Origin of the sequence: Vibrio glycogenivorans (genome assembly GCF_051660965.1) — a bacterium.
Classification (GTDB): domain Bacteria; phylum Pseudomonadota; class Gammaproteobacteria; order Enterobacterales; family Vibrionaceae; genus Vibrio.
Genome location: NZ_JBPVIS010000002.1, coordinates 398,636 through 456,306 on the forward strand (window position 1 = coordinate 398,636; position 57,671 = coordinate 456,306).

Here is a 57,671-nt window from a genome sequence, read left to right on the forward strand (position 1 = left end):
TAGATGTTTCATTTTTACCCCTCACTTGGGTACAGATTAAAAAGCTCGACTTCCGAGCAAATACGCGCCCCAGCTGAGCCTTGCATGCTCACCGAACAGACCTTGAATAGTTGTCCCCCGTGCCGGTCTTCCAATATCACTGGGACGTCAACCGAAACCGTTTCATCCTCGAGCATAAACACATTGGTCACAGGCTGGTTATTGACCTCAAGATAATATCGGGTTGCCTCTCCCATGTGATTTATCGTGATGGGCACAACGGCTTCAGCAGGTTGCCAACGTTCCAAGCTATCTTTTGACCACAAATCGGCTGGACTACTGTGATTATGTTGATAAGCGAAACAGGGAGCTGCTACGAGAGCAGCTAGGACTAAAAACTTTTTCATAGCAGCTCCTTTGTGGATTACAGACAGGTGATATTCGCAATTACATAAGTAGCTTGGTCTGAACCTGCTTTCCAGAGAACTCCCTCGATTGCACTCATCTCAACACGGATCTTGTTGGTCCACTCAACTGTTTTGTTGTTCTCCGTCAGTGCAGGAGTAAGGGTTACGTCTCCTTCCTTTTTGGGAAATTCACGGAGATTCTTATCGAAGAATTTTTCACCATCAGCAAACGCTTTAACTTTGATGTTGCGTGCGGCTTGAGCTGAGCTACCACCAATAAGGGTTAAATCAGTATCTGAGCCAGCAAAACTAACGTTCGTGCTATCGCTAATATTGTTCATCACTGCAAACTCAACCACGGCCTCACCGCGTGGTGTCGTAACATCTAGCTTTACATCCGAGTAGTTAGTGCGGACACCACACACCGGAGGAACTTCTGATTTCACAGTTGCAATCGACTGATTATGTGACCAATTTGCCGCGAAAGCTGTGGAAGAAGCAGAAGCAATAAGTGTGGCAAGTAGAACTTTTTTCATAATTTAACCTATACGTACTAATACTAATTAAAAGTAAAAAACTAGGCACTTCAACTACCCTAAGGGTTGCTCTCATGCCGTGCTGTTGGTGCGCATATTATTTAGTACCAGTACGCATTGCAAGCGTTTATTTTGTACCAGTACCAATAATTGCGATAAATCGACATTTAACGTATGATTTTAAACACGAAAAAAATTTGCAGAAAATCATCATGGCCCGTATCACCGCACAAGAAAAACAGGAAAAGAAACAGAGAATGGATCAACGCATCGTTGATATCTTCCTTAATGAGGGCTGGTCAGCCGTGACCTATGACCGCTTAGCGAAAGAGTTCAACGTCCGAAAGAGCAGCATCCAAGCCTACTACCCAAGCAGTATTATGTTCGCTACGGCTCTTCAAGGCATTGTTTTTCCAATTGTTGTTAAGACGCTGAACTTTGAGAGCAAACAGGCATTTATTGACTCATGGGTATCGGCTTATGAAGATAAGAGCAACCATGTCTTTCGCGAGGCGGTTGAAATGCTGCTGCAGAATATTCTAAAAGATGGCACTAGCCCGCACTCACGCGGTGGTGTGCTTAAACTGCAAAATCACCTGGCGCAATCGATAGGCGAAGAAGAGGCCATTGATGCGATTAAATCGGCATTGGGTGAACTCATTTATCGGAAGATGTACGACTAAGCTGAGCACACAAAGACACGCCGCACTCATTAAACGATAGCCAAAGTGACCACAACAGAATAGGTTAGATGATCCTAAGCTAGCTCTTTCACGTGGTTTAATTGAGTAAAAAAACACCGCTGCTCAGTGAGCTTTTCAAGCGATTGTCATTTTTTGTTCAGCGAAGCACATCAATCACTACTAACCTAACACTTTTAGCTAACGTTGGTTGCTCGATGATCCAATCGAGCATAATTTGAGAAGGTAAACAGCGAAAGGATAGAACTATGAAATACACACCTGAACTTCTGGCTGAGCTCAACCTACTTCTTCAATTTGATTTAAGCAGTGCCGCGACCGGCATTAAGGTGCATTCAGAAGCCTCACCAGAAATGCAGCAAGCCGTAGCGCGCCTATACGACAAGAAACTCTGTACGCTTCCCGATGGCGGCTATCTCACTGACGAGGGCATTGAAGTTGCTGAGCATGCTGACCGCGTTCTGCGCGTGCTGAGTGCATAACATTGGCGCTCTTAGCGCTAGATACAGATGAAGAGATGATCAAACTATAACCTGATATCAACCAGTTAAACCCATTTCGGGTTTACTGACTCATTCCTGAAAAGAAATAAAAATCCGATATTAGGCTGCTAATATCGGATTTTTCTTTTATTTCAGCACTCACCAAATTAGCTTGAATCAAACGACTTGCTGCTCAGGCCGTGCCAACCTTGCTTTTCGTCAGTTCAGTGTTATTGCTAGCCTCGGCTAAACGCTTGCGATCCACCTTGCCACTGGCTGTTTTGGGTAAGCGTGTTAACCGGAAAAAGCGGCTAGGGATCATATACGCTGGCAATGCGTTAGCGAGTAACTTACGCAGCTGTAACCTTGATGGCAAAGAATCGGCTTCAAGGTAAGCAACGAGCATGGCACCACCACCATCTTCATTTAGCCGAACAGCGGCATCTCTCACTTGTGGAATCGTCCGCAGCTGAGATTCTATTTCTCCAAGCTCTATTCTATACCCTCGCAGCTTAACCTGATCATCGAAACGACCAAGGTAATGAAAATGATCCCCTCCCAATTTGCGCACACGATCTCCAGTACGATAGTAGCGTGTGTCGCTTTCAGGGTGTTTTACAAACTGGCGAGCAGTCAGGTCGTCCCTATTCCAGTAGCCCTCGCTAAGCGCAGCGCCCGTAATACACAGCTCACCTTCTTGTCCTATCGCTACTTCCTTCCCGCTGTCATCAAGCACCCAGTGCGCATAACCCGTTAGACTAGAGCCAATTTGAATGGCAGGCTCAGTTTGTTCGAGAGTGTTTACCTTACTCATCAAGGACCATACCGTCGCTTCAGTTGGACCGTAGCAGTTCCATAGCTCGTGGCTTCGGCTAACCAGTTGTTGGGCTAGTTTGCTATCCAATGCCTCGCCACCGCTCAGCACCGTTAAGTCCTCTTTTCCCTGCCAGCCACAATTAACCATCATCCGCCAAAACGAGGGAGTAGCCTGCAAGACGTTAATCCCACTCAAGCGAGTCAGGTACTCTACGATCGCAAGAGGGTCTTTATGTTCCTGACTCGAGGTCAACACCATTCTGCCCCCGACCAATAGAGGGGCGAATATTTCTAGCATCGAGATATCAAACGCCATCGTGGTAATCAGCAGCCAATAGCAATATTTTTCCAAACCTAGTCTTTCGATACTCGCGTTTAGAAAAGTTTGCAGTGCCTGATGGCTGATCACTACCCCTTTGGGCGCCCCAGTTGAGCCCGAAGTAAACATCATGTAGGCAGGCGTTCGCTGCGGTAGGTTTGAACTCCAAGGCAATAGATGGGGGGCGCTCCCACCAGAACTTTTACCTGCAGGTGATAAGACCGTCAAGAGTGGGATCAAACCGCAAGAGAAATTTGGTCCATCAATTGATGCCCTATCTGTTATCACTGCGGTTAATTGTGCCTCTTGTTCAATGGCCTCTAATCGTGCGCTAGGGAAAAGTGGATCGAGGGGCACAAAAACCACCCCTGATAACAAGCAAGCCACCATCGCTGATATCATCGCTGGTGAGCGATCAAGGTATAATCCGACCCGATCCCTGGTGGTTATCTCATGCTTAACCAATGCCTGCTGAATTATTGCGACCTGAGCTTGTATCTCGCGATAGGTGTAAGTCTGCTTCTGGAAATCCAGCGCTATACGCTCCATATCAGCCGCTTTGTTGAGCGCTGCTAGCAACGAGGCAGCTAATGTCTTCGGGTGAAGAGCAGTATTATACTCAGTCATTACAGTCCTCCAAACAAACTTGTTTCGCTACCGTTTGCGCTTGGTTACCCTGCTGTCGATGATACGCCTCGCAGTAGGTAATAACGTCTTCAAGCTTAACTTTGAGGGCACTCATCAACTTATTACTGAGTGCTTGATCTAGCACACCGATTTGACGCAGGGTCAAGATATTGTCGTTGATGCCACCATGCAAGCTAATCAACTCTGCTGCAGGATTCAGTGGTGATGAAAACTGCCCCGGGACAACCGGTAGAGGACGCCACATACCCGGGTCCTGAGTTTGACGGCCAAGGTAATTCAACACCACCGGTGAGAGTGCTAACTGATCACCTTGAGGGTGATAACAACGAAGCGCGTTAAAGCCGATACCGTTATCTGGCATCGCTCGCAGTTGCGCTTTAGTTTGTCTTATCGTTTCAGACAAGGGGCCATGGCAATCAACCTTTGAAGGGAAGATACTCGTAAACCAGCCCACGGTTTCGCTGACATCAAGATCGTCGTATATCGCTTCTCGACCATGACCTTCAAGCATGATCGTCTGCCGTGCTCCCCAGCCCATTTGATCAAGAGTGGCAGCAAGAGCAACCACAAGCAGCTCCCTTACCTCAGTATCGAAGGCCTTATTAGCGGTCTCAACCAGCTGAGTTGTGAGCTCAGGTGTCAACTGCAGCATGGCATAACTAGACTGTAACACTCCGCTTTCACCACCATTTACTGGCAGAGTAAGCAATTGATTATCGTCTTCATTTTTCACCGATTGCCAATATGTCAACTGCGCTTGGTTATCCTTGGCATAGCGTTTGAGCGCCTCGCCCCACTGACGGTAACTCGTGGCTTTGTTTGTCAATCGTCGACCACTAGCCAATCGTGCTAAGTCCTGCGCTAAAATACGCCATGAGACCGCATCAACTACCCAGTGATGGATCGCTAAAAACAGACCGGTATGTGACTTACCCTCTATCTCAAGATTACTGATTTTGGCCCAGGCCATGACCGGACCATGGCGTAAGTTAAACCCGCTATGCAACTGAGTTAAAGTATGCTGGAGTTCCTGCTCATCAAGCACCGAGGCATCAAACTGATACAATGGTGGCAGATCGATCGTATCGAGATACTGCTGACGAGCGGTATTTTCCTCACTCAGTCGTAATCTTAGTGCGTCATGGTAGGACAGTAGCTGAGACATTATGGCTTCGAGCTCGGCAGTATCGAGATCAGGGATTTTCAATACCACTGCCTGATTCCAATGCTCAGGACAGCGGAATGGTTGTTGCTCGAACCAATGCTGAATAGGGTGCTTGTCAAACTCTCCACTCAACACGCCCTGCTCGGCATGAAGCTGACGAGTCTGGTCTTGGGTCGCGCTAAGATGGCGGCACAAGCGACGAACCGTTTTCGCTTCGAATACGTCTTTGACTGAGCAGTTAAAACCCGCATCCCGCAAGCGCGTATTAAGCTGAATACTGAGAATAGAATCACCGCCCAAGCGGAAGAAATCATCCTCAACGCCTAAGTCGATGTTAAGCACATCGCACCATACTGCCAGCATCCTAGCTTCCATCTTGTTTTGTGGTCGCGCACCAACACTACTCTGCTCAAAAACAGGTAGCTGCTCAATATCAAGCTTGCCATTAACTGTAAGGGGAAGCTCATCGACCAGGATCAATGTCGTTGGCAGCATATACTCCGGAAGCACTTGGCTGGCCATACTGAGAATAGTTGCACAATCGATCTTTAAACCGGATTTACTCGTCGCATAAGCCACAAGCTGACGACTGGCACCTTGTCCAGCAACAATGACTCTCACTTGAGTTAAGCCTTCAGCGATTGCCGCCAGTTGGTTTTCGATTTCTTTAAGCTCAATCCGGTAGCCTCTGAGCTTGACCTGCTGATCAAGACGTCCAAGATACTCCACTTCACCATTGTTGAGCCAGCGTGCCCTATCACCAGTCCGGTAACATCGGCGCTTTTGACCGACGAGATCACACTCGATAAATGCTTTGGCTGTGGTTTTCGGTTGATTGAGATAACCACGAGCAAGGCCAACGCCAGTAAGGTAAAGCTCCCCTGGTACCCCAACAGGACAAAGCTGACCAGAGGCGTCAAGGATGATTGCCTCAATATTATCGACAGGTTTACCGATACTCACGGGTTGTCCTGGCTCAAGCGCCTTGACTAATGCCGTCACAGAACACTCGGTTGGACCATACATATTAAATAATTGTAATTTCCCATCCCAATTGCTCGCCAGGTTTTCAGGGCAGGCTTCCCCACCGAGAGCCACGGTTTTCAAAAACCGCAATCGACGGGGAGGCAGCGCAGAAAACAGGGCTGTTGAGCAGATCATATGGCTTGCCTCTAAAACTTCTGCGTGCTCGAGTAATCGATCATCAGGCTCGGCAAAGCAAAGAGTTGAGCCACTAAATAGAGGCAGTATCGCGGTCATGTTGCCCGCATCGAAGGCCAGCGACATTGGATTGAGCATTCGACTATCAGGATTGAGTGATAGGCGTCTTTGGTGGTCATCTAACACATTGGCAAATGCCCCATGCTCGATTTCAACTCCTTTCGGTACCCCGGTCGAACCGGAAGTATAGATAACATAGGCTAGGTTAGCCGCGCTACATTGCCCCTTTACCGGACAGGTGACGGGCTCACTCGTGACCTCAGACTGAAAGTGGTGATCGTTGTAATTCACAACTCCGACTAACGTGGGGTGCAATGCGGCGAACTCATCGTCCGGGGCTAGGATACATCCCAGCTTTGCATCATCACACATGGTAGCCAAGCGTGAACTAGGGTAAGCCGGATCGAGCGGGACGTAGGCTTTTCCCGCTTTCCAGGCAGCAAGTGCTGCAATCACAAACAGCGGTTTTCGGCAGGCTGCGATCCCGACAAAGGAACAATGATCCCTATTTGCTAGCAGCCAGTGCGCCAATTGGTTTGCTGACCGTTCTAACTCACCATAAGTCAAAACAACTGGCTGGCCCTCTTGTTCGAGTCGAACAGCGATTCGCTCTGGATAACAATCCGCGTATTTGCTGATGCGTTGATGGATTAGGGCTTTATCTGGGTACTCCTCAGGGATAAGTGCTAAAGACTCACCTAAGGATTCAAACTGCTCTGGCTTGCACAGTGGCAACGTCATGACATTACTGTCTGGTGACGCTAATATTGCGTCGAACAAATTTAAGAAAATATCAGCGAAACGCGCAACTGTTTGATGTTCAAAGACACCTTTACTGTATAGCCATTCCAACCTCACACCATCCACAAGCTCAGTCACTTTCAATGACAGGTCAGTTTTAGCCGGTAAAATCGGCGTTGGCTCTTCGACAGCACCACAGCCAGGGATCAAATCGTTGAAGTCCACCCTGGCCTGATACACTAACATAATCTGAAAGATTGGATTGACCGCGGTGGTGCGATCTGCACCAATTGCTTCACTTAAGGCCTCAAAGCGAAATAGCTGATGATCAAATGCCGTCAGATCTTGTTCGCGGCAATAGCGCAGGTATTGTGCAAATGTCAGCGAGGTATCCAACTGAGTACGCAGCACTATCGTATTGACGAAAAAACCGACCACATCCTCAATATCAGAACGCTCACGGTAAGCCAGCGGGGTACCAATAATCACATCAGGGTCATCGCCCAAGCGAGCCATTAATAACGAGAAAATTGCGTGTAGGCCGATGAAATTCGATGTACTTTGTCCGTGACATAAACGCTTAAATGCCTGCCAAGTCTGCAAGTCTATGTGTGAGAAAACCAGTGCGCCATCATTATTATGACTAGCCGGACGGGGCTTATCCAAAGGCAGCGCATGCACCTCTGGGATACCCTTGAGGCGCTCTATCCAAAAAGGTTTATACTCTTCGTGATAATCCCTAAATGCTGGGGAATTTAACCAATGAGCATAATCTATGTAATTGACGCGAGGAGGTTCGATTTCAGGCGTTTGGTTATTCTGATAATCGAGAAACGCCTGTTTAAAGTCAGCAAACATATTCTTGACCGACCAGCCGTCGGAAATGATGTGATGCTGGGTCAGCATCAGCAAATGCTCTTTATCATCGAGACGCACAAGTTCAACTCGAGTCAAACAACCTTGTTCTAATTCAAAGGGTTGATAGATGTCGCGTTCAAGCATTCCCAGCAGAACTTGCTCGCGCTGCTCCGGGACTAAATGGGAGAGATCATGGTGTTTTATATCAAGCCAGCCACCATCACTCTCATGCTCGCTCACAATGTGCTGCTCACCCTTCCCTGCCGAATTACGAATAAATCGGGTGCGTAGGCTAGCATGTTTTTTCACTAACACCGAAAACGCATACTCCAATGCCGCAACGTCTAAGTGACCAGATAGGCGGAAATGTACAGGCATATTGTAGAGGTGTGAGTTGTCCTCGTACTGCTCGATAAACCACAGCCCACTCTGAGAGAAAGACAGCGGCCCTTGACTGACATTCAATGCTGGAATTGGAGCTTCATAGGCTTGCTTAGCCCTTAGACACCGAACTATTTCATCTTTATGGGTACGAATTTGCTGCCCAATTGCTGGTGTCATTGCCTGCTTACTGCATTGCGATACCAACTGGCCCTTGTCATTGAGAGCGAGCTTCACCCCTTGCTGCTCGAGGGTTGCTAATAAACTAATGATATCTTTCATTAAACTATCCTTGTTACGGCGTCACGCAGTCAACACTGCACCGCCGTCTACCACAATATCTTGCATCGTGACATGGCTGGCCTGCTCCGAAGCGAGGAACATCACAACTTGTGCAATCTCCTCCGGACGGGCTATTTTTCCAAGTGGAATCCCGAGTTTGAACTGTTGCTGAAAACCCGCAATCGTTTGCTGTTCGGCATCATCACTGCGCCAAAGCTCGCGCTGCATCCTAGTATCAGTGGAACCCGGGGATACCACATTGCAGCGCACATTGAAGGGAGCTAGCTCTAGTGCGACACAATGAGACAAGCTAGTCAATGCGGCCTTAGAGGCACAATATGCTGCCATCTGTAACCTTGGCACGTGAGCTGCATTAGAGCTAACGGTCACTACCGAACCATGCCGCTGCTGCTTAAATTGCGGAATCACCTGGCGCAATAGATAAAATGCCCCCGAGGCATTGACATTGAGGCAAGTATACCAATCATCCAGTGTCAGTTGTTCGGTGTCCCCCAGACGTAATACGCCGGCTACATTGACCAGTACATCGATCTGCGATTCTTGAGCTAAGAGCTCTCTACTCGCCCTCGCCACTGAATCGGCACAGGCCAGATCCACATGTTGGACGGTAAATGGATACTCTCTTCCTTCGCCATGTCCCTCGGAAAAATCAATATCTAAGCCGAAAACCCGTGCCCCCTGACGGTGGAAGCTCATTGCGACTTGATAGCCGATACCCTGAGCCGCCCCGGTTACCCAAACATTTTTTCCGGCGAATTCCATTGCCACTGGGGAGTGAGTGTTTGCTTCTTTCATCACCACACCATCTCCATTTCATTCTCATCTTGTTGCAGCATCTCATCGAGATAAGCACAAAATTCGCTCAGTCGCGGCCTGTCAAACAGATCGGATACTTTGACACTGACACCAAACTCAGCGGCGAGACGGTTGACGATTTGGATGGTTTGCAGTGACTGACCGCCCAAGGCGAAGAAATTATCCTCTGAAGCTATGCCAGTAACCCCTAATACCTGTTGCCAAATTGCACTTACCCGGTTTTCAGTCTCCGTCGCTAACTCTTGGCTATCAGCCTCTTGGTGGTAGCGGGCCAGCAATGCCTTTCGATCAACTTTGTTGCTGCTTGTTTTAGGCAACACAGTCAGTAACCTGTAGTCTGACGGCACCATGGCATGGGGCAGGCTCTCAAGTAGAGATTGTTTTAATGTCTGAGATTGCAGAAGAGGTAGCGATGACGATGGTGTATCACCGGCAACAAAAGCCACCAGACGCCGCAATCCACTAGGATAGGTGATCCCTTGTACACAGGCTTCAACCACACCTGGAATCGCCAACAGATGGGACTCTACCTCTCCTGGCTGAATACGGTAACCGCTGATCTTGAATTCATTATCGATCCTACCTTGATAGACAAGTTGTGCTCGCTGGTGGTTGATATCCTGACTAAACTCAACCCGATCCCCGGTACGATAAATACGACGTAATTTATCCCCCACCTGCAGCATAGAAAATGCTGGGTGAGATTGGCCAATGTAGCCTTCTGCCAATGTCTGTCCTAAGATCACCAGTTCACCGCAGGAACAAGGACACTGTCGCTCGTCAAGTACCAAAGCTTCGACACCGGGTAGAGGCAGGCCAATAGGCAATAAGGTGTCGTCTTGTCGGAAATCCTGCAGCTCTGCACAGGTCGCTACTACCGTTGCTTCCGTTGGGCCATAGGTATTAAACAGGCGGATATTGCCGTTGTGGTTGCATAAATTGCGGTGCTTAACAGCCTTTTGCCAGTGAGCTAAGGGCTCTGGATAGACCGCTTCACCACCAATAATCACCTTCTTGACCGTGTCAGGTACGGTAGTAGTGCCTGCATCAAGGCTAACCACCCACTCGTTCCAGAAAGCCGTCGGCAAGTCTAGGACTGTCACCTTGCTCTGCTGCACGCTTTCCGAGAACGTTGACATAGACTCCAGCATCGCATCAGTACGCAGCACCAAGCTCGCTCCTTGGCTAAGGGTGACAAAAATCTCCTCAATGCTGGCATCAAAGTTATACGGGGCAAATTGTAATACCCGATCTTGTTCAGTAATGTCATAGCGCAGTGCAGCCGCTGCTACAAAATGATTAAGTGCACGGTAGCTAAGCTCGACTCCTTTAGGCTGACCGGTTGACCCTGAGGTGAACATAATATAAGCCAGTGAGCTATCTTTAATCATCGGCAGCTCACTAGGCTCTGCTGTCAGTCGGCCACTAAGATGAACAGGGAGGCCAAGCGCCGCGAGTTTGTGTTGGTATTGCGCCTCCGTTATCACCAAATTTAGCTCGGCTAACCGGGCTATAGCTTGCTGGCGTTCGAGAGGTTGCTCGGGGTCGAGCGGTACGTATACCGCACCGCTCAGCATCACCCCAAGTATGGTAGTAATACAGGGTATCGAGCGACTTAATGCAACACCGATCTTATCACCGGATTTGACACCCTGCTGCTTTAGCGCGGTTGCAGTTGAGCCTGCTGCGCACAGTAAAGCTTGGTAACTCAGAGAGCTTTCTCCCTGTAAAACCGCAACCTTATCTGGATTGACGACTGCCTGAGACCGAATCGCCTCTAAAACTCCCCTACCAACGACAATGTCATCACCGATGATCAACGCTTGTTGTCTCAGTGTTGCATGGTATTGACTCAGCAGTTGAGTGGTTTTACGCTCAGGCTCGGCAATCCATTCTGTCAATAAGGCTAACAGCTCTCCCTGTAGCTCCTTCAATCTAGACGGGTCGTAGATAGCTGGATTAGCATCAAAATCAATTGTCGGGATCCCGCCAGGCTTGCAGTGTAACTCTATCGTCAAATCTTCAACCGGTCCGGCACTGAGGTTCAGGGGCTGCGCAGTAAGGTTGCCATATTGTAATGGATGGTCAAACGGCATGATATTAACTAAGGTACCGAACAGGTGCTCATCACCACCAACTCGATTGAGCTCACGGCGTAGGTCCTCGTAACGAAAATGTTGGAAACGACGCATTTTCTTTTTGTGGGCCGCTACCTTGCGAGTAACAGAGATCAAATCGTCCTGCTCACAGACATCAACGACTAAGGGCACAATATTCATCTGCATACATGGCACGGTCAAAGACTTTGACCCCAGTCGGTTCATCACCATCATGCCAATCACCACTTTTTCATCGCGATTGAATTGCCATAGGTGAGTCGCCAGTGCAGCAAGGAATACATCAGCCCAAGTCAGGTTCAATGCCTCAGCCTGCTGTTGACACTGTTGCCACAATGGCTTCGATAGTTCAGCCGTTTCACGATGGAACTTGGCTGCAATGGGTGCACTATCCGGCGCATAAGAAGCAGGTTGTGTGCAGCCCGCCATGGTTTCCAACCAGTAATCCTGCGCTTTCTGATAAGCACCGGAATCATGGCGCTGACGGTCCTCTTCAAGGACAGACTGGAATTCTCCAAATGGACAATCTGCAACGACTTGCTTTTCAACCAAACTCGAATACACGTCAGCAATTCGCTGAAACAGCAGTGTTGTGCCAAATCCATCCAGCGCTATATGGTGGGCACAGAGGTAGAGATAATCCGTCGTTTGTCCTCTTAGCAGGGTAAAACGACAAGGGAGTTCACTCTCAATCGTAAATGGAACGTCCAAATCCTGACTTGCCCAATGACGAACCTGTGCGAGCTCGTCACCAGTGGTCGTGAGCGAGACGATCGAACAGGGCACCCGATCACTCACCGAAACCCGATATGGCTGCTGGTCATCGCTCCGGTAGTGGCAAGACACGCACTCACTCTCACTAACGGCCTGACGCAAAGCCGCTAGCAACTTTTGCTCATCAACCTGACCATCAAAAACAATACATTCCGCCGTATTGAACAGCGCCTTATTATCATTAAGCGTATGACCAAGCCACAAACCATGCTGCGCGGTATTCAGCTTATGGCGTTTTAATGAAGTTACCTGGTAAGCGCTCATACTTCCCCCTCCAGCTGCGCCTCAATCATCGACCACCATTGGTTGAACGTGGGTACTTCTGCGATCTGGACAAAGTTCAGCATAATGCCTGCCGTGCGCCACTCGGTTAGCAGTGACATTATTTGGACAGAATCTAAACCGTAGTCAATCAAATTCTCATCGGGATCAAACTCCTCAACAGGTTCGTCAACCAGTTTGGCGATCTTAGCCAGCAAGTTATCACGACTAATCGCGGGTTGGCCGTGATGGCTAATGAGTTGCTCAGTGCTCAGTACAACTCCTGCGCGAGTCGCGACATACTGCAAAGCCATTTTATGCTCTGGCAATGAGAAATCGGCAATCGCATCGCCGAGCATAAATGGTTTGATATCACGCATAAACGCATCGATAGCGGTCATCAAGCAACCAATATGTCCATAAATTCCGCCAATCAGCAATTGATCGCGACCCATTTCACTCATCATATGCTCCAGTGGTGAGCGTTGAAATGCCGAGTACCGCCACTTATCTAGCACGGTATCCCCCTCTTGCGGGGCTAATTCAGCAATAATTGACTGTAACTCCGGAGCCTTATTCAAGCCAGGTCCCCACATGTCATTGAGCAGGGCACGGTCTGCGATATTTTGCTCTCGTGGCTGGGCGGTATACACTACCGGGATCCCGGCATTGACACAGTAGCGCTTGGCGGTAACAAGGTTGCTCAATAACACTTGAATTAATGGCGATTGTTTATCATAAAAACTGATAAAGTACTCCTGCATATCATGGATCAGGAATACCGTTTTTGTGGCGTCAAACTGCCAATCTACTTTGTTAGCAGGAAAGCTAGAAGGCTCAGGCATCGTGTAGCTGGGTATTGATGCAATTGTCATGATATAAAGTCCTTTTTCTTTTTCAGCTCAGTTTTATTCTGGCTGTGGATTTGCTCGGCGATCCGCTGGCGTAGCGCCTTTTTATCTATCTTGCCCACTGGGGTCATCGGTAGCTCAGCGACCTGCTCAATCTGATCGGGTAATTTGTACTCGGCAATACCGCATGCTCTTAAATGCTTGCGAATAGTGATTGGCTTTAAGGGCATAGTGCTGACGATATATGCGCAGCTTTTCTCTCCCATCACCGAATCAGGCATCGCCACTAACGCTGCTTGAGTTATCTCGGGTAAAGCCAACAGCTGATTTTCTATCTCTTGGGCGGCCACTTTCTCGCCGCCACGATTAATCTGATCTTTATCCCGCCCGACGACCGTCAGATAACCATCTGGGGTCATAGAGACAATGTCACCTGAGCGGTAAAAACCCTCGTCATCAAAAGCTTGCTGGTTATGCTCTGGGCTCTTGAAATATCCCCTGATGGTATAAGGTCCTCGTGTAATCAAAGCGCCAGGCTCCCCTGCAGGGACACACTGACCATCTTCATCAACGATGCGAATTTCATCATCGTCACTGATTGGCCGGCCTTGTGTGTGAAATCGATGCCAGTCACCGTCATCTAAGCGGGTGTAATTGACTAAGCCTTCAGCCATTCCAAACACCTGTTGCAGCTGACAACCTAACTCAGGACTAATCCGTCTGGCGAGACTCTCGCCAAGCCTTGCTCCTCCGACTTGAAGCAATTGCAAGCTATCCAGCATTCCAACGCTCTCAGACATAGCTTGTAGCCACAAAGTGACCGCCGGTGGCACCAAGGCGGTCATGGTGACATGATAATCCTGAATTAAAGGGAAACACGTCGTCGGACTAGGGTCGCTGGCGAGCAATACAGTACCACCGGCATAGAACACACCAAGTGCTCCGGGTGAGCTCAAAGAAAAGTTATGCGCCGCTGGCAAAGCACATAAATAGACGGTATCCATGTTGAGTTGACAAATCTCAGCGCTAGCACGGACACTGTAATAGTAGTCATTATGAGTTCGCGGGATCAGCTTCGGCGTGCCTGTGCTTCCTCCTGATAATTGGAAAAAAGCAACCGCAGAGGCATCAATGTTTAGGTCTAAGCTGGTCTGAGTCGCTGCAATGCCGTCTTCATCGCCTGTCTTAGTGTTTGCCAGCATGCAAGATAGAGAAGTGCCAAAGCTCGTCTCCCCTTCAACAACCCAATGCTCCAGCTGCGGATTCTGCTCGGTTAAAATACGAGCGAAATCGCCACTGGCGAACAATTTGTGTCGGCTAGAGACGATGGCCAAGCGAGGGGACACCTGCTCTGTATAGGCACAAAGCTCAAGTCGGTTATGGCTGAACAAAGCATTGACCGGGACGACCCCTAGTTTCAACAAGGCAAAATAGACGATATAGAACTCGGCAACATTGGGTAATTGGACCAAAGCTGTGTCACCTTTTTCCAGCCCCATCAACTCAAGTTGGAGGGCCAATTGGGTAGATAGCTTATCCAACATCTGGTAGCTGTACCTTCTATCGCCACATATTAAGGCAATTTTGGTCGGTTCTCCGGCTAGGTGTCGCTGGACGATATCAGTAAGGGGCTGGTTGGTCCAATACCCCTTTTGGCGGTAGCGCTGAGCGAGTTCTGCTGGCCATGGTGTAAACTCAATGGTCATGAAGCCTCCAGCTCTTTCAGACCAAAAGCATCAAGCATGGTGCCTAGTTTGGCTTCTGTCTCTGCCCACTCTGCGTTGGGGCAAGATGCGTTAACAATCCCCGCCCCGGCAAACAAACGCACGGAATTATCGAGCACCTTACCGCAGCGAATCGTCACTGCCCATTCACCATTGCCCTGTGCATCACACCACCCGACCATACCAGTAAACATACCGCGATCATGAGGCTCCAGTTCTTTGATTGCCTCATGGGAGAGATTAAATGGATAGCCACATACCGCTGGGGTTGGGTGTAATAAACACGCAAGCTGTAACGCATTAGTTCGGCTGTCTCTAAGCTCCCCCTCAATGGAGGTCGCGAGATGCCACATGGTGGGTGTATCAAATAAAGAGGGGTGTTTGGGTATATTGAGAGTCTGACAGTATGGTGATAGCTGTGTGGCAATTTGATCAATAACTAACTGGTGCTCATAATTGTCTTTAGCAGAGCCCTGCAATGCTTGACTCATTATTGTGTCTTGCAGTTTATTTCTCTGCCTTTTCGCAGATCCGGCTAGAGGGTGAGAATATATAGATCGACCCTCCTTTCTTACTAATAACTCTGGACTGGCACCAACTAAAACCGAACCATCAGACTGAGGAATGGAAAAATGGAAGCCTTTAGGGTTTTGTTTTATCAACCTTGTTAAGACTTTATCAACATCAACATCATAGTTAAGTTCTATTTCCAACACTCTTGATAATACTGTTTTTTCCAGATCACTACACTTAAATTTGCTGACAGCTTTATCGACTGCATGTTTAAAGGATATTTCGTTCGGTAGACTATGCTTTGAAATCACATCAAAACTTCTGATGTCCTCTAATAGGCTTGGTTCACTGATTAGTCCTGTTCTTTTCGAAAGAAAGGTTACATTCTCAGGAATATATAAGCATGATGGTGCTGTAACATCGAAAGGAATACAACCAATGACAACTGGGTTATCTACCCCTCGCTCTATCTCTTCTTTAAAGCAACGATGAACTTCTTGCTGCAGTTCACTATGTAATTCTTTACTACCTTGAGCTGGAATCGATATAGACTTCCGTATTCCGTCCCCTATAATTGTTCTCTTTTGTGACGAGAAATATAAACCTCGATTTTGAACTTTATTAAAGTTTATGGTTCTCATATCAGCATTAAGATATTGCACGTCATAACTCCTAAATAAATTAGACTATGAATTAATTCCCTTATAATTAACGTGACATCACTCTGCTTACAACAGGAGTAAAGAGCTAATAATTTAGCTCTTTACTCTTCATTATTATTGATATTAGGTATTATTTAGAATTCGTAAGAAACGCCAGCATAAATACTGCGACTCTTTAGGATATAGTCATAACCCGTCGCCACATCGTCTCTTTCTTCATCGGTAAGGTTAGTTACGCCCAACTTCACATTGAGGCTTTCCATCGCTGTATAGCGTGCACCTAGGTCCAAGATACCATAAGCGTCTGATTTTTCGTCCGTACGAACAAACTGATCGCCGATGTACTGGTAAGAAGTATACGCATAGAGATTATCTGTCACCTGCCAATCTAGTTGTACATTAGCGGTATGCTCAGGAGTCAGTGTCAGTGCTTTATCTGTTGTTTCATCTGTAGCGTCGGTATACATATAATTGGCAGAGAGGCTCACGCTATCGGTAATATCAAGCCAACCAAGCAATTCAACTCCTTTCAACTTTGCTTTATCGACATTGAAGTAAGTCAATTCAGTCTTAACTCTGTCCCAGACCTCTGCTTGAATCATGTCCTCAATATCATTTTGGAACAGGGTAAACCCTGCGCCCCAGCGATTAGCTTGATAGTTGGTTCCCAACTCATAACTCACCGCTGTTTCAGCTTTAAGATCTGAGTTACCGACCACCTGACATGCACCGCGACAGGCCAATACTGAATATTCTTCACTATACTGGTTTAAGCTAGGTGCCTTGAACGCCTTACCAGCACCGCCTTTTACCACCCATTGGTCGTTCAAGCTGTAGACTGCATAAGCTCTTGGACTAAACTCACCACCATACACCTCATGATTATCGAAACGCCCACCCAAGGTAATGGCTAAATCACCAAAAACAACTTCATCCTGAAGATAAACCGCAGACTGGTGGTAATCAACAGGGCCAGTCGCCAAGGTCAGATTATTTTTCAGTTTGGTGATACGGTATTCAGCACCACCAGTCAGCAAGTGATTACCCACGTAACCAGAAGCTTGAGCATCAATACTATTGTTGGTTTGCTTGATATCCCCTACCGCACCATTGAGCTCTGAGTCATCTTCCAAATCAGACTGTTCGAAGCTATAGCGCAGACGTGAATCAAACTGTGACCAGTAGCCACTATGGGTCAAAGCAAGGTTGGTGCGTTGCAATTTTTGAACATTGTTCACCGCCATGCCCCAGTTGTTCCAATCAGCATCGCGGTCATCTTTACTATATAGCAGCTCCAAATCAACATCTTGCTGCTGATTAACACGCCATTTCACATTCGAGAAGATATTGAGCTCTTCACGCTCTTCAAGCGCATCGGTATCTGGGTTGATGGTTTTATCTGTGCGCCAGGCGTCACGCTTGCCCTGCTCAATAATAATATTGGCCAATAGAGTATCCGGGATCAAGCTACCACTGGCGTAAACATTCCACTTATGCATATCACCACCTGAGCCTTCTGTCGGCCCATCATATTGATAACCGACCTCGCCTCGTACTTCGTCAGTAGGCTGTCGCAGAATCACATTGACCACCCCGCCCAATGCGTCAGCACCATAGAGTGACGACATGGGCCCGCGAATCACCTCAATTCGCTCAACAGCGCTCATCGGAATACTCGATAGGTCGAAGTCATTGCCATACGCGCTTGTCAATGCATCACGCGAGTTGATCCGGCGACCATTAATAAGCAATAGCGTGTAATCCGAGTCCAGACCACGAATTTTAATTTCATTCCGACCATAAGTCGTTGCTGGGTTGATATTAATACCAGGTAATTTACGTACTGCCTCCGCTACATCATTGACAACGAGCTTATCAAGCTCTTCACGAGTGATAGATGAGACTGAAGCCGGGGCAGTCAGCTCTGGGTGTTTGGTTTGACTCGCTGTGACGATCATGACTTCATCCGGCACTGTCTTTGCACCAGCAGACAACGATGTTACAAGACCAACTGCGATCAACGTGATGTTCAGACGGTTAAATTTGAACTCACTATCCTTGTGAAACAAATACATTTACATACTCCCTTACATTTTATTAATGAGAATGATAATTATTTGCATTAATAACGTCAATAGAAATGCTCACATTTGTTATAAAATTAATTTCTACTCGGGCCTTGCCGACAAAACGGTACCAATGGCAAATGTCCACTGGCCATTACCTCACAATCGCCAAGGTTATATACTAGCCCGATGATGCTGTAGCGATGTCGCCAACCAAATTGAAATGACTGGAATGGTAAGGCTACAAACGATAGTGAGCCCCGCCAATTCAGTTAAGCCCAAAAGTTGACCCTCGGTGTTTGTCACCAGGAAAAGAGAAGAGACCACGCTTGCGAGCCCCGCTGAAACATTAGAGGCCGTGGACAGGTAGGACATAAAAGCTGCCCGGTACGAAGGTGGAGGACACCTTGATGCTAACGCAGATACCATTGCAGTTCGTGCTGAGCTTGATGCCATGAATAAGATAAAAATAGGATAAAGTAGTATTGGTTCTGGCCGGTATACAAAGCCTGTATATATTACCAATACAATGACTAAGGTGAGGGTCAACAGGGTGGTATTTAAGTATCCTCGATCCACCAGTTTGCCTGACCAACGCATAGCCAAAATACTGGCGATTCCCCCTAAAAAATACAGATAAGAGATTTCCTCTCGTGGAAAGGCCAAGTTAAACTGAAAATAAGTCGAAATGTTAGGCACTAACAAGAAATGGCCAAACATCGCTATTGAGGTCATCGCAATAGATAAAACAAATAGCAGTGACAGCAGCATCGATCTTAGACCCGGCGCATTTTGCTCTGTCGGCTTAAGTATTCGACCACGATTATTTTGTGGTTGAGAAGAGATAGGAAAGGATAGATGGAGAGCGATAGCTAACATGAATCCCAGTCCACCAGACAAAATAAATGATACCTGCCAATTAGTGTACTGAGTGATCAGCAGTGAAATCGGCACAACCAAGATAGCTGCAAGAGAGAAACCGCTGGCGACAAAGGCCATCGCCCTTCCTCGCTCTTTGACACTCGTGACATCGATAACCGATGCCATCACGAGTCCACTCAATGGTCCAGAGAAGCATCCCGCCGCAATAAATACCATGATCAGTTCGAACGGAGTCTCGCATAGACTACAAAGCAAAATGAACACTGAACGTGCAACCAGAAAGAAAATAATGGCCTTTTTTCGCTCGAAGCGATCAAGGTAAGGAGCGAGTAAGAAACCAAACACGGCGGATCCCAAAGTCGCCCCACCACTGATCAGCCCAACTTGATCACCTTTAAGCGCAATTTCGCGCGCTAAATCTGGCCCAAGTGGCATCACCATCATTAATGTGCCCACTGAAAGCATATTTATTAGTAGTGCAAGCCGCAATACTGCTGCTTGCTGATTTGTCTTACTTTCCATCATTCCCTGTCCAGAAACAAAAAAAGCAATTCTAACTTAGCCCTTCACACCAATCAATAATGATACTCATTATCATTTAGTTTCTACGAATGTGTATAAGTGATTACTCGGTGCTGCTCCCTTAGCCAATAAACAGTAATCCGTTTACCTTTGAACCAATTTTCACCCAGATCAACATTGAGCCTGAAACTAATACTATCGCCATTAATACAAACCAAAGACACATCAAGAAAATCAAAGTATCTTCTAACTTGTGGGAAAAGGGCCTTAAAAATCGACTCTTTAGCGGAAAAAACTAGAGTATAAAGCACGTTTTTTTCAATGCATGAAGCTGACATTTCCCGCTCTTCATCCTGCGTTATCACAACACCTAAGAAGTGTTGATAGACCTCTGGCTCAATCAAAGCTTCAATATCCAAACCGATACTCAAACCGGGGGCGGCAGCTAGCGCGACCACGCAAACGGCATACCCACGACTATGAGTAATACTACCTGCTATACCCTCTGGCCAAAGCGGCTCCCCCTGCTCTGTCCTACCGACGTGAACTTCATTGCACCCCAATCGTTGCAGTGCTGATTTTGCTAGATACCTTCCCGCCAAATACTCTGCCTGACGCTTACTCACAGAATCTGCAATCTCGACTGGACACTCCACACCATAGCGCTTGAAATCCGCAACCTGATACCACTCTGTTTTGAACTGACAAATCTCACAGTATGCAGCTAAATAAGGTAACTCTAAGGTGCATTTATTGATTATAAAAGTCATGGCTCTGCTATTTTGACTACAGGCCGTTTGCAGCACTGTTAAGCTGGTGGCGTCGGGGCACGATCAACGGTGCACCATCGAACGGGGCGGCAACGATATCAACATTGGTGCCATAAAGTTTGTCAATAAGCGGTTTCGTGATCACCTGCTCCACCGCACCTGTTGCAACGACTCGCTGCTGCCCCAACGCTATCAGTTCATCACAATACCTTGCGGCCGCGGCTAAATCATGGATCACCAAGACTACCGTTTTCCCTAAAGAGGTCATTTTGCTGATACTCTCCATCACTTCCGTTTGATGGCCAATATCCAGTGCGCTGGTCGGCTCATCTAACAATATAATATCGGTATCCTGAGCAAGGATCATTGCCAACCATGCTCTTTGACGCTGACCACCGGATAAACTGTCAACGGGCTGTTGCAACAAGTCTTCAATTTTCATCCAAGTAATCGCTCTTGTGACCTGCTTGGCATCATCCTCACTCCATTGGGTGAACCAACCTTGGTGAGGATGCCGGCCATACTGAACCAATTGCTCAACGGTTATCCCAGCCGGACTCAAAGGCTGCTGGGGTAAAAAAGCTAACTGTCGGGCGAGCTCTTTCATCGAATAACTTGCGAGTGATTTTCCTTTTAGCCGAAGCTGGCCGCTGCTTGGCTCCAACTGGCGAGCTATCAGCTTGAGTAAGGTTGATTTTCCACCACCGTTTGGGCCGACAATCCCCACCAGCTTGCCGTGTCCCAAACTTAACGAGAGATTCTCCAAAACCGGGTTACCGTTATAGCTAAACCCTACACCTTCTATATCCAACATCGTCATCAGTCAATCTTCCCTTTGTCACGCAACAAAAATATAAACAATAGGACTCCCCCTAGAATACGGGTCATGATCCCTGTAGCGACTTCATGAGGATTGGCGAGAACCCGAACCAAGGTATCACTCATTAGCAGCAACATGGCCCCTAGCATAGCGGCCGTCCAAAGTGGCACTACCCTCCCCTTGAGCAAATAACTCGCTCCTATTGGTGCCGCCATGGCGATAAACACTACAGGCCCACCAATCGCGGTCCCCAACGCTGCAACAAGAATCGCCAGTGAAAGTACCGCAAGTTGAACTCGATTAATATTCACGCCTAAGCCCTGCGCCACACCCCCACCAAATCGCAATAGATCCAGCTGGCGAGAGAAATACACGACAAAAGGTACAAACATCAGTAAAATAGAGGCGACGGGCAGCGTGGTGTTATACCCCTGACCAACAAAATTTCCCATACTCCAAAGGTAAACACTGCTAACATGAACAATCGACACCGTCGACATCAAAAACTCACCGATTGCGCGCATTAACTCCGATACACCAATACCTATCACCACGAATAAATAGCCTTGCTCGCCTGGGTTACGACACAATAAAAACAGCGTAATCGCAGCGACGACAGCGCCGATCGGTGCAGCCCACCATGGCCAAGCGCCCAGCGTAACAAAAAGCACAAAAAAGGTAATTGCCAAGGTCGCCCCCTCATTAACACCAATCATATCTGGGGTTGCGAGACGATTACGAACCAAGGTTTGGATAAGACACCCTGACAAGCCCAACGCAGCACCAGCAACTAGCACTGCAAATACCCGTGGCATGCGGATTTTAAACACCATAATTTCCACCATCCGACTTGATTCACCGAATAGCGCTTTAAGTGCCACCCAAGGCGTTAACTTGGCCGAACCAACACTAATTGCCAACAGTGCTAGTGTTGCAAGCGATAACAGAAGCAACATAGCCACCCACACCGCACGCTTTTCGAGTAAAATGGACAAGTGCTGATGTCGCCACAACCATTTACCAGTCGGGGCTGGCGCTCTAGATTGGCTTTGCACGGTGTTGTTAACTTGCCTAGTGACCTTTAACCTATTGGTAATGAAACTACTTATTTGCTGCATACAACTTCCTTTTATCTCACCGCTAGCAAAGTACGGAACCCACCCCGGTGCACAACGGTAATCAATACCGGAGCACCAACAACCGCAAGGATCACTCCGTTGGGCATCTCAAAAGGTTGAATCAGATAGCGGGCGAGAATATCAGCGACCAATAAAAAAATGGTGCCAAACAGAGAGGAAAAGACAACTTGTGACGAAAGGCGCACGGGTTCGACCATTCGCGCACAGTAGGCGGCAAGGAAGCCGACAAACCCGATTGGTCCAGCTACAGATATAGCACAGGCGGTAAACACAGTTGCAGCCAATAACACTCCGATACGAACCCAATGAGTGTTAATACCCAGAGCTCGGGCTTGCTCTTCCCCTAACTGCATCATCGTCAATTGCCGAGCCAATAATAGCGTGACGACAATAGCAATCAGCATGAAAGGTAATATGATTCCCATCGCTGACATATCCGCTGCCGCTAATGATCCTAGATTCCAAAATCGGAACTGATCGAGCACCACTTGATTAGACAACAAAACATAGTTGGATAGACCACCGAAGGTTGCCGTCAACGCGACACCTACCAAAATAAGCTTAAGTGGACTTGAACGCCCCATAAACTGGCCAACGATCAAAACAACCAGGTTACCAACAAATGCACCCATCCCCGACCAAACCAAGTAGCCATACGCCGATTCAACATCAAAATAGGTCAAACCAATGACCAAACCGAGAACAGCTCCGGCATTGACCCCAAGTAAGCCCGGCTCAGCGAGTGGATTTCGAGTCGCACTTTGCAACAGGGACGCTGCTAGTGATAAGCAAACCCCTACAATCATCGCGCACAAGGTTCGCGGCAGGCGCAAGGTATCCATCACCATGATCATATGTGGTTCGGGAGAAAAGGTGTGAAGATAATAGCCAATGACTTGGGGTAAACCGTAATCACCGGCACCAACAGACAATGACAACAAGACCAGACATGCCATCCCAGACAAGCCAGCCCAGAGCCCGAACAGGTGAGGCTTGGACATCAATTACAACTCCATGTATATCGAATAGGCTTATCATACTATCAATCCATTATGCATATGGATAGATCTAAATAATAATTGTTATCATTACGCGTGTCGTGTAAGGTCGTCTTTTATTCATCCTAAATCACTACATTCAATATAATAAGGAGCATTATGTTGTTTAAGCGTTTCCTCTCGGTGTTAGCAATAATCAGCTTTATATCTACCGCCAATGCAACTGCACTGCGTTCCATCGAAGATGGCTATGGTAATACAGTGATGATTCCAAAGCAGCCTGAGCGTATCATCACGCTGAGCGAGATCGATCTCGATATTGCCTTAGCTCTCGGCGTGACTCCTATCGCAACAGTTAACGGGCGCGGCCAGCAGACTTTGCCTCGTTACCTTGAATCTGCAACCAATGGCCCTATTGAAATCGTCGGTGATCTCTACCGCCCAAATCTAGAAAAGATCCTTGAACTTGAGCCAGACCTTATTCTGAGCACCCCAAACCGCCCAGAAGTCATTGAACTACTTGGTGAAATAGCGCCTACTGTCGTAACTTTTAAACTTGGCGAACCATGGAAAGACACCTTTCACCGCACCGCTGACATCCTCAACCGCCAACAAGCAGCCGAGGATTTCATGGCGGATTATCAAGCTGCCGTGCAGCAAGCCCAGCAGACCATCGGGCCTAAACTCGGACAAACTATCAGTGTAGTGCGCTGGAATCCCAAGGGTCCGGCTTACATGTTCCGCGATTCTTTCGCCAGTCAAGTCATTGCAGATGTTGGCTTAAAGCGTCCAGACTACCAGCAAGACCCCGGTCACACCCATTCGCTATCCCTCAGCCTTGAGGCTCTAGAGCTCCTTGATGGTGACTGGATGGTTGTCGGTACGTTAAGTACCTCCGGCGAAGCGGTCGATGCAATGAAGCAAGCCGAGGCAACGCCCGCTTTCCAGCAACTGAGTGCTATTCAGTCTGGGCGCTATGCCGGGGTGGATGGATCGCTGTGGACCTCAGTAGGCGGTCCACTCGCGGCATTGAAGGTCATGGAAGATATCGTCCAGCTAGTCGGTCAGCCCGACACAAAGCTATAGGGGAAAATGTGATTAACTTTTTAAAGCGGTAAAAGGGATAGACCCATGCAACCTCAACAAACAGAGGATCACATCTGCATTCTGAGACTACCTGGGTATATCCAGATTAAGTGATACACTAGCTGATGACTGGCTGACAGTCATTGGCTAGTCATGGGCCGTTCACCTTGAGAAGCCTAGCGCTCAAAAGACTTAAATTGATTGGTCAGCGGATCGTATTGATAGCCCAAGCCATCAAGCTTACCAACCAAGTTATCAACGTCCACCTCGTAGGTCGAGGCAAATTCTTCGAAGCTATCACACTCCAAGCGCAGTTTCTCATTGACGATACCGAGTAAAATTGCGCTATCTAGATTAGTTACGTTTGACAAATCCATACACCACTCCTGCATTCCAGCACCTGCACTACCTTAACTAAGCATAGAAGCAAAAGGGCTGAAAAACCGTGATGGATATTGGCGACGTGCAATTAGTGTGCGCTTAATCCCACCAAACTGTTCAACATCAAAAAGCTACTGCTTGAGCCGAGCAGCACAACCAAGCCAAAGCCAATCACAAACGGATTCGGCGCAGCTTGGCGGATCAAATGCCAACACCAAGCAAGAATGCCCACTATCAACATCGCCACAAGAGCGACGATAGGCAGCAGCAATTGAGGGTGGACATCAATATCAAGGCTAAAGCTTAACCATAACAGGCTCAACGCATACACCATCGCAGCCAGCACACCAGCAAATGGCAGTAGGCGGTGGAAGGCTTGCAAGCGCGTGCGAGCAACGACTAACAGGAGATGCGCGAGCGCCCCACCCAACATCACTAACCAGCTCAACATGCCAAGCGATATTGCCGCTGATGGTGCTTGCAGAGCCAGCATTAAGGTGAAGGTGCCTGCCAGACCAGCCGCCAAATACAACAGCCACAATGGCCCCTTATCGCGGGTTTTGTTGGTTTGAACTTGGGTATAAAAGTAAAAAATAGCAAACAGCACCATAAAGGCTTCGACACGCAACGCGCACACGGCAAGCCATAAAATTGCCAAAACGGGCAGCGTTCGATGAATTCGTCCTCGTTGACCCGGACAGATGTCTCCTTTGACTAGAATTAGAGTCAGGATCAGTTGTGCCCCAAACAGCATTGGGGGAAAGGTCATCAATAGAGTTGCAATCATAGTCTTATCGACTTCATTCTTGTCGGTAGAAAAGGTGACTCGAGTTTAGCGAAAAGCGCCATACGGGGCAATTTGCATCAAGAATGAGAGAGCGAAACGGCCAAGGTTAATCCTAGGGTGCATCTTGCGTGGCAGAGGTATATAATTCGCGCTCCTGAAAATGAGAGTTAGCTATGTTAAGTAACATCACACCAATTTACGACCACAAAAAATACTGGGCAGAATGCTTCGGCACCGCGCCATTTTTGCCGACCAGCAAAAAAGAGATGGACGCACTCGGCTGGGACAGCTGTGACATTGTAATCGTAACGGGTGATGCTTACGTCGATCATCCCAGCTTTGGTATGGCGATCATCGGCCGACTTTTAGAGGCGCAAGGCTTTCGTGTCGGCATCATTGCTCAGCCTAAGTGGGGCGATAAAACCGACTTTATGAAGCTGGGTCAGCCGAACCTGTTCTTCGGCATCACCGCCGGTAACATGGACTCGATGATCAACCGCTATACTGCGGATCGTAAATTGCGTCACGACGACGCCTACACACCAAACAACGAAGGCGGCAAGCGTCCTGATCGAGCGACGCTGGTATACTCTCAGCGCTGTCGTGAGGCTTATAAAGACACGCCAATCGTGCTGGGTGGCATCGAAGCCAGCTTGCGCCGTCTTGCTCACTACGATTACTGGTCAGACAAAGTGCGTCGCTCGGTGCTGTTTGATGCCAAGGCCGATATCCTGCTGTTTGGTAACGCAGAGCGTGCGCTGATTGAAGTTGCTCATCGCCTTGCCGATGGCGAGAATATTGCGGACTTAACCAACATCCGTGGTACGGCCGTTAACCTAGCGCAAGAGCCTGAGAGCTTTAGCATCATCGATTCATCACGAATTGAAAAACCACGTAAAGAGGCGTTTATTCCGCCAAACCCTTACGAGGTCGAGACTCAATGTGATACCAAGCCTGAGCTTGAAAAAGAGGCGGTAGCAAAACCGATCACAATCCGACCGTCACGTCACGATGCCGAAACCACCGCCGTGCGCCTGCCGCCATTTGAGAAGCTCAATAACGATCGTATCTTGTACGCCCACGCCGCGCGTATTATGCACCTTGAGACCAACCCATATTCTGGTCGTGCCTTGATTCAGCGCCATGGCAACCGTGAGCTGTGGATCAACCAGCCGCCTATCCCACTCTCTACTGAAGAGATGGATTATGTGTTTGGCCTGCCGTTTGCGCGTGTGCCTCACCCTATGTATGGCAAGGCTAAGATCCCGGCCTACGATATGATCAAGACCTCGGTTAACATTATGCGTGGCTGTTTTGGTGGCTGTTCATTCTGCTCAATCACTGAGCACGAAGGGCGCATCATTCAAAACCGCTCGCAAGAGTCTATCTTGAACGAGCTAGAAGAGATCCGCGATAAGGTACCGGGCTTTACCGGCACTATTTCTGATCTGGGTGGTCCAACGGCGAATATGTATCGCTTAGGCTGTAGCGACCCGAAAGCCGAGGCCAATTGCCGCCGTCCATCGTGCGTGTTCCCGGGGATCTGTAATAAACTCAACACCGACCATAAGCACACGATCGACCTTTACCGCGCAGCGCGTAAAGTGCCAGGCGTCAAGAAGGTGATGATTGCATCGGGCGTACGTTACGACCTAGCGATTGAGTCGCCTGAATACGTTCGTGAACTGGTTACCCACCACGTTGGCGGCTACCTAAAGATTGCTCCAGAGCATACCGAAAAGAATCCGCTCGATCTGATGATGAAACCGGGCATGGGCACTTACGATCGCTTCAAAGAGATGTTCGAGAAGTACAGTAAAGAAGCGGGCAAGAAGCAATATTTGATCCCCTACTTTATCTCGGCTCACCCAGGCACTGAAGATGAGGATATGCTTAATCTTGCGCTGTGGCTCAAGCACAACAACTTTGAGTGTGACCAGGTACAGAACTTCTACCCATCGCCTATGTGTAACGCCACCGCGATGTACTACTCAGAGACCAACCCGCTCAAGCGTGTGAAATACAAGAAACGCGAAGAGGTACCAGTCGCCAAAGGTGAGCGTCAGCGCCGCTTACACAAAGCGCTGCTGCGCTATCACGACCCAGACAACTGGCCACTGATTCGTGAGGCTTTGGTCAATATGGGTAAGAAGCACCTGATTGGTGATAAACCAAGCTGTTTGGTACCAGCGGAAGATCTTGATACCCAAACCCCAGCGCAGCGCCGCCGCTCAGGCCGCCATGGCGCGAACCGTTTTGCGACCAAGCACACCAAGAACCAACCAGGCTTTGGTGGTGATGGCCGCCAAGGCGGTAAGCAAGGTGAGCGCTCTAACTCCAGTCGCGGAGGAGCTCGCAACAGTTCGAAAGGGCAAAAAAGCAACTCTAATCAAAACAAGAGTGGACAGGGCAAGTCTAAGTCGCCGCGTAGTGGCGACAGTCAGCCACGTCGTAGACGATAAAATCTGATTCTAAGCAAATAAAAAGGGGCTAACGCCATCACAGTGTTAGCCCAACTACTTTGCTGTTTTAATGGTATTATAATTATTCGACAATGCTCGCTTGGCACACCATCTGCCAATCGCGCGGTAATACTCTCGTCTGTCCTGTCACTGTGAATTGTGTCGTCAACTGAATATCACTGCTTGATTTGCCGAGCATTAATTCAAATTCACCCGGCTCTACTATCCTTTGCTGACTATCATTCGTGAAATTGAGCATGTCTACGGGCAATTTGAATATGACTTGCTTAGACTGCTCTGGCTCGAGTTCCACACGGCAAAAACCTTTTAGCTCTTTGACCGGCCTGACCTGGGTGGCAAGCTTGTCGTGAATATACAACTGCACCGTTTCGCAGCCCGCCCTCTGCCCAATGTTGGTTATTATGGCTGAAAGCTCCACGAGACCATTGCAATCAATGCGATTACTCTTCAGGTCCAAATCACTATACGCGAACTCAGTGTACGTGAGTCCATAACCAAAGTTGTATTTAGAACCAAAGTGATAGGCGATTGGTGTACCACTACTCTTTAGTTTGTGGTTGTAGTAATAAGGCACTGCACCCGCATTTTTGGGGATAGAAAGTGTTAGCCTACCTGAAGGACTCTGCCTTCCGATGATGATATCCGCCAATGCATCAGCACCCTCTTGGCCAGGAGCCCAGCCATACAAAACGGCCGCCGCTTTGTGTTCTAGCCCCTGCAAGTTGTACGGACGTCCGCCGGTAACCAACACAATTGTCGGCGTTCGAGTCGCAACAATCGCTTCTAATAACTGTTGTTGAACCCCTGGCAGGCTGAGCTCATCAGCATCTGAGCCCTCACCAACAGTACCGGTTTGGAACAAGCCCGCTAGATCGCCGACGCACACAATCGCTACAGACGCGTTGCGAGCTTGCTCTACGGCTGCAGGGATCATCGTTTGCTCATCAGAAACGGGAGACGACGCTTTCTGAGCCATTGCCAGATCAACGTCCCCTGGGAAAACGGGTGTATTAGCATGACGCTCAGTCAAAATATCGCAGCCTCGACTGTAAATGACATCATCAAAACGCTCACAGAATGCTTCCAGTAGGGTTTTTACCACCTTACTGTCATCTGCCATATCGCCCAAAATCAAATGAATCGGAAAGCTATAGCCACCAAGCAACGCCAGTTGGTCATCGGCTGTTGGCCCTATCACTGCGACTTTTTTCTCTTTTTTGAGCGGGAGTATACCCTTGTTCTCCAGCATCACGATGGACTGCAGTGCAACTTGATAGGCAATTCCTTTAGTATGCTGCTGCTGAAACTCTATATTGTCCACATTGACATAAGGCTGTTCAAACAATCCGAGCCTAAATTTCACTTCAAGCACACGCGCGACAATTTGATCGATCTTGTTATGTTCAATCAAGCCTTTTACAAGTGCACCTTTAAGGTAACGACTACACTGATCATCGGGCAACTCACAGTCTAATCCGGCATTAAATGACAACGCTGCAGCCTCAGCTTTGTCTGAAGCAACCCCATGATGGGCGCAGAGAAGATCAACCCCCCCATAATCAGCGACGACCAGGCCATCAAAGCCCCACTCTTCTCTAAGTACTTGAGTGAGTAAATGGTGTGAGCTATGGCACGGTGAATTGTCGATATCATGGTACGCAGGCATTACAGAGCCTGCCTTCCCTAGCTTCACTGCCATTTCAAACGGCAACATAAAGGTATCGTTGAGGGTCTTATAACCAACGTTAACCGGCGCATGATTGCGTGCACCCTCGCTAAATGAGTGACCTACATAGTGCTTTAAAGTCGCCAACACATCGCGGTTTTTGCCTTGCAAACCTTTAACATAATGGGTCGACAACAAGCCCACGTGATAAGGGTCTTCACCCAAAGTCTCTTCGGTTCTGCCCCAGCGCACGTCGCGTGACACATCCAAAACAGGAGCAAGGCCAATATGGCCACCGACTTGGCGTAGTTCACTGCCAATCGCTGCACCTGCCTGTTCAATCAGCTCTGGATCCCAAGTGTGGCCATAATTGAGCGCCGAAGGAAACAGCGTTGCCCCTTTCACCATCAAACCGACCAAACACTCTTCATGAGACAGTGCTGGGATACCAAGACGAGTTTCTTCAACCAAAAAGCGCTGTAACGCATTCAGGGCGGCGACCCCTTGTTTTGCCTCAACAGGGTGAGTGCCAAGAGGACGTGTGATCTGACCAAGTCCCTGCTCTAAACGGGTCTTGATGTCAGCCCGTTCGGGCTGACCTCCCGATAGTTCTAACTCGCGCTCGGTGTGATTCCCCTGCTCATCAAGAATAAGCCATTGTGCATGGAGCTGTGCGACTTTCTCCTCTAAGGTCATCCTACTCAATAGGTCGGCGACACGATCTGCAACGGTTGCTGTGGCATCTTTATACAACATAACGAGTCTCCTTACCCTAGTTCCGCATTATGTGTTTTTGGTGTAACGTCCTCCTGCGCTTTGTTATCCAAAGAGAGGAGCGCTTTGATCTGACGCAATTTTGCACTGTCCAATTCATAGAAGCTCATGACAATCGCGAGTGACGCAAAAATCACACCTGGGATGACGGTATATAGCAGGTTTATCCACGTCACGGCCTGGGTCGTCTGCGTCTCAGCACCGCCAACATACCCTACCGCAGCAAGTATCCAGCCAACCATGGCACCACCGATAGCGATGCCTAATTTAATCGCAAAGAGATTGGTTGAGAATACCATCCCCCCAAGTGAACGGTTGCTACGCGTTTTCTCGTAATCGACAACATCACTCATCATGCTCCACAGCAATGGCGTTGTACTCATTTGGATAACGCCCAGCAAAATGACGAGAGTGAACACCATATAAACATTCGTCGGGTCAACCAAAAACAATAGGGCAGAAAGCAGGCCAGAGAATACAATCAACGCTCGATAGGTTCTGACCTTGTCAAAGCGACCTAAAACAGGAGCAGAGCCGATGGCACCAACGATGTTCGCCAACATACCTACTACCATAAAGGTCGTTGCGATATCAGGACGCCCCATCACCGTATTCACATAGTACATGGTTGATGCCCCCTTCAGTACGATGCCAGTCAGGAGTAACACATTGAGGACAAACAGGACTCGCCACTGGGTGTTTTGACCAAGAATTTTCATGTCAGCCCACACCGACTGTTTCTTTTCATCAACCTCAGGCAAGCAACGCTCTTTGGTATTAGCAAAGCTGTAAAAGAACAAAGCAATAGCACCCAAGCCCATCACCGCCATAGCGCCCAAGTAGCCGACTTGCTTGTCACCACCACCAATCACATCAACCAATGGCAGCGCGACCATCGCCACGACAAGGCCACCAGCGGTGCTCAGTGCAAAACGATAAGACTGCAATGAGGTGCGTTCGTCGGAATCATTGGTCAACGCGTTGGCCATTGCACAATAAGGTACATTGATCGCCGTATACATTAACGTCAGAAATATATAAGACACATAGGCATAAATCACTTTACCTGTTGGCCCAAAGTCTGGTGTGTAGAAAGCGAGTGTACAAGCAATCCCAAATGGGATAGCTATCCAGGCTAAATAGGGACGGTAGCGACCATATTTGGTTCGAGTACGGTCAACAAGTGAGCCCATAATGGGGTCAGTAACTGCATCTATAAATCGCACTAGAAGGAACATGGTTCCCATGTGCGCTGGTGAAAGGCCATAGATATCAGTGTAGAAATAGGCAAGAAATAACATTACGGTCTGCCAGACAAAATTACAGCCTGTATCCCCAAGGCCATATGCAATCTTTTCCTTAACCGATAGTTTTATCGTAGTCATTGTTTACTCCAGGGTGCTAATTTTCGGTTCCCCTTTATATTTTATGCTGGAGAGATATTAATCAACTTACACAAAATAGCAACGCTATTATGGAATTTACTTAATGTGACGCAAACCATGTTAATCACAAGTAAAACCAACACAAATCACTATAAATCAACAAGTTAAAGAACTATTTGAATTTTTAAAATACATAAAACGAGAGCTGAAGCACATTAAAGAAATCAATGAATTTAAGAGTGAAATTTCGTAATTGTGACTAATGCAAAAAAGTTAAATTATATATCTCGAAAGCAATCACAAATTATCTTTGGAAAAATGGCTATGACTGAATTTTTTAAAAATGTAAAGAAAGTTGAATTTGAAGGCTCTGAATCAACTAACCCATTAGCATTTAATCACTACGACCCTGAGCGTGTGATTCTTGGTAAAACAATGAGAGATCATCTTCGTTTTGCCGCATGTTACTGGCATAACTTCCGCTGGCCTGGTTCAGATGTTTTTGGTGAGGGCACTTTTGATCACGCTTGGCTGCGAGCGGGTGACGAAATGGAAATGGCGAAAGTCAAAGCGGATGCGGCATTTGAATTTTTCACTAAATTGAACGTGCCATTCTACTGTTTCCATGACACGGACGTGGCGCCTGAGGGTCGTAACCTAAAAGAGTATGTCAATAACTTTGCTCAAATGGTTGATGTACTTGAGCGTAAGCAAGATGAGACTGGACTTAAACTACTTTGGGGTACGGCAAACGCCTTCTCCAATGCTCGTTACATGAATGGCGCAGCGACTAACCCAAATCCACAAGTCTTCGCTTATGCAGCAACGCAAGTGTTCAACGCCATGAACGCAACTCATCGTCTAGGTGGGGAGAACTATGTGCTTTGGGGCGGCCGTGAAGGTTATGAGACTCTGCTAAATACTGATCTACGCCAAGAGCGTGAGCAGCTTGGTCGTATGATGCAAATGGTTGTTGAACATAAACACAAAATTGGGTTTAAGGGTGCGATTCTGATTGAACCTAAGCCTCAAGAGCCGACTAAGCATCAGTACGATTACGATACGGCTACCGTGTATGGCTTCCTCAAGCAATTTGGTCTAGAGAACGAGATCAAAGTGAACATCGAAGCGAACCACGCAACACTAGCAGGTCATAGCTTCCATCATGAGGTCGCAACTGCAACATCTCTAGGTCTATTTGGCTCAATTGATGCCAACCGTGGCGATGCGCAACTTGGCTGGGATACTGACCAGTTCCCAAATAGCGTAGAAGAAAACACGCTAGTCATGTACGAAATCCTTAAAGCGGGTGGCTTTACCACTGGTGGCTTCAACTTTGATGCTCGTGTCCGTCGTCCGTCAGTTGACCTAGAGGATTTCTTCCATGGCCATATTGGTGGTATGGACGTCATGGCACTATCACTAGAGCGTGCTGCTAAGATGATCGAAAACGACGTTTTAGGTCAACATGTTGCTAAGCGATACGCTGGATGGAACTCAGACCTTGGTAAAAACATCATCAGCGGCGACTTCTCTCTCGCTTCTTTGGCAGACCATGCTCTGACTAATGACATCCAACCAGTACCAGCTTCTGGTCAGCAAGAACGACTAGAAAACGTAGTGACCAACTTCTTATACAAATAAGACTTACGGTCTCTATTTAAGGCCGGAGAATCCTCCGGCCTTGCATTGCCTGAAGACAATCGCTCCCTTTCTGTATTACTCTTGCCGTATCAACGAGAGATAGACCTATGACTCAAACCATTAAAAACCCAGTACTTAAAGGTTTTAACCCCGACCCCTCCATCATTCGCGTCGGGGATGATTACTATATTGCTACCTCCACCTTCGAATGGTTTCCCGGAATCCAAATCCATCACTCGAAAGACCTTATCAATTGGCGCTTAATGAGCCGGGCGTTAACCCGCACATCCCAGCTCGATATGAAGGGAATGGATAATTCCGAAGGCGTCTACGCTCCAGCGCTCACCTATGCTGATGGCAAGTTCTGGCTGTGTTTTTCTAATGTTCACTCATGCCGAGGTGGCAACTGGATGGCCACACCGAGCTATGTAGTTACGGCAGAGGATATAGAAGGACCGTGGAGTGACCCAATACCATTGGGCAGTTACGGCTTCGACCCATCACTGTTTCACGATGATAATGGCAGAAAATATATGCTGAATATGGTCTGGGATGGTCGCCAAGAGAGTAACTTTTTTAACGGTATCGTGCTTCAAGAGTTCGATGCGGATAAAGGTCAATTGATCGGTGAGGCAAAAACGATATTTACCGGTACAGAGCTCGGCTGCACTGAAGGCCCACAAATACTCAAAAAAGACGGTTATTACTACCTTATCACTGCAGAAGGCGGTACGGAAACCAATCATGCCGTAACGGTCTGCCGCTCGCGTAACATTTGGGGCCCCTATGAAGTTCACCCTGAAAACCCGATCCTTACGTCAAGATTCCAAGAAGGTGCCGAGCTTCAACGCGCCGGTCATGGTTTTCTCGTCGAAACACAGACGGGTGAATGGTATCTAAGCCACTTGTGTGGTCGACACGTGAAGAACCCAGAGGGCTACCAGTTCGCTCCAAAGTATGGCAATGGTTTCTCTATTCTCGGTCGTGAGTCAGCACTACAAAAAGCAGATTGGCGTGATGGTTGGCCCTATGTGATCACCGGAAAGACCCCGATGGTTGAGGTACAAGCACCAGAGATTCCTGCGCATCCATGGCCAGCGGAGGATCACCTTGATAATTTTGACACTGGCCATTTTAATCTCCACTATCAATCTCTGCGTGAGCCCTTTGACGAGTCCTGGGTTTCATTAACAGAGCGTCCGGGATACCTGCGCCTTAAAGGACGTCATTACCTCTACTCACGCTACGAACAGAGCCTAGTTGCTCGTCGTTTTCAATCCCACCACGCAAGCGTTGAAACCGTGGTTGAATTCGATCCTAAGACACCACTACAAATGGCGGGGTTGTGCGCTTACTATGCCCGTAATGGCCACTATTTTCTGAAGCTATCAGCCGACAACAACGGTGATAAGGTGCTGAAAATCGCCTCCAACATCAATGACACGTACGGTGAAGTCGGCCCGCAGGTCAATCTTGGAGACACAACGCGCGTATTTATGCGCCTCACGTTGGACTTACAGTGGTACCAATTCAGTTACTCTCAAGATGGTCAACAATGGCACGACATTGGACCCAAGCTCAACAGTACCTACCTCTCAGATGAGGGTGGGCCTGATATTTTCCGCTTTACTGGCTCGTTTGCGGCCCTATTTGCGGCCGATGTGTCCGGTCAAAAATGTGCGGCTGATTTCGGTCACTTCCATTACCGAGAGCAGCAAACCAAATAACGCCCGAGTATCAAAGCCCAGCGCTACTGGGCTTTACTTTATTTATCATTTCAACTGCGCCTATCACTTAGAACAAACACCCCACCTAACTCATAGCTATCAATGTATTAGCCAATTCTCATATATAAGACACCTTGCTTAATCCCATTCAAACGCTAATGACTATTATGTTATTTAGTAGTCCAACTAGTGAGGTTTCTACATGAAAGCATGGCCAATTTTATCCCTAAGTGTTGCGGCAACTCTGGGATTAGCAAGCGTTAACGCAGCAGCTCAGCCCAATAGCGCTGGCAGTCCTATCGGCTCGACACCAAATCAACAAGGACTCTACGAGACCAGCGCGAACAGCGTTCGTTACAATCAACACCACTATGTTAGCAACAGCCCAATAGGAAGCATTCCATCGGTACAAGGAGACTTTGTTTACGCGCCAGGTAACGGATGTGTAAAAGAATGCAACCACTCCTATATCGCTAACAGTCCGATTGGCTCTGTCCCTAATAAAGACGGTAAGCATAGAGTCCATCCATAAAAAAACCGGCTCAAAGAGCCGGTCTAATTCGACAAGAAAGGGTCAACTTATAACTGTTTGACCTCAACCCGATAAATGGTGATTTGGCTATACTGTTTATCGGGGCCATAGATAACCTCATCGGCATTGTCCATGTTGACTTGATTTGGGATAGCCTGAGCCTCCAGGCACAAGCCTGAGTACGGGCCATAATGTCCATCTCTTCCCTCTGCCTCATCAAGACCTGCACCCGCATAAAACTGCAGCCCTTTTTGGTCAGTACTGACCTCCAGTCCTATCCCAGTGTTGTTTTCATACAGCCAGGCTACCGACCTCAGGCCTTGACCATTTAAATTCCAGCAATGGTCAAAATCTTTATTCTTGCCTCTTTTGGTTGCGCCTTGCGACTTGGCTTCCCCAATCCGTATCGGCTGGCGAAAATCCATCCTCGTCTGTGCAACAGGTAAGCATTGGGTTGGGATCGAGCTTTTGTTTACATCCCAATAGCTATCAGCGTCTATGGTTAAAAGATGATTAGATATATCATGATTTCTCCCGCTGAGATTAAAATAAGCATGGTTAGTCAAGTTGATAGCAGTGACACTATCCGCATTAGCGAAATACTGAATGCTCAGTTCATTGTTGTCTGTCAATCGATAAGTGACATAGATATCTATGTTTGCCGGATAGCCGGCCTGACCTCTTTTGACCCTAGTTCTTAGCGTCAACCCTTGCTCAGCGTGTAGGACCAAATCCCAACACTTTTTGTGTAAACCCGCAGATCCCCCATGGAGGTGGTTGTTCGCTTCATTTTTTTCTAATCGAACCTCGTTGTTGTCATGCGTATAACAGCCGTTATCGATTCGATTTGCCCACGGCCCGACGATCCCTCCTATATATGCCTGGCCATCTAAATAGCCCTGCGGGCTGTCATAACCAAGGGTTATATTAATTTTTCGGTGCATTCGATCGTGAACATAAAAATTGACAATCGTTGCTCCTAAATCAGATATATCAACTTGAATATCATTACTATTTCTTAATGTAAACAGTCGATAGTCACCCCAAGCTAAATGACTTTCAGCATCTAGATTGGCGTTAGTTTCATTACTCTCCAGCTCAAGAGTTAAGTTATTTAATGGACTATGATTTGACATGATTAAAATTAGCCATTTATATTCATTGAAGTTCATTATTAAAAACAACCACACAACATATTGTCTGATTATTTTTTCTGAAAAAATAAACGAGGCGCCTTAATTCGCTAGCTGATGGATCTCGCTAACCTGTGATGGGGTCAAAGGTCCCTTCTCCATCGCCATTGCATTTAAGGTGATCTGTTCAACGGTTCTAAAGCCAGGGATAGGAATATTGTTAGGGCTGATAGCCCACAGCCAAGCCAGCGCCCCTTGACTCAATGTGCGGTTGTCACTGGTAAGGATCTCACGAACAGCATCTAATCGAGTGGTTAACTCTGGTGAAGGGCGACCATCTTTAAAATACTTCAGCCAGTCAGGTGAAACCTTACGTATATCACTGTCACTAACCACAGTACCATGACGGTATTTTCCACTTAATAACCCCATGGCAAGTGGACCGCGATTAATCGCCGCGACTTGGTGGTGCTCACATAGCGACACCATTTCAGCATTTGGGTTGAATACATTAAGTTCAAACTGGATTGCCGCGCACCCCGGATTCTGAACAAAGCACTCGGCTCGGTCTATAAGATCGGTACTCCAACCAAAGCTGTTTATTTTACCCTCTTTAATCAGTGCTTCTAACACGTCACGGACCTTCATAGCTTCATCCACAGCAAGATCACCAATGTGAAGAAACAAAATATCTAAATAGTCCGTACCAAGGCGCTGTAGCGATGCATCAAGCATATTGCGGATCTTTTCTGGCGTCGAGAAAGCACCTAGCACTTGTTTCGTCTGGGTATCACAGTCAAACCCCACTTTGCTGGATAACACGACCTGATCACGTCGACCCGCTATTGCCTTACCAATCACAACCTCACTGTGACCTGCACCATATATATTGGCAGTATCGATAAAGTTAATTCCAGCGTCGATACCAGCATGGATAGCACGGAGCGACTGTTTGTCATCAACCGCTCCCCAACCCAAGGGTTTGTCACCCTCCCAGAATGGCCCACCAATTGCCCAACAGCCCATCCCGAGTGGGCTCACTAGTGCCTGGCCTAAATTCCTTTTTTGCATTCTCACTCCTTTTAAGTCAGCCACCCAGACAGACTGCTGAGCGGCTTAATAACAATTAGAAAAGCCCTTTTAGACGCTTATACAACTCCTGGTATTGTTTGCGTTTTACACATAACTCGGCATGGGCTTTCATGTCAGGTTCATGTACCTGAACCACGCCGGGTACTGGACAGATATCCGACAATACGCCCTTCTCTGCAACGCCTAAATGAGCCAGACGGGCAGCCCCCAATGCTGGGCCTACATCACCTCCAGCCCTATAAGTCAATGATTTACCAAAGACATTAGCGAGTAATTGACGCCAGTAGGCACTGCGAGCCCCTCCGCCTATTAGTGAAATTTCTTCGGGAACCAACTCTGTCGCGTGTAGCGCATCCAAGCCATCTGCAAAGGCAAAGCCAACGCCTTCTAATACCGCTCGGCCTAAATCTGCGCGTTTCGTATTATGAGTCATGCCAAAAAACACCCCCTTTGCAGTCGGGTCATTGTGTGGGGTACGTTCACCCGACAAGTAGGGAAGGAAGATGACCTCTGAGTCGTCAGAGCTTTTTTCGGCCACTTCTTCAATAAGGGCTGGAACACTCTCTGCCCCCGTCAATTCGGCGACCCATGCCAAGCACGATGCTGCGCTTAGAACCACTGACATGGAATGCCATGTTCCAGGTAAGGCATGGCAAAAACTGTGTAGCGCTGATTCGGGGTTCGCTAGAAAACCATCGCTCACAGCAAAATAAACACCTGATGTGCCCAGCGACAACATGGCTTGTCCCGGCTCAGTGATCCCAACGCCAATTGCACCAGCGGCATTGTCACCCGCGCCAGCAACCACTGGCACACAGGGCATGCCCCAACGCTGTGATAGATGTCTTGATAAGGTGCCTGTTACCTCACTGCCTTCAAACAACTCTGGCATCTGCTGACGCGTTAAGCCTGTCGCTTTAAGCAATTCATCACTCCAATCACGCTTTACAACGTCAAGCCATAGAGTCCCTGCAGAATCCGACATATCTGAAGCGAAATCACCAGTGAGGCAGTAGCGCAAATAATCTTTGGGTAATAACACCTTATCTATCTGAGCAAAGCACTCTGGCTCATGACGTTGTAACCATTTTAGCTTGGGCGCGGTAAAGCCAGGCATCATGAGGTTACCCGTAATGTCACGGCTGTTTGGCACCAAGTTTTCCAGCTCTTCACACTCAGCAAAGCTGCGTCCATCGTTCCATAGAATAGCCGGACGAAGTACACGACCTAAGGAGTCCAATAATGTTGCACCGTGCATTTGACCGGATAACCCGATTGCTTGCACATTTGAAAGCTCGACGTTTTCACGCAGGGCGATGATCGCTTGGTCTGTAGCCTGCCACCATTGCTCTGGGTCTTGTTCAGACCATAGCGGTGCAGGTCGAGACACGGTCAACGGCACCGTTTCGGAGCCAACAATCAACCCACTTTCATCCAGTAACACGACCTTGACACCAGAGGTACCTAAATCAATACCAATAAACATATTTGTAATCCTTCTACAGCGAATTTCGTTTCAATACCTCCATGCTGAAGAAAAGCCCACTGGTGAACAATTATGTTTTTTATTAGTTGCTTTCTCTGATTTCGCGAGTGAGGTCGCCGTCACATCGCACATTTTTTACGCCTGTTACTATCCATTTTATGATTTTTAGCAGGAGTTAATCTCATTCTCATGAACAAAAGATATCGCATTACTTTGCTGTTTAATGCGAATAAGGTCTATGACCGCCAAATCATTGAAGGCGTGGGCGAATACTTACAAGCGACGCAATGTGACTGGGACATATTCCTTGAGGAAGACTTTCTTACTCGTTTGGATCATATCAAAGACTGGGTTGGAGACGGGATCATAGCCGATTACGATAGCCCTGAAATTGAACGATTCCTTTCAGAGTCAGGTTTGGGGATTCCAATCATTGGCGTAGGTGGCTCGTATCAAAATCAACAAGATTACCCACAGGTTCCTTACGTGGCTACAGATAATCACAGCCTAGTCCAGACAGCCTTCCATCACCTCAGAGATAAAGGGCTGGAGAATTTTGCGTTCTATGGTCTACCGACAAACCCCAGCAAGCGCTGGGCACAAGAGCGTGAGAAGGCCTTTAGTCAGATTACTAAAAACGAAGGATACTACAGCGCTATCTATCGTGGTAACGAAACCTCTCCGCAAACTTGGCAATATGATATGAATCGATTAGCGGATTGGATTCAGCGCCTACCTACACCAACTGGAATCATTGCGGTGACTGACTCCCGTGCTCGCCACCTCCTACAAGTCTGCGACCACCTGAACCTAATGGTTCCCGACAAGGTCGCAGTCATCGGTATCGATAATGAGGAGCTTGCGCACTATTTGACTCGTGTGTCTCTCAGCTCTGTGGGGCAAGGGTGTAAATCTATGGGTTACCGAGCAGCAAAGCTGTTACACCAGCAACTCAATAATCCACAAGCTGATAGTTTAGACTCGCTCCCTCGCGTAATTGTTCCACCGACCCAAGTATACCAACGTCAGAGTACCGACTTTCATGCTCTCAAAGACCCGTACGTGATTCAAACCATGCACTATATTCGCCATAATGCATGTAAAGGAATCAAGGTAGAGCAAGTGTTAAGTTTTGTCGGCGTTTCGCGCTCAAACCTCGAAGCTAGGTTTAAAGAAGAGCGTGGCCATTCGATTCATCAAGAGATCCATAACGCTAAGCTAAACCGAGCATGCAGCTTACTCTCATCCACTGAATTGCCTATTGTGGAGATTGCTACCTTGTGTGGCTACCCATCACTGCAGTACATGTATACCGTATTCAAAAAAAATCTTGGCCTTACCCCTAAAGACTATCGTATTCACAATCAGTAAATAGCTACCAGTCCTATTTTCTCAATAAAGACAGAGCCGCAAGTTTTTCTTGTGGCTCTGTCACTCGACCGTTAAATCATCACTTCAGGCTGCTCGCTGGCTTGTTTCTCCAGTGGCTCCTCTATTACCTCGCTGTTGGAGGCATAGATTGATAGGCCGCTTTCATTCTCAAAAACATGCAGTTGAGAGCCATCGATGAATAGTTTTTGCTCCATCCCTTCAGTGATTTTTTCAGTAGAGGCGGCCTCCACAACAAGCTGATGATCACCGACTTGGCACGTCAACTGTATCGTGGAGCCCAACAACTCTGACTGAGTCACTCGTCCGATTACCACAATAGGTTGTGATAGATTTGCCGGAGATAAGTGGATATCACTTGGCCGTATACCCATCACTACTTGCTGCGTCTTTGAAGAATAATCCGTTTCGTCATCAATTTTACCTGAGAGTGAAATGTACTGGCCATGCAGGTCAAGCTGCCACTGATTATTGAACTCAAGGCCGACCGTTAAGAGGTTCATGGTTGGGCTACCGATGAATCCTGCAACAAACTTATTCGCAGGGTTATGGTAAATATCATATGGCGTGCCCACTTGCTCGACCTTTCCATCACGCAGAATGACGATTCTATCAGCCAGAGTCATCGCTTCGACTTGATCGTGAGTCACATAGATTGTGGTTTTATTAAGCTTCTTGTGCATTGCCTTAATCTCGCTGCGCATCGAGTTGCGTAATTTTGCGTCTAGGTTCGACAAGGGTTCATCAAATAAGAACACCTCAGGCGTTCGAACCATCGCACGCCCCATCGCAACACGCTGACGCTGGCCACCGGAGAGGGCTTTCGGCTTTCTCTCCAACAACGGGGTTAACTGAAGCATATCCGCCACCGGGCGTACTTTTTGTTCAATTTGCCTTTTATCTAGGCCACTTAGCTTTAAAGCAAAAGCAATATTTTCATACACTGTCATGTGCGGATAGAGCGCATAACTTTGAAACACCATCGCTATATCACGATCCTTTGGCTCTAACTCATTAACCACTTTATCGCCAATTTCAATTTCACCACCAGATATATCTTCTAGACCCGCAAGCATGCGCAGCGTAGTCGATTTTCCGCAGCCCGATGGGCCCAAAAAGACAATAAATTCCCCATCATCAATTTTTAGATTAAAGTCCTTCACAATGTGCACATTGCCCGGATAAATTTTATCGATATGTTTAAATTCAACAGATGCCATGATAACTTCCTTAATTCTTAAATGTGCACTTAGCCTTTAACTGCACCACCAGTTAAACCGGCAACAATATATTTTTGAGCTAATAAAAAGAATGCAATCGCTGGGGTAATGGTCACTGAGACATAAGCTAGGATTTTGTTCCAAGCGATACCATATTCACCACGATACTGCATGATACCCAGTGTCCATGGGTACATTTCATCACTATTTAATACCAACAATGGCAATAGATAATTATTCCAGCTGCCAACCAAAACAAACACGCCCACCGTCGCCAGTATTGGTGTTGACAATGGTAGGATCACATGCCAGTAAAATCGCATGTAACTGCAGCCATCCACTCGCGCCGCGTCGAATAACTCCTTAGGTAATTGTTCAAAGAAGGTCCTAAATAGTAAGATACTGAACCCTAACCCGAAGGCGACTTGAGGGATCACGATCCCCGGCAGGGTGTCTAGCAACTCTAGGTCACGGATCTTGAGGAACAAAGGTAAGATGGCGGCAGCAGCTGGGAACATCATCCCCATTAAAAAGTAGCTGTAGACATAGCGATAACCTGCAAATTTGATATGGGAAAACGTAAATGCGGTCATGGTCCCGACCAATAAGGTCAGCAATACGGATAACCCAGCGATAATCAAGGAATTTTTCATTAACCTCCAGATAGAACCATCAGCAAATATCGCTTGATAATGCTCAAACTCCCACTGGTGAGGAATACCAAAAGGGTTTGTTCTCAGCTCACCAAGACTTTTAAACCCGCCAAATAGAGTAGCGATCATAGGGAATAGTACAAACCCTGCGACAAGCATCAAGAATATAATCCTTAACCACTCTACTTTATTAATTTTCGTCATCGACATTGAGTTAACCTCGTTCTTTCTGGATCGTGTTTTGATAAGTGAAAGCAAAAATCACACAGGCTAGGAACAACACCACGCCCACCGCGCTACCGAATCCAACATTCATACGCGTAATGCCAAAGGTATATAAGTAAGTCACCAATGAATGACTTGAGTGTGAAGGCCCGCCACCCGTGAGTGGCATAATCAGATCAAATGTCTGTAGCGCACCAAGAATACTAAAAAATACCGATACCTTGATGCCTGACATAATCAAAGGGATCTTTACATGCCTAATCGTTTGCAAACGACTTGCACCGTCAAGCTTAGCCGCTTCAGTCAAATCCTTTGGCACTCCTTGAAGTGCTGCAATATAGATCATCATATGAAAACCAAAGTACTTCCAGACGATAACGACAAGTATGGCGGTAAACGCCCAGTCACGATCGGCCAGGATGTACCAAGGCTCCATACCTAGTGCCTCAGCCATCCCCGCCATGACACCGTAATCTCCATCAAATACAAAACGCCAAATCAGACCAGCTACCACTTCTGCCAAGATATACGGTAGGAAGAAAATCAATCTAAAAAAGCTATTGCTCCAGCTTTTCTTATAGATATTCAAAGCGACAACCAGCGCTAAAGGAAGCTGAATAACAAGAGAAACAACAATGATTTTCAGAGTGTTAATCGATGCTGTTTCAAACGCACTATGCTTAAACAGGCGAGTGTAATTATCGAAACCCACAAAATTACTTGGAACACCGTAACCATTCCATTTGAACACACTGTAATAGGCTGCCTCACCTAAAGGCAGGATCACAAAAATACTAAAAAGCAATAAGGCGGGTGGGAGAAAAATCAATAGTGATAATAATCTGTTACCATGGTTATGCTTACTGAGCCAAGTAGAAAAAGACCAACCTTTCTTTTTCTGCGGCAAGCTTGCTATCTGCTCGCTCATAATAACTCCATTTACTTAAATGAGGTGGAGGTAAGATCATTCCCCCCACCTTTACTTGAAATTTATTGTTATAAATCTTTATTGATTAACGCATTTCCCAGGCTTCTTGCACCTGCTCAGCGGCTTCCTTAGGCGTAAGGTCGCCAGTAACAATACCCACTGAGATGTCATTAACTACCCCACCAACATCCGCACCTAAAGCTTGGTCAAAGAACACCTGGTGCCAGCTCGCATTGGTAATATTTTGAGCTATTTGTTGTTTGAATGGATTTTGTAGCCCTTGGTCTGCACCCTTAGCGACCGGAATAATCTGATCAATCTCAGCAAGCTTGGTCTGGCTCTGTTCACTCAGGAAATACTCCATCCACTTCGCTGCCTCAGGTTTGGCTCCCTTGGCAAACGCAAACCCATTAATACCACCTAGAGTATCTGTTGCATTGCCTTGTGCATCATCAAGCGCAGGGAAGTTCAGCCATCCGAGGTCTTGATCCTCAACCCCTTTACCGGAAACAGACTGCTGTGCTTGGTAGTTATAATCCCAATCACCCATTAAGTGTAATGCCGCTTTGTGATCACCAAACAAACCCGCAGCCTCACCATAACCTGCAGCCATGAAGCCAGATTGGAAGGGGTCAAGAGCAGCTAGGCGCTGCAACTCTTCTCCCGCGCGGACAAAAGCCTCACTCTCAAATGCGTCGCCCTCATCACGCATTGCCGCCTCAAATCCCTGCTGGCCACCTGCGCGCATCACCAAATAACTCCAGTAGAAATGCATTGGCCACTTGTCCGCACCACCCACTGCAATTGGCGTAATACCTGCTTGTTTTAACTTTTCTACCGCTGCAAGAAAGTCATCCCAACTCTCAATTTCATCAGCGTTGACTCCCGCCTTGGCAAATAAAGCTTTGTTGTACCAAAAACCGACTTGGCTCACCATGTAAGGGACGCCGAGCTGCTGATCTTGATACTTAAAGGCATTCATGCCAGCATCTGATAGATTCACTTGCATTCCCTGTGAATACTCAGACATATCTTCCAACAGGCCTGCTTCAGCACGGACCTGAAAGTTACCACCGCCCCAACTGTAAAACACATCCGGGCGCTGGCGGGATTGAAGCAAGGTTGGTAGCTTGGCCTTGAACGCTTCGTTTTCTAAAAATTCAATTTTGACTTCGATGCCAGGGTTTGCTGCCTGAAAGTCCTGCGCAATCTCATTCCAAACTCCTAGAACATTAGAGTCAGTTTCGATATGTAACATGCGCACGGTCGTATCAGCAAAAGCGGCTGACGACATAATAAGTCCAGCACAAATCGATGCTGTAATATAATTAACTCTTTTATGACCTTTTAACATATATTGTTAGCTCCATTTAACCATGTGTGATTTTACTATTAAAAATAGTATGCATACCACGCCTTATAATTAATAAAAGGGGGAACAAATACATTGTTGTAATGTCTATCGAATTACGTCAAGTGGATAAATGTGACGCCCATAACAGCTCATTCACAGGCACGAAAAATCGAAAGCGTCATATGAAATATTGTAAATGATCTACCTATTTACTGCGCACTTTGTGTGAAAATAATACAAAACATTGTCATAATTACACGCTAAACAAATGCATCGATGTAATAAAAGTTACCTAATTTCATATAGTGCTTTATGTAAATTCACATCAGTGATAATTATCACTTTATTATCAAACCTCGCGTGATTTACATCACTCAAAACCGTTAACCAAGCGCTTTATATTGAAGTTATTGAAACTAACTCGTTTTCTGATCCCGATAATCAAATAAAAAGTGAAATGGAGTATTAATAATGAAAATTTCCGCAATTACTAAAGCCTTAGCAACAGTGGGCCTTGCTGTAATCTCATCCCCTGCGGTTTTGGCACAAGAAGCTACAACCGATTTTGAGTTCCACGGTTATGCAAGAGCTGGGGCCTTTTCTAGTGCCAGTAACGACTTTACTCAGGTGCCATACGCCGGGCAAAAGGAAACGCTAGGTCGATTGGGTCTTGAAGCTGATGACTTTTGGGAGCTCGCCTTCATGAATCGCTGGGACTGGTCAGAAAGTAATAAAAGTGTTCGCATTAATGCTCGCCTGGGACAAGATAATCCCAACGGCAATGGCAGTAACAGCTTTGCTAATATTGATGGCAAAGCGACGGGATTGATCGAGGCATTTGTTGAGTTCGATGGTGTTACCTCAACTGGCACATTATGGGGTGGCCAGCGTTACTATGGGCGAGATAATTATATTTTTATGACCGATTTTTTCTACACGGATTACTCTGGCACGGGGCTAGGTGTACAAAATTATGAAATGGCAAACGGTCAGTGGGACTTGGCATATATCGCAAGTAATCAATCAGAAACCACCAATGAAGATGCGACACTCAACGAGATGCTGCATGCGTTCCACCTGCGAGCTGACTATGGTCGTTGGCGCTTTGAACTGTTATCAAAATACATGGCAGACAATGTGAATGGTGATGATTACGCGACAACCGGTGCTGAATCCAACATTTCCTTCAGTCCTAAAAGCTTCTTTGGCCTTGGCGACGGTTTCTCTACTCTCGCTTGGCAGACGGGTAAGGGCTTAGGCTCTGGTAGCATGCTTGGTCGCACCTTTACTAACTACAATGCATTTAGTCCAGGGAGTTACGAGTTCAGTGGCAACAATCAAGGGGAAATGACTAAGGTCAAAGACAATGATCTCACTGTTCGCCTCCAAGCTTATGGTGGCCTGTTTGTTGGCGACTGGTTGTTCTTCCCAGCAGTAGGATATGAATTTAACGACTACGATGGTGCCAATGCCGCTCGTGATGATGAAAAGGAATACTCTTACTGGTATGCGATGGTTCGCCCTGTCTACACTATGCCTTCGGTTGATAATTTCGCGATTGCCTCTGAATTTGGCTACTCCGATAATTCGATAACCGATGATGCCACCTTCAAGGCAACAATTGCACCAACTTGGACAGTCGATACCGGCTTTGGCCCTGCACCTGAGGTTCGTCTACTAGCTACCTACATTAGTGGCCCAACAGGCGTGTCTGGTGGTAACCCCGAGAAAGATAGTGATATCATCGTCGGTGCACAAATTGATATGTGGTGGTAATCATCGCAACTAAACATTTTTAAGTCCTGAAATACCTACCCCCGGTTTGGGTGGAAGTTTGGCCTCGTCCATTGAGGCCTTTTTTCCACCTTGTTTTTAGCAAGTAGTATTAGCTGTAATTTTTTAAACCTATTTTTATCATTAGAAACCGTCATTTTTAATTAGAGGTAAGCGTTTATTTTTTATCCAGGTAATTATTAACACCTAACGACATTATCGTCGCAATTATAATCATTCATCCAATTTTAAATCGCACCATATCGGGATTGGTTTTACTCACATATTTTGCTCAAGTGGTTTTTCGCCTTTGACAGTTGTTCAGCTTATAAGTACCCCATAAGGCTTCTGATAAATCTATGAACTCTATAATCAAGCAAATCATCTTTACATTTTTATTATTTTTAACGCTAATCACATTAGTCTCGGTCACTGCATTTAACAACTCAAACTACCTAATTGAGGAACTAGAAGGTTCTGAAGCCGCGACCGTCAACCCATTGCGGTTTTTTTACAGCCTGAGTAATACTATTTTTACTAGTTCCAATTTGGCGCTAATGTATACACCCAGCAACTCTTTACGAGATACGCTTATCTCGTCGGACACGCAAACGAATGTCACTAAGCAAGAGATACAGGCCAGTGTTGATTTACTTAACCTAATGCTCAAAAAACAAGAGCTGTCTCATATCCTTGGGCTTCTCAGCAATGAGCACGAAATGCAGTTTTCTGCCATGCTGGGTGAATTTATCCCCAAAACCTCTGCACTTGTCACCGCAAAAGATCACAGCGCTGCTGCTGCTATAAAAGCTCACACAAGTGCTCTTGAATATGAACAGCAATCACAGCAAATCCATACAGAGCTCTCACGTTACGAAACTGAACGGCACTTAAAAGCACGTGATATTGAGTTTCTTCAATTTCACACTGAGTCAGCGGACCGACTGATCCATCGTATACTGCTGCAAAATACTACTGATGAAGCATGGATAATAAAGTCTAATTTAGACCGACATATTCGGTTTTTGCAACGCAAAGTCCAGCAACTCGAAGAGCGGGAACAAGATCTAGGTAAGAGACTCGATCACCTATTGCAACCCGTTTATTTCGCTGTTGAGGACGAAGGTGGGGTACTTTTACAACATATCGCTAAACTCGAATACCAAGATTTTGTTTACCAACAACTAAGCTACTTTTCTGAGAGCCACGCCTATTTGAGAACGGTCATTCTAGATATTGAAGCAATTGTGGTTGATTCAATCCGCGATTCTAATCGGTTATCCCTACAAGCTGCCTCGCGCGCATCAAATCACATCTTAGTTTTATTCACTATTAGCTTGGCTGTTGCAGCGTTTTTTAGTACTCATATAACACTCAAAATTAAACGCTCCATACACTCCCTTCTATCAGCGTTAGCTTTAATATCACAAAACAACCTCACTGGCGCACAACTCAAGGAGTCCGCTGATGAGTTTGGACAATTGGGTAAGCAAACCAATCTGGTGCAAAAAGCACTACAGCAAACTGTCTCCGCTATGCACGGTAGCGCCAATAACGTGAGCAACAAAACCCAAGCGCTCATTGACCAGGCAACAACGATGCTGCGGATCAGTGATGCGCAAGCACACAATGTCATTGATATGACCACTTCAATGGAGCAAATGACCAGTACCATCGATGAGGTTGCCAACATGGCCGCTAAGACCCAAGATATTGTGCTTAACACCACCCAAAGTGGTCATGAATGTCAAAAGTTATCGAGAGACAATATCAATTCAATCGCTGCATTAGAGCGTAAGCTGATAGACTGTAATAGCAAAATCGAGGTGTTGTTGGAGCAAAACAAGAACGTCACTTCAATTTTACAGGTTATCCGTGGTATATCAGACCAAACTAATTTACTTGCACTCAACGCTGCAATTGAAGCTGCCCGCGCTGGTGTACATGGTAAAGGCTTCGTAGTCGTGGCTAATGAAGTACGCTTGCTCGCCGAGCAAACTAGAGGGTCAACCAACAGTATTGAATCCACCATAGAGCAATTTAATCATGGGATCCTTCAGGTCGTGGACCAAGTACAAGAATGTGTTAAGACTGTCAAAGAGAACACCAGCGGCGCACAAGAAGTCTGCAAGACCTATGACACTCTGCTTAACGAAATCAATTTGATCCATGATATGAGCAGCCAAGTCAGCTGCGCTGCAGAAGAGCAAAGCATCGCCAGTCGCACTTTACTCGACAATATTCACTGTATCAATCAAGGAGCCTTGGAGATAACGGAGCTAAGCCAGACATCCAAACAGCACTGTGAGGACTTGAAAAACCTAGCATGGAAAAATCTGCATAGTGTTGAAAAATTCACCCTCTGATCGGTTTAAACAGGATTCATTGTCTGGGTTTTGTGGTCAGTGGAGTGAAATGTATCCGCTATATCAATAAAGAGACGCTGTTCAACGGCAACCTTTTTTCTAAGCTCGTAAGGCTCAAGGCTCAAACCACGCGCGATTCGAGCCTTCGGGACATCACTGCCCACCAAGTAAATCATTTTTAACCAACCACGCCTTGGTTACTTGGTCTTGATCCGCGCCCTCACGACATATTTGATAATCGAGCTCGGCAATAATCTCATTTGAAAAACGCAGCGCATCCAGCCGCTCTATTTGCTGCGAGTTAAACAGGGATTTTTTGTCGTCTCTCAACAACAAAACGGCACGATCAACGATACCGAGTAGCCCTTTCGGGTCCTCTAATTCGCGGATCTTATAAGCATGGTGAAGAAACTGCGGCTTCCATAACGGCACGATCACCCACTCGTGATTGGTAGCTGCACTCTCAAACGCGCTAAAACAGTCGTCCTCACTACCAGTAAAAAACTCATAACCTGCGTCGCTCAATCCATAGTCTTTCATCATTTGGATAGAAAAACGCGTGATCCCTGCACCCGGGTTAATGCCCTGAATTTTGCTGTTCATCCGGGCGACTACATCGGGCTTGGTTAAGTCGGCTACGCTGGCGATACTCTCTTGCGGCACGTAATCTGGCACGCCCCAAAGCGCATAAGGCTCATAGTGCAAGCCCAACTCAATCAGCGGCACCACTTCCTCAACATCCGCTTTATAAACACCGTGACTCGACGGTAACCAGGCCGACGATAGCATGTCGATTTCACCAGACTTTAGCTTAGCAAAGTTCTCCTGATGGGGGGAGAACACCCTTTTCACCATAAAGCCCATATCGGTTAAGACATTGGCCACTAGCGATGCGGTAGTGCGATGGAAAGATAAGTCGGTAACGCCGAGTGTGATTGTCTGTGCCATTTTGTGCTTCCTTAAAGTTAACTAGGGAGAAAACACCCCCAGAATAGTGCAGTAATCGCTAATCAAACACAGTGGGACAATTGATTTAATCTCAAATCAATTTTGATAACAAAGAGACAGCCGCCACCACCAAGCCGTATCAATAACAAGGACAACGCAATTCATCGCATTGCCCGATTATCGTCCATATTAGTCAATTCTTTAACCACAACAAGCTCGAGAATAAGCCTCTACCACCTCTTGGATCTTATCTATCACCAAGGCTTTAGGGTTAGGCTCAATCAGCCCCTCACTCACCCTTTGGTACTGATTAGGCATAAACTGGCTGAGCATCGACAATGGAATCGGATGCTTTTTAAGGTTGGCGAGCATTACGTCCAGCGCGTGTTGAATACGCGGCTCCGTCCAATAGTAACGAATCCGGTCAGAAAAACTGTAATGCAGGTTATTTACGATTGATGAGTGCTTATTGCCGTAGTAAGACTTCCAGTATTTCGGCTCATCCAACAACACCTGATCGACCACCTTCTTGAACTGACTGGCCTCCTCAGCGGGTACGATTTCCTCTTCCATCTCAGCCAGGGCAAACAGGGCTTCACGATGAGCAAAGGTTAGCGCTGGGCCCACCTTGAGAATGGCAAAGTGGCTTTCCACCAGCTCTCTTAGATGTGCCTGAGTCTGGTAGTCGGTCGAGTGCGCCTCATACACCCAAGGAGTCTGCTCAATAAATGTTGAGATTTCCTGCGCCTTTGCCTTATCAAACCGGATCACTTGGCTGTGGTCAAACTCAACCCCAGGCTGCACCACAATCGCGATCACTTTATCTAGCGCATCACCGATACCCATCGCCTCAAAAGCGGTGGTGTGAGTATCGATGGTGACCTGAATATCCTCAAGCTTACTGACGTGCACTGTGTTTATCTCGCAACTCTCCCCGCCCGGTACGGGGACCTCGGTGCCTATCACATAAGTAAGCTGCGCTTTCACCTCATCCTCGGCATACTGCTCAGCTACCTGACACATTGCCGCCGAACGTTTGGCAATGATCATCGGCGGCAAAGGGCTGACATCATCAGCACAAGACATGGAGGCATCCAAATGGATTTTAGTGAATCCTGCTTCTACATAGGCGCGGATCAGCTCAAGGGATTTGGCCATCGCCTGCTCAGCTGGCTCATCTTGCCAACAGTTTGGACCTAAATGATCGCCGCCAAATATCAACCGTTGCAAAGGAAAGCCGATATTCTCAGCTATCGTTTTTACATAACGAACAAAATCAGCTGGCTTCATCCCAGTGTAGCCACCAAATTGGTTGACTTGATTGGACGTCGCTTCAATTAACACCTGTTTATCGGTGTCTAGTTCATACCTCATTACCGCTTCAATCACTAAGGGATGGGCAGAGCATACTGAGTAGATCCCCAACTTCTGATTCGCCCACTTGTGCTGTTCAACAAACTGTTTCATTCCTTTGCCTCCAGTGTGAGTCCCCACCACATCAGGTAAAGACTTTGCGATCCAATACAAAAACCATACAACAAAAACCACCGAAAGTCTTCGAATAATTACGAATGGATAAACAAAAGAAAATATACGTAACAAAACGAATTACGATAGAGATGGAAATTGGGGAAATGCGCAATCTCACAACAATAATGATCTGCACTCGCCAGTCGCAGGCTGATGAGTGTTACGTCTTAACAGACGCTCATTAGAAATGATGCTGAATGGTAATAGTTATAATGAAATCAACTAGTCGAAAGCGCCCTCTAGGGGATAGAGAGCGTAAAACTGCAGGTGGGCTAGCAAAAGAAACGAACGACGGAAAGAGATAGTCTAGTTTACTCGCTGCGCGTACTACGCTACGACAATCACCTCTAGTCCCTTGTCTTCAAATTGTCGCTTGGTTTCTTTGGGAATGTCTTTATCAATGACGAGGGTATCAATCTGACCGATATCAAGGACCTTGTTAAAGCCAATCCGCCCAAGCTTGGACGAATCCACCACGGCGATCACTCGCTGCACACAAGCTGCCATGATACCGGTAATCGCATAGCCCTCATTAAACGTCGTGATGCCCTTATCCGCATCAATACCATCAGCCCCCACAAACAGTACGTCAGCTTGGACGCCTTTAAGGCATTGCTCGGCTTGATAACCATGCAAAGACTTGGTTTTCGCGCGGTACGTCCCGCCTACGATCACTAGCGTGGTATCTTGCGCTTCAGCCAGTTCGGTGGTTGCAACCAAATTATTGGTGATCACTGTATACCCGCCCTCTTTAGCCAGAGCTTTTGCAACCAAATGTGTGGTGCTGCCGCTATCGATGATAATCGAGTCACCCTTACGCACCAGGCTTGCAGCGACACTCGCAATGCGTTCTTTTGAGTCTGGATTGACCTTGTAGCGGTTATCAATTTGTACCTCAGCATCGCTCTCGCTGAGCGGCAGTGACTCAATGGACTGAGCGCCACCAAAGAAACGCTTCAGCTTACCCTGCTGTTCAAGGGCCTTTAAATCTCCCCGAAGCGTCACTTCAGAGGTTTCGAACATGATAGAAAGGTCTTTTACCGCGACTTGCCCCTCAGCTTGCAACAACTCTAGGATTTTTTCTCGACGCTTAAGCGGATTCATAGTTCCCTCTCATCCCAACTTCGAAAGATAAATATCAACAACATTGCGAAATCTATCACAGTTTCGAAAGCTTCCGCAATGTGTTGTTCTATTTCTCAGCGGTTATTTGGTGATCACTCCATCCAAATCCCACAGGTCTTGCCAGCCGCTTGAGCCCTCCCATAAGAACACTTGGCCTTTGATCAGGCGATTATTGGCATCTATCGCGGCAATGGCGATCATTTCTTCTTCAGTCAGAGGATTTTCAGTCACACTCTTCAGGTTAGAGGTGTACTGCTCTTCGTGGATTGAAAAAGGAATCGGAATATGACCACGCTGTACCGCCCATTTAATACACACGATAGCCGGGTGTACCCCCAGACGCTCCGCAGCCGCAACGATGACCGGATTTTCGATATCCACTAAGTCATCGGCTGTCATGTCACGCTCAGGGCGAGTTGGAGAGCCAATAGGACAAAAGCCAACAGGGACAATATTGTTATTTACCATGTAGTCATAAAGGTCTTGTTGCTGGAATAACGGATGGCACTCCATTTCGTTGACCGCCGGTTTAATCTTGGCGTCACGCAATAGCAGCTCCATCTTGGCGATGGTCATGTTGGACGTGCCTATCGCCTTGACCAGACCCATGTCGACCAGTTGCTCCATTTGGCGCCAAGTCGCCATAAACTTCTCGTGAATATAAGGTGTTGCATCCGGGCTGCGTGAGTCAACATCACAGCCAATCGGGTGAAAATTCGGGAATGGCCAATGGATCAAATACAGGTCGAGGTAATCGAGCTGCAGATCTTGCAGTGTTTTTTTACAGGCGTTAATCACATCATCGTGCTGATCATTCCACACTTTGGAATTGATAAATAACTCCTCACGCTCGATGCCAAAATCCGCCATCGCTTGCGTGATCACCTGACCAATCTGATCCTCATTGCCATAGATAGAGGCGCAATCAATAAAGCGATAGCCCGCCTTAATGCCACCATACACGGCGCTCGAAACCTGCTCTGGGCCAAAGCGATCAGAGCCAAAAGTGCCTAAGCCTACGGCTGGCATCACTTGTCCGGTATAGAGTGTTTTGGTGGGTACTTTGCTGATATCAACAGTTGGCTGATAGGAATATGCTACGGTCATTTTCTCTTCTCCAGGCTCAATGAAACGGCTAAATAAAAACGTCACTTTGGTCTTTTTTGCCCTAAAAGCACATCAAGCAACGCCTATCACAATTTAAGCTAATGGCGTAACACCCTTCTTCAAAATGATGTTGCCATACTTTCGAGTGGTTCCGGTTACCACTATACACTTTGCACTCTTGGCTCTTTCATAGAAAGCAAATCGGTCAACGAATGAGATCTCGCTACCCGGCGGCAACTTTGCGCTGTACTCGTCAATAAGACCCGGGGGATGGACATCATCTCCCACGGTTTGCATCATTACGACGTTATCCACCACATACTGGTCCAGTTCTATCAACGGCATCACCGCCTCAACCAGGGCCGACACCTCACACCCTCTCGCCTGCAATACATAGTCACCACACGAGTAGGCCGGAAAATGAATATCCGAAAACACGATTTCATCGCCGTGGCCCATCTTGGCTAGGGTGTACAAGAGCTCCGGTTCAATAATCAGATTAATGTTCTTAAGCATGCTTTTCTCCTTATATTCGGCCAGCACTTCCACACAGGTCGATCTTGCTGCGGATCACTTGTGCCATCGCATTCTTAGCCTCAATATTGTAAATCCGCGGATCATTGACACTTGGGTCGTCAGCAAACACTTGCTTTAAGGTATCGGCGTAAGCGATCTTAAGCTCAGTTGCCACGTTAACCTTACAAATACCCAGCGAAACGCAGCGAACCACATCCTCACCCGGCACCCCTGACGCGCCATGCAATACTAACGGCACTGAGACCCGGCGCGCGATATCACCCAAGCGTCCGAAGTCCAATTTGGGCGTGCTTTTATACAAGCCATGCGCGGTTCCTATCGCAATCGCGAGCGAGTCTACCCCAGTGCGCTCAACAAATTCAGCAGCTTGATTTGGATTGGTATAAGGCTCTTCCACCGACTCAACCACCAAGTCATCCTCCTGCCCCACAAGCTGTCCTAACTCCGCTTCCACGCTGGCACCAAAGCGGTGACAAAACTCAACCACGCGGCGGGTTAAGGCAATATTGTCCGCAAATGGCGAGTGTGAGCCGTCTATCATCGCTGAACGGATGCCGGCTTTGACCTTATACTCAATATCGTCAAACGAGGTATGGTGGTCCAGATGCAGTGCCACCTGCATACCTCTATCCAATGCGGCTGCCTCTACCAGTGCCACCAGCTCTGGCGTTCCCGCGTATTGATAAGTCGAGGGAGTCCCAGCAAGAATAACCGGAGAGCTCATCTCCTTTGCCGTATCGAGCACGCAGTGGACCGATTCTAGGTTGTGAATATTGAACGCAGGCACTGCGTATCCGTGCTTTTGCGCATGCTCAAGTAAATATTTGGTATGGATAAGAGTCATTTTTCTAGCTCCATTTAAGCAGGATCTTGCCTTCGGGGCTGGTGCCATCAAGTGCGGTGACACGCTCAACGAACGCCTGGGGTGGGTAAACACCATCAAGTAGTGATTCAGTATCGATCTGGTTGTTGGCGAACAGCTGTTTAGCGATCTGCCACTCTTCGCCGGGATAAGGAGCTGAATAGTTCATCCAACTGCCAAATAAGTTGATTTCCTTGCGCAGGATCTGGCCAAACTCTTGGTGAGAAAGCGTCAGGTCTTGATGAAGGGTGCCTATCAGTGCAATAGTGGCACGCGGCGCGGCGATGTTGAGGCACTGCCGAACTGAGGCTGGACTGCCAGCTGTCTCAAGGATCAACTGTGATTTGGCTTGGTCAGTGTGTTGGCTTATCGCTTGAGCAAGGTTTTCATCGGTGGCATTGAAGCCCGCATCAGCTCCGAGGCTAACTGCCTTATCGAGCTTTTGCTGGCTAATATCTATCGCGGTCACCGATGATGCCCCTAGCGCTTTAGCGGCTTGTATCGCAAGCAAGCCAATGGTGCCAACGCCAACCACGATCACCTCTTTGCCCGCCACACCACCGGCCATCAAGATCGGATGGAGACTCACGGTCAACGGCTCAAAGAAGGCCCCTTCAATGAGCGAAACCTCTTGGTCCAACACAAAACAACATTGTTGAGGCAGCTTCACCAATTCGGCATTGCCTCCCGGCTGTCGCGAGCCAATAAAGCTGTAGTCCTGGCATAAGCTATAATAACCATTTTGACAGTGGCGGCACTTACCGCAAGGTACTAAAGGTGCGCAGGCAACCCGGTCGCCAACCTTGACCTTAGTCACTCGTTCTCCAACATCCACTACCTCACCAGCGAACTCATGCCCAAGCACGATAGGATAAAAGTGGGCGCCATGATGAAAAATTCTGGGCAGATCAGAGCCGCAAAGACCCGAGACGTGCACCTTCACAATTACCGAGTCTGCATCAACTGCGGGTGCTGAACTTTGCCCAACTTCAAGTTTCCTATTCGATTTAACCGTAATACTGAGCATAACATTACCTTTGTTAACCAAATTTAATTTCAAAAACTTATTATTAACTTTCGTTTACTTATCACTTTACGTAGAATGGTATTAAAACATCAATCGAAACTTTCACATTACGTTTTTTATTGCTTGTAAGTTTGCTTTAGATCACAAATCGTAAACAATTGAAGGGGCAAGGCATGTATATTGGTATTGATTGCGGAACACAGGGCACCAAGGCTATCGTTTGGGATGAAGGAAGAGTGATCGGACAAGGGTTTACTCCACACAAAACCCAAGCCGCTCAAATCGGTCAGCGAGAGCAGAGTCCCCACAGCTGGTTTGACGCGCTGTGTACATCGGTCAACTTAGCATTCAAAGGCCAAGAGCGACTAAAAGATGCTGTCAAAGGCATCGGCGTATCCGGTCAACAACATGGTTTGGTTGTTATCGATCATCAACAACAGGTGATCAGAGATGCCATGCTGTGGTGTGATACCCGCCCACATCAAGCTCTGAAGGAGTTTGCTGACTCTCGTGCCAGTCACTTCGTCGATGATATTGGTATTCAGATACCGGTCGCTTTTACAATCGCCAAGCTATTGTGGATCAAGCGGTACGAGCCTGAGACCTTCGCCAGGATCCACCGCATCATGTTGCCTCACGAGTTTTTAAATTGGTCACTCACCAGACGTTATGCCGTTGAGCCGGGTGATGCCTCCGGAACGGGATGGTTTGATACTCGCTCGAAGTCGTTGAGTGAAACATTGCTAGCTGAGCTAGGTATTGCTCACACGTTTGAGCGCCCGGATGTACTCGCCTCAGAAGAGGTTGTCGGAACACTAACGCCACAGGCTGCAAAGCGACTTGGCCTCAAGCAACAAGTGATTGTCTCAAGCGGCGGCGGCGATAACATGATGGCCGCGATTGGCACCGGTAACGTTGACCAAGGGCAACTGACCATCAGCCTTGGCACATCTGGCACCCTATTTTCCCATTGCCATCA

Annotated in this window: 45 protein-coding genes (2 of these 45 running past the window's edge); 11 read left to right on the top strand and 34 right to left on the bottom strand. The window is 47.3% G+C overall.

What is annotated here, in order from left to right; translation table 11 throughout:
* The 3 genes in view from ACSTTG_RS06570 to ACSTTG_RS06580 are tightly spaced (at most 17 nt apart) and all read right to left on the bottom strand, a layout consistent with a single transcriptional unit that may run on beyond the window.
* Window positions 1–12, bottom strand: partial view of a hypothetical protein gene (locus ACSTTG_RS06570; RefSeq protein WP_438474185.1) — the 5' portion only. It extends 390 nt beyond the left edge of the window; 12 of the gene's 402 nt are visible here — the first part of the coding sequence; the start codon lies at window positions 10–12; the stop codon falls past the left edge of the window.
* A gap of 2 nt (window positions 13–14) precedes the next feature.
* On the bottom strand, window positions 15–386 hold the full coding sequence (locus tag ACSTTG_RS06575; RefSeq protein ID WP_438474186.1) for a hypothetical protein: 372 nt from the start codon (window positions 384–386) through the stop codon (window positions 15–17).
* Between the two features lie 17 nt (window positions 387–403).
* On the bottom strand, window positions 404–922 hold the full coding sequence (locus ACSTTG_RS06580; RefSeq protein WP_438474187.1) for a hypothetical protein: 519 nt from the start codon (window positions 920–922) through the stop codon (window positions 404–406).
* Between the two features lie 212 nt (window positions 923–1,134).
* Between ACSTTG_RS06580 and ACSTTG_RS06585 the strand changes: the two genes are divergently transcribed.
* Window positions 1,135–1,605: a TetR/AcrR family transcriptional regulator gene (locus ACSTTG_RS06585; RefSeq protein WP_438458055.1), complete on the top strand. Its 471-nt coding sequence runs from the start codon at window positions 1,135–1,137 to the stop codon at window positions 1,603–1,605.
* A 266-nt stretch (window positions 1,606–1,871) separates the two neighbouring features.
* Window positions 1,872–2,105, top strand: coding sequence for a TIGR02647 family protein (locus ACSTTG_RS06590; RefSeq protein WP_438458054.1), 234 nt, complete (start codon window positions 1,872–1,874; stop codon window positions 2,103–2,105).
* 193 nt (window positions 2,106–2,298) lie between these two features.
* On the opposite strand, the gene ACSTTG_RS06595 is transcribed toward ACSTTG_RS06590, so the two are convergent.
* From ACSTTG_RS06595 to ACSTTG_RS06655, 13 genes are all read right to left on the bottom strand, one after another.
* Window positions 2,299–3,867: an amino acid adenylation domain-containing protein gene (locus ACSTTG_RS06595; protein WP_438474188.1), complete on the bottom strand. Its 1,569-nt coding sequence runs from the start codon at window positions 3,865–3,867 to the stop codon at window positions 2,299–2,301.
* The gene (locus ACSTTG_RS06600) at window positions 3,860–8,536 is read right to left on the bottom strand and encodes a non-ribosomal peptide synthetase (RefSeq protein WP_438458052.1); all 4,677 of its coding nucleotides are present in this window, start codon (window positions 8,534–8,536) and stop codon (window positions 3,860–3,862) included. The genes ACSTTG_RS06595 and ACSTTG_RS06600 overlap by 8 nt, the downstream gene beginning before the upstream one ends.
* Before the next feature lie 21 nt (window positions 8,537–8,557).
* Complete coding sequence (dhbA, locus tag ACSTTG_RS06605; protein WP_438458051.1) at window positions 8,558–9,352, bottom strand: 2,3-dihydro-2,3-dihydroxybenzoate dehydrogenase; 795 nt, start codon at window positions 9,350–9,352, stop codon at window positions 8,558–8,560.
* Window positions 9,352–12,528 carry a non-ribosomal peptide synthetase gene (locus ACSTTG_RS06610; protein WP_438474189.1) on the bottom strand — a complete coding sequence of 1,059 codons (3,177 nt, stop codon included), beginning with the start codon at window positions 12,526–12,528 and terminating at the stop codon, window positions 9,352–9,354. Before ACSTTG_RS06610 ends, dhbA begins: the two co-directional genes overlap by 1 nt.
* Window positions 12,525–13,400, bottom strand: a complete 876-nt coding sequence (locus ACSTTG_RS06615; RefSeq protein ID WP_438474190.1) for an isochorismatase — start codon at window positions 13,398–13,400, stop codon at window positions 12,525–12,527. Before ACSTTG_RS06615 ends, ACSTTG_RS06610 begins: the two co-directional genes overlap by 4 nt.
* Window positions 13,397–15,082 (bottom strand): (2,3-dihydroxybenzoyl)adenylate synthase, encoded by a 1,686-nt coding sequence (locus ACSTTG_RS06620; RefSeq protein ID WP_438474192.1) that lies wholly within the window; start codon window positions 15,080–15,082, stop codon window positions 13,397–13,399. Before ACSTTG_RS06620 ends, ACSTTG_RS06615 begins: the two co-directional genes overlap by 4 nt.
* Window positions 15,079–16,275: an isochorismate synthase gene (locus ACSTTG_RS06625; RefSeq protein ID WP_438458047.1), complete on the bottom strand. Its 1,197-nt coding sequence runs from the start codon at window positions 16,273–16,275 to the stop codon at window positions 15,079–15,081. Before ACSTTG_RS06625 ends, ACSTTG_RS06620 begins: the two co-directional genes overlap by 4 nt.
* 134 nt (window positions 16,276–16,409) lie before the next feature.
* Window positions 16,410–18,350: a TonB-dependent receptor domain-containing protein gene (locus tag ACSTTG_RS06630; protein WP_438458046.1), complete on the bottom strand. Its 1,941-nt coding sequence runs from the start codon at window positions 18,348–18,350 to the stop codon at window positions 16,410–16,412.
* A gap of 165 nt (window positions 18,351–18,515) precedes the next feature.
* The gene (locus ACSTTG_RS06635; RefSeq protein ID WP_438474193.1) at window positions 18,516–19,748 is read right to left on the bottom strand and encodes an MFS transporter; all 1,233 of its coding nucleotides are present in this window, start codon (window positions 19,746–19,748) and stop codon (window positions 18,516–18,518) included.
* Between the two features lie 80 nt (window positions 19,749–19,828).
* Window positions 19,829–20,515, bottom strand: coding sequence for a 4'-phosphopantetheinyl transferase family protein (locus ACSTTG_RS06640; protein ID WP_438474194.1), 687 nt, complete (start codon window positions 20,513–20,515; stop codon window positions 19,829–19,831).
* Window positions 20,516–20,531: 16 nt separating this feature from the next.
* Window positions 20,532–21,335 carry an ABC transporter ATP-binding protein gene (locus ACSTTG_RS06645; RefSeq protein ID WP_438458043.1) on the bottom strand — a complete coding sequence of 268 codons (804 nt, stop codon included), beginning with the start codon at window positions 21,333–21,335 and terminating at the stop codon, window positions 20,532–20,534.
* Window positions 21,335–22,453 carry a FecCD family ABC transporter permease gene (locus ACSTTG_RS06650; protein WP_438474195.1) on the bottom strand — a complete coding sequence of 373 codons (1,119 nt, stop codon included), beginning with the start codon at window positions 22,451–22,453 and terminating at the stop codon, window positions 21,335–21,337. The genes ACSTTG_RS06645 and ACSTTG_RS06650 overlap by 1 nt, the downstream gene beginning before the upstream one ends.
* Before the next feature lie 11 nt (window positions 22,454–22,464).
* Window positions 22,465–23,475 carry a FecCD family ABC transporter permease gene (locus tag ACSTTG_RS06655; protein WP_438458041.1) on the bottom strand — a complete coding sequence of 337 codons (1,011 nt, stop codon included), beginning with the start codon at window positions 23,473–23,475 and terminating at the stop codon, window positions 22,465–22,467.
* Between the two features lie 156 nt (window positions 23,476–23,631).
* Between ACSTTG_RS06655 and ACSTTG_RS06660 the strand changes: the two genes are divergently transcribed.
* On the top strand, window positions 23,632–24,558 hold the full coding sequence (locus ACSTTG_RS06660) for an iron-siderophore ABC transporter substrate-binding protein (protein ID WP_438458040.1): 927 nt from the start codon (window positions 23,632–23,634) through the stop codon (window positions 24,556–24,558).
* 176 nt (window positions 24,559–24,734) lie between these two features.
* On the opposite strand, the gene ACSTTG_RS06665 is transcribed toward ACSTTG_RS06660, so the two are convergent.
* Together ACSTTG_RS06665 and ACSTTG_RS06670 are read right to left on the bottom strand one after the other, a co-directional pair.
* Entirely contained in the window at window positions 24,735–24,935 is a 201-nt protein-coding gene (locus ACSTTG_RS06665) for a DUF4250 domain-containing protein (RefSeq protein WP_438458039.1), read from the bottom strand.
* 92 nt (window positions 24,936–25,027) lie between these two features.
* Window positions 25,028–25,726 carry an HI_1241 family integral membrane domain gene (locus ACSTTG_RS06670; RefSeq protein ID WP_438458038.1) on the bottom strand — a complete coding sequence of 233 codons (699 nt, stop codon included), beginning with the start codon at window positions 25,724–25,726 and terminating at the stop codon, window positions 25,028–25,030.
* A gap of 173 nt (window positions 25,727–25,899) precedes the next feature.
* On the opposite strand from ACSTTG_RS06670, the gene ACSTTG_RS06675 reads away from it, so the two are divergent.
* Window positions 25,900–28,188, top strand: coding sequence for a YgiQ family radical SAM protein (locus ACSTTG_RS06675; RefSeq protein ID WP_438474196.1), 2,289 nt, complete (start codon window positions 25,900–25,902; stop codon window positions 28,186–28,188).
* Between the two features lie 82 nt (window positions 28,189–28,270).
* Here the strand turns inward: ACSTTG_RS06675 and ACSTTG_RS06680 are convergent, their stop codons facing one another.
* Both ACSTTG_RS06680 and ACSTTG_RS06685 read right to left on the bottom strand, forming a co-directional pair.
* Complete coding sequence (locus ACSTTG_RS06680; RefSeq protein WP_438474197.1) at window positions 28,271–30,631, bottom strand: glycoside hydrolase family 3 N-terminal domain-containing protein; 2,361 nt, start codon at window positions 30,629–30,631, stop codon at window positions 28,271–28,273.
* A gap of 11 nt (window positions 30,632–30,642) precedes the next feature.
* Window positions 30,643–32,034, bottom strand: coding sequence for a glycoside-pentoside-hexuronide (GPH):cation symporter (locus ACSTTG_RS06685; protein WP_438474198.1), 1,392 nt, complete (start codon window positions 32,032–32,034; stop codon window positions 30,643–30,645).
* Window positions 32,035–32,358: 324 nt separating this feature from the next.
* Between ACSTTG_RS06685 and xylA the strand changes: the two genes are divergently transcribed.
* From xylA to ACSTTG_RS06700, 3 genes are all read left to right on the top strand, one after another.
* On the top strand, window positions 32,359–33,678 hold the full coding sequence (gene xylA, locus ACSTTG_RS06690; protein ID WP_438474199.1) for a xylose isomerase: 1,320 nt from the start codon (window positions 32,359–32,361) through the stop codon (window positions 33,676–33,678).
* A gap of 107 nt (window positions 33,679–33,785) precedes the next feature.
* Window positions 33,786–35,405: a glycoside hydrolase family 43 protein gene (locus tag ACSTTG_RS06695; RefSeq protein ID WP_438474200.1), complete on the top strand. Its 1,620-nt coding sequence runs from the start codon at window positions 33,786–33,788 to the stop codon at window positions 35,403–35,405.
* A 202-nt stretch (window positions 35,406–35,607) separates the two neighbouring features.
* On the top strand, window positions 35,608–35,937 hold the full coding sequence (locus tag ACSTTG_RS06700) for a hypothetical protein (RefSeq protein ID WP_438474201.1): 330 nt from the start codon (window positions 35,608–35,610) through the stop codon (window positions 35,935–35,937).
* A gap of 47 nt (window positions 35,938–35,984) precedes the next feature.
* On the opposite strand, the gene ACSTTG_RS06705 is transcribed toward ACSTTG_RS06700, so the two are convergent.
* The 3 genes from ACSTTG_RS06705 to xylB (ACSTTG_RS06715) form a co-directional block, all read right to left on the bottom strand.
* On the bottom strand, window positions 35,985–37,109 hold the full coding sequence (locus ACSTTG_RS06705) for an aldose epimerase family protein (RefSeq protein ID WP_438474202.1): 1,125 nt from the start codon (window positions 37,107–37,109) through the stop codon (window positions 35,985–35,987).
* Window positions 37,110–37,172: 63 nt separating this feature from the next.
* Window positions 37,173–38,141 carry an aldo/keto reductase gene (locus ACSTTG_RS06710; protein WP_438474203.1) on the bottom strand — a complete coding sequence of 323 codons (969 nt, stop codon included), beginning with the start codon at window positions 38,139–38,141 and terminating at the stop codon, window positions 37,173–37,175.
* Window positions 38,142–38,196: 55 nt separating this feature from the next.
* Window positions 38,197–39,648, bottom strand: coding sequence for a xylulokinase (xylB, locus tag ACSTTG_RS06715; RefSeq protein WP_438474204.1), 1,452 nt, complete (start codon window positions 39,646–39,648; stop codon window positions 38,197–38,199).
* 189 nt (window positions 39,649–39,837) lie between these two features.
* On the opposite strand from xylB (ACSTTG_RS06715), the gene ACSTTG_RS06720 reads away from it, so the two are divergent.
* Window positions 39,838–41,019: a XylR family transcriptional regulator gene (locus ACSTTG_RS06720; protein WP_438474205.1), complete on the top strand. Its 1,182-nt coding sequence runs from the start codon at window positions 39,838–39,840 to the stop codon at window positions 41,017–41,019.
* 71 nt (window positions 41,020–41,090) lie between these two features.
* Here ACSTTG_RS06720 and ACSTTG_RS06725 read toward each other — a convergent pair whose 3' ends face one another.
* The 4 genes from ACSTTG_RS06725 to ACSTTG_RS06740 all read right to left on the bottom strand — a co-directional run bounded on the left by ACSTTG_RS06725 (window position 41,091) and on the right by ACSTTG_RS06740 (window position 45,357).
* A complete protein-coding gene (locus ACSTTG_RS06725; protein ID WP_438474206.1) occupies window positions 41,091–42,257 on the bottom strand; it encodes an ABC transporter ATP-binding protein in 1,167 nt (388 codons plus the stop codon).
* 29 nt (window positions 42,258–42,286) lie between these two features.
* Window positions 42,287–43,120, bottom strand: a complete 834-nt coding sequence (locus tag ACSTTG_RS06730; RefSeq protein ID WP_438474207.1) for a carbohydrate ABC transporter permease — start codon at window positions 43,118–43,120, stop codon at window positions 42,287–42,289.
* A gap of 4 nt (window positions 43,121–43,124) precedes the next feature.
* Complete coding sequence (locus ACSTTG_RS06735; RefSeq protein WP_438474208.1) at window positions 43,125–44,063, bottom strand: carbohydrate ABC transporter permease; 939 nt, start codon at window positions 44,061–44,063, stop codon at window positions 43,125–43,127.
* An 85-nt stretch (window positions 44,064–44,148) separates the two neighbouring features.
* Window positions 44,149–45,357 (bottom strand): ABC transporter substrate-binding protein, encoded by a 1,209-nt coding sequence (locus tag ACSTTG_RS06740; protein ID WP_438474209.1) that lies wholly within the window; start codon window positions 45,355–45,357, stop codon window positions 44,149–44,151.
* A 531-nt stretch (window positions 45,358–45,888) separates the two neighbouring features.
* Here ACSTTG_RS06740 and ACSTTG_RS06745 point away from each other — a divergent pair.
* Window positions 45,889–47,193 carry a carbohydrate porin gene (locus tag ACSTTG_RS06745; RefSeq protein ID WP_438474210.1) on the top strand — a complete coding sequence of 435 codons (1,305 nt, stop codon included), beginning with the start codon at window positions 45,889–45,891 and terminating at the stop codon, window positions 47,191–47,193.
* Between the two features lie 554 nt (window positions 47,194–47,747).
* Window positions 47,748–49,556 (top strand): methyl-accepting chemotaxis protein, encoded by a 1,809-nt coding sequence (locus ACSTTG_RS06750; protein WP_438474211.1) that lies wholly within the window; start codon window positions 47,748–47,750, stop codon window positions 49,554–49,556.
* Window positions 49,557–49,709: 153 nt separating this feature from the next.
* Here ACSTTG_RS06750 and ACSTTG_RS06755 read toward each other — a convergent pair whose 3' ends face one another.
* The 7 genes from ACSTTG_RS06755 to ACSTTG_RS06785 form a co-directional block, all read right to left on the bottom strand.
* Window positions 49,710–50,504 (bottom strand): glycine betaine ABC transporter substrate-binding protein, encoded by a 795-nt coding sequence (locus ACSTTG_RS06755; protein ID WP_438474212.1) that lies wholly within the window; start codon window positions 50,502–50,504, stop codon window positions 49,710–49,712.
* A gap of 201 nt (window positions 50,505–50,705) precedes the next feature.
* Window positions 50,706–51,971, bottom strand: a complete 1,266-nt coding sequence (gene gatZ, locus ACSTTG_RS06760; protein WP_438474213.1) for a tagatose-bisphosphate aldolase subunit GatZ — start codon at window positions 51,969–51,971, stop codon at window positions 50,706–50,708.
* 390 nt (window positions 51,972–52,361) lie between these two features.
* Window positions 52,362–53,138: a DeoR/GlpR family DNA-binding transcription regulator gene (locus ACSTTG_RS06765; protein WP_438458015.1), complete on the bottom strand. Its 777-nt coding sequence runs from the start codon at window positions 53,136–53,138 to the stop codon at window positions 52,362–52,364.
* A 102-nt stretch (window positions 53,139–53,240) separates the two neighbouring features.
* Entirely contained in the window at window positions 53,241–54,266 is a 1,026-nt protein-coding gene (locus ACSTTG_RS06770; protein WP_438474214.1) for an aldo/keto reductase, read from the bottom strand.
* Between the two features lie 93 nt (window positions 54,267–54,359).
* On the bottom strand, window positions 54,360–54,782 hold the full coding sequence (gene fucU / locus ACSTTG_RS06775; RefSeq protein ID WP_438474215.1) for an L-fucose mutarotase: 423 nt from the start codon (window positions 54,780–54,782) through the stop codon (window positions 54,360–54,362).
* 10 nt (window positions 54,783–54,792) lie between these two features.
* Entirely contained in the window at window positions 54,793–55,647 is an 855-nt protein-coding gene (gatY, locus tag ACSTTG_RS06780; protein ID WP_438474216.1) for a tagatose-bisphosphate aldolase subunit GatY, read from the bottom strand.
* Window positions 55,648–55,651: 4 nt separating this feature from the next.
* Complete coding sequence (locus ACSTTG_RS06785) at window positions 55,652–56,692, bottom strand: alcohol dehydrogenase catalytic domain-containing protein (protein WP_438474217.1); 1,041 nt, start codon at window positions 56,690–56,692, stop codon at window positions 55,652–55,654.
* Between the two features lie 173 nt (window positions 56,693–56,865).
* Here ACSTTG_RS06785 and xylB (ACSTTG_RS06790) point away from each other — a divergent pair, with 173 nt between their 5' ends.
* On the top strand, window positions 56,866–57,671 hold the 5' portion of the coding sequence (xylB, locus tag ACSTTG_RS06790; protein ID WP_438474218.1) for a xylulokinase. The gene runs 673 nt beyond the window's last position; the window shows 806 of its 1,479 coding nt (coding positions 1–806); it begins with the start codon at window positions 56,866–56,868; its stop codon lies off the right edge, out of view.

What these genes read in the sequence shown, in the direction of transcription:
- ACSTTG_RS06585 (WP_438458055.1), top strand. Translation starts at nt 1,135, where the DNA reads ATGGCCCGTATCACCGCACAAGAAAAACAGGAAAAGAAACAGAGAATG.
- ACSTTG_RS06770 (WP_438474214.1), bottom strand. Translation starts at nt 54,266, where the DNA reads ATGACCGTAGCATATTCCTATCAGCCAACTGTTGATATCAGCAAAGTA.
- ACSTTG_RS06630 (WP_438458046.1), bottom strand. Translation starts at nt 18,350, where the DNA reads ATGTATTTGTTTCACAAGGATAGTGAGTTCAAATTTAACCGTCTGAAC.
- ACSTTG_RS06740 (WP_438474209.1), bottom strand. Translation starts at nt 45,357, where the DNA reads ATGTCGTCAGCCGCTTTTGCTGATACGACCGTGCGCATGTTACATATC.
- ACSTTG_RS06575 (WP_438474186.1), bottom strand. Translation starts at nt 386, where the DNA reads ATGAAAAAGTTTTTAGTCCTAGCTGCTCTCGTAGCAGCTCCCTGTTTC.
- ACSTTG_RS06710 (WP_438474203.1), bottom strand. Translation starts at nt 38,141, where the DNA reads ATGCAAAAAAGGAATTTAGGCCAGGCACTAGTGAGCCCACTCGGGATG.
- ACSTTG_RS06595 (WP_438474188.1), bottom strand. Translation starts at nt 3,867, where the DNA reads ATGACTGAGTATAATACTGCTCTTCACCCGAAGACATTAGCTGCCTCG.
- ACSTTG_RS06655 (WP_438458041.1), bottom strand. Translation starts at nt 23,475, where the DNA reads ATGTCCAAGCCTCACCTGTTCGGGCTCTGGGCTGGCTTGTCTGGGATG.
- ACSTTG_RS06675 (WP_438474196.1), top strand. Translation starts at nt 25,900, where the DNA reads ATGTTAAGTAACATCACACCAATTTACGACCACAAAAAATACTGGGCA.
- ACSTTG_RS06680 (WP_438474197.1), bottom strand. Translation starts at nt 30,631, where the DNA reads ATGTTGTATAAAGATGCCACAGCAACCGTTGCAGATCGTGTCGCCGAC.
- ACSTTG_RS06670 (WP_438458038.1), bottom strand. Translation starts at nt 25,726, where the DNA reads ATGATTGCAACTCTATTGATGACCTTTCCCCCAATGCTGTTTGGGGCA.
- ACSTTG_RS06765 (WP_438458015.1), bottom strand. Translation starts at nt 53,138, where the DNA reads ATGAATCCGCTTAAGCGTCGAGAAAAAATCCTAGAGTTGTTGCAAGCT.
- xylA (WP_438474199.1), top strand. Translation starts at nt 32,359, where the DNA reads ATGACTGAATTTTTTAAAAATGTAAAGAAAGTTGAATTTGAAGGCTCT.
- ACSTTG_RS06755 (WP_438474212.1), bottom strand. Translation starts at nt 50,504, where the DNA reads ATGGCACAGACAATCACACTCGGCGTTACCGACTTATCTTTCCATCGC.
- ACSTTG_RS06650 (WP_438474195.1), bottom strand. Translation starts at nt 22,453, where the DNA reads ATGCAGCAAATAAGTAGTTTCATTACCAATAGGTTAAAGGTCACTAGG.
- ACSTTG_RS06745 (WP_438474210.1), top strand. Translation starts at nt 45,889, where the DNA reads ATGAAAATTTCCGCAATTACTAAAGCCTTAGCAACAGTGGGCCTTGCT.
- dhbA (WP_438458051.1), bottom strand. Translation starts at nt 9,352, where the DNA reads ATGAAAGAAGCAAACACTCACTCCCCAGTGGCAATGGAATTCGCCGGA.
- fucU (WP_438474215.1), bottom strand. Translation starts at nt 54,782, where the DNA reads ATGCTTAAGAACATTAATCTGATTATTGAACCGGAGCTCTTGTACACC.
- ACSTTG_RS06705 (WP_438474202.1), bottom strand. Translation starts at nt 37,109, where the DNA reads ATGAACTTCAATGAATATAAATGGCTAATTTTAATCATGTCAAATCAT.
- ACSTTG_RS06620 (WP_438474192.1), bottom strand. Translation starts at nt 15,082, where the DNA reads ATGACCATTGAGTTTACACCATGGCCAGCAGAACTCGCTCAGCGCTAC.
- ACSTTG_RS06700 (WP_438474201.1), top strand. Translation starts at nt 35,608, where the DNA reads ATGAAAGCATGGCCAATTTTATCCCTAAGTGTTGCGGCAACTCTGGGA.
- ACSTTG_RS06685 (WP_438474198.1), bottom strand. Translation starts at nt 32,034, where the DNA reads ATGACTACGATAAAACTATCGGTTAAGGAAAAGATTGCATATGGCCTT.
- ACSTTG_RS06600 (WP_438458052.1), bottom strand. Translation starts at nt 8,536, where the DNA reads ATGAAAGATATCATTAGTTTATTAGCAACCCTCGAGCAGCAAGGGGTG.
- ACSTTG_RS06730 (WP_438474207.1), bottom strand. Translation starts at nt 43,120, where the DNA reads ATGTCGATGACGAAAATTAATAAAGTAGAGTGGTTAAGGATTATATTC.
- ACSTTG_RS06720 (WP_438474205.1), top strand. Translation starts at nt 39,838, where the DNA reads ATGAACAAAAGATATCGCATTACTTTGCTGTTTAATGCGAATAAGGTC.
- ACSTTG_RS06785 (WP_438474217.1), bottom strand. Translation starts at nt 56,692, where the DNA reads ATGCTCAGTATTACGGTTAAATCGAATAGGAAACTTGAAGTTGGGCAA.
- gatZ (WP_438474213.1), bottom strand. Translation starts at nt 51,971, where the DNA reads ATGAAACAGTTTGTTGAACAGCACAAGTGGGCGAATCAGAAGTTGGGG.
- ACSTTG_RS06645 (WP_438458043.1), bottom strand. Translation starts at nt 21,335, where the DNA reads ATGACGATGTTGGATATAGAAGGTGTAGGGTTTAGCTATAACGGTAAC.
- ACSTTG_RS06615 (WP_438474190.1), bottom strand. Translation starts at nt 13,400, where the DNA reads ATGACAATTGCATCAATACCCAGCTACACGATGCCTGAGCCTTCTAGC.
- ACSTTG_RS06695 (WP_438474200.1), top strand. Translation starts at nt 33,786, where the DNA reads ATGACTCAAACCATTAAAAACCCAGTACTTAAAGGTTTTAACCCCGAC.
- ACSTTG_RS06735 (WP_438474208.1), bottom strand. Translation starts at nt 44,063, where the DNA reads ATGAGCGAGCAGATAGCAAGCTTGCCGCAGAAAAAGAAAGGTTGGTCT.
- gatY (WP_438474216.1), bottom strand. Translation starts at nt 55,647, where the DNA reads ATGACTCTTATCCATACCAAATATTTACTTGAGCATGCGCAAAAGCAC.
- ACSTTG_RS06660 (WP_438458040.1), top strand. Translation starts at nt 23,632, where the DNA reads ATGTTGTTTAAGCGTTTCCTCTCGGTGTTAGCAATAATCAGCTTTATA.
- ACSTTG_RS06665 (WP_438458039.1), bottom strand. Translation starts at nt 24,935, where the DNA reads ATGGATTTGTCAAACGTAACTAATCTAGATAGCGCAATTTTACTCGGT.
- ACSTTG_RS06725 (WP_438474206.1), bottom strand. Translation starts at nt 42,257, where the DNA reads ATGGCATCTGTTGAATTTAAACATATCGATAAAATTTATCCGGGCAAT.
- ACSTTG_RS06750 (WP_438474211.1), top strand. Translation starts at nt 47,748, where the DNA reads ATGTATACACCCAGCAACTCTTTACGAGATACGCTTATCTCGTCGGAC.
- xylB (WP_438474204.1), bottom strand. Translation starts at nt 39,648, where the DNA reads ATGTTTATTGGTATTGATTTAGGTACCTCTGGTGTCAAGGTCGTGTTA.
- ACSTTG_RS06635 (WP_438474193.1), bottom strand. Translation starts at nt 19,748, where the DNA reads ATGATGGAAAGTAAGACAAATCAGCAAGCAGCAGTATTGCGGCTTGCA.
- ACSTTG_RS06590 (WP_438458054.1), top strand. Translation starts at nt 1,872, where the DNA reads ATGAAATACACACCTGAACTTCTGGCTGAGCTCAACCTACTTCTTCAA.
- ACSTTG_RS06640 (WP_438474194.1), bottom strand. Translation starts at nt 20,515, where the DNA reads ATGACTTTTATAATCAATAAATGCACCTTAGAGTTACCTTATTTAGCT.
- ACSTTG_RS06580 (WP_438474187.1), bottom strand. Translation starts at nt 922, where the DNA reads ATGAAAAAAGTTCTACTTGCCACACTTATTGCTTCTGCTTCTTCCACA.
- ACSTTG_RS06610 (WP_438474189.1), bottom strand. Translation starts at nt 12,528, where the DNA reads ATGAGCGCTTACCAGGTAACTTCATTAAAACGCCATAAGCTGAATACC.